At 61.8% G+C, this 56,612-nt stretch carries 54 protein-coding genes, 3 tRNA genes and 1 pseudogene (1 of these 58 running past the window's edge); 30 read left to right on the top strand and 28 right to left on the bottom strand.

Annotated features, from left to right (window positions below; genetic code table 11):
- The 3 genes in view from pgl to gnd are tightly spaced (at most 3 nt apart) and all read right to left on the bottom strand, a layout consistent with a single transcriptional unit that may run on beyond the window.
- On the bottom strand, positions 1-435 hold the 5' portion of the coding sequence (gene pgl / locus AB4037_RS12530) for a 6-phosphogluconolactonase (protein WP_441771735.1). 291 nt of this gene lie to the left of the window's left edge; the window shows 435 of its 726 coding nt (coding positions 1-435); the start codon lies at positions 433-435; its stop codon lies off the left edge, out of view.
- Positions 432-1,952, bottom strand: coding sequence for a glucose-6-phosphate dehydrogenase (zwf, locus tag AB4037_RS12525; protein WP_434956457.1), 1,521 nt, complete (start codon positions 1,950-1,952; stop codon positions 432-434). Before zwf ends, pgl begins: the two co-directional genes overlap by 4 nt.
- A gap of 3 nt (positions 1,953-1,955) precedes the next feature.
- On the bottom strand, positions 1,956-2,948 hold the full coding sequence (gnd, locus tag AB4037_RS12520; protein WP_434956456.1) for a phosphogluconate dehydrogenase (NAD(+)-dependent, decarboxylating): 993 nt from the start codon (positions 2,946-2,948) through the stop codon (positions 1,956-1,958).
- A gap of 213 nt (positions 2,949-3,161) precedes the next feature.
- Here gnd and AB4037_RS12515 point away from each other — a divergent pair.
- The 3 genes from AB4037_RS12515 to AB4037_RS12505 all read left to right on the top strand — a co-directional run bounded on the left by AB4037_RS12515 (position 3,162) and on the right by AB4037_RS12505 (position 4,654).
- Positions 3,162-3,237 (top strand) — tRNA-Lys (locus AB4037_RS12515).
- Positions 3,238-3,515: 278 nt separating this feature from the next.
- Positions 3,516-4,361: a protein-L-isoaspartate O-methyltransferase family protein gene (locus tag AB4037_RS12510; RefSeq protein WP_441771734.1), complete on the top strand. Its 846-nt coding sequence runs from the start codon at positions 3,516-3,518 to the stop codon at positions 4,359-4,361.
- A gap of 89 nt (positions 4,362-4,450) precedes the next feature.
- On the top strand, positions 4,451-4,654 hold the full coding sequence (locus AB4037_RS12505) for a heavy-metal-associated domain-containing protein (protein WP_441771733.1): 204 nt from the start codon (positions 4,451-4,453) through the stop codon (positions 4,652-4,654).
- Positions 4,655-4,750: 96 nt separating this feature from the next.
- Here AB4037_RS12505 and AB4037_RS12500 read toward each other — a convergent pair whose 3' ends face one another.
- The 3 genes from AB4037_RS12500 to mntR all read right to left on the bottom strand — a co-directional run bounded on the left by AB4037_RS12500 (position 4,751) and on the right by mntR (position 9,007).
- A complete protein-coding gene (locus AB4037_RS12500; RefSeq protein WP_441771732.1) occupies positions 4,751-7,609 on the bottom strand; it encodes a phosphoenolpyruvate carboxylase in 2,859 nt (952 codons plus the stop codon).
- A gap of 161 nt (positions 7,610-7,770) precedes the next feature.
- Positions 7,771-8,547 carry a hydroxypyruvate isomerase gene (gene hyi, locus AB4037_RS12495; protein WP_441771731.1) on the bottom strand — a complete coding sequence of 259 codons (777 nt, stop codon included), beginning with the start codon at positions 8,545-8,547 and terminating at the stop codon, positions 7,771-7,773.
- 4 nt (positions 8,548-8,551) lie between these two features.
- Positions 8,552-9,007, bottom strand: a complete 456-nt coding sequence (mntR, locus tag AB4037_RS12490) for a manganese-binding transcriptional regulator MntR (RefSeq protein WP_434956450.1) — start codon at positions 9,005-9,007, stop codon at positions 8,552-8,554.
- A gap of 225 nt (positions 9,008-9,232) precedes the next feature.
- Between mntR and AB4037_RS12485 the strand changes: the two genes are divergently transcribed.
- Positions 9,233-10,597, top strand: coding sequence for an Nramp family divalent metal transporter (locus AB4037_RS12485; RefSeq protein ID WP_441771730.1), 1,365 nt, complete (start codon positions 9,233-9,235; stop codon positions 10,595-10,597).
- Between the two features lie 122 nt (positions 10,598-10,719).
- On the opposite strand, the gene AB4037_RS12480 is transcribed toward AB4037_RS12485, so the two are convergent.
- Complete coding sequence (locus AB4037_RS12480) at positions 10,720-12,141, bottom strand: hypothetical protein (protein WP_441771729.1); 1,422 nt, start codon at positions 12,139-12,141, stop codon at positions 10,720-10,722.
- A 586-nt stretch (positions 12,142-12,727) separates the two neighbouring features.
- Here AB4037_RS12480 and panB point away from each other — a divergent pair.
- Positions 12,728-13,549: a 3-methyl-2-oxobutanoate hydroxymethyltransferase gene (panB, locus tag AB4037_RS12475; protein ID WP_441771728.1), complete on the top strand. Its 822-nt coding sequence runs from the start codon at positions 12,728-12,730 to the stop codon at positions 13,547-13,549.
- Between the two features lie 55 nt (positions 13,550-13,604).
- Here panB and AB4037_RS12470 read toward each other — a convergent pair whose 3' ends face one another.
- Entirely contained in the window at positions 13,605-15,083 is a 1,479-nt protein-coding gene (locus tag AB4037_RS12470; RefSeq protein WP_434956446.1) for an AMP nucleosidase, read from the bottom strand.
- 179 nt (positions 15,084-15,262) lie between these two features.
- On the opposite strand from AB4037_RS12470, the gene AB4037_RS12465 reads away from it, so the two are divergent.
- The 3 genes from AB4037_RS12465 to der all read left to right on the top strand — a co-directional run bounded on the left by AB4037_RS12465 (position 15,263) and on the right by der (position 18,487).
- The gene (locus AB4037_RS12465) at positions 15,263-16,138 is read left to right on the top strand and encodes a DUF2167 domain-containing protein (RefSeq protein WP_441771727.1); all 876 of its coding nucleotides are present in this window, start codon (positions 15,263-15,265) and stop codon (positions 16,136-16,138) included.
- 280 nt (positions 16,139-16,418) lie between these two features.
- Entirely contained in the window at positions 16,419-17,078 is a 660-nt protein-coding gene (locus tag AB4037_RS12460; RefSeq protein WP_441771726.1) for a tetratricopeptide repeat protein, read from the top strand.
- 2 nt (positions 17,079-17,080) lie between these two features.
- Complete coding sequence (gene der, locus AB4037_RS12455) at positions 17,081-18,487, top strand: ribosome biogenesis GTPase Der (RefSeq protein ID WP_434956443.1); 1,407 nt, start codon at positions 17,081-17,083, stop codon at positions 18,485-18,487.
- A gap of 57 nt (positions 18,488-18,544) precedes the next feature.
- On the opposite strand, the gene AB4037_RS12450 is transcribed toward der, so the two are convergent.
- From AB4037_RS12450 to radA, 5 genes are all read right to left on the bottom strand, one after another.
- The gene (locus tag AB4037_RS12450; protein WP_434956441.1) at positions 18,545-19,285 is read right to left on the bottom strand and encodes an SDR family NAD(P)-dependent oxidoreductase; all 741 of its coding nucleotides are present in this window, start codon (positions 19,283-19,285) and stop codon (positions 18,545-18,547) included.
- A gap of 162 nt (positions 19,286-19,447) precedes the next feature.
- Positions 19,448-20,920 carry an amidophosphoribosyltransferase gene (gene purF, locus AB4037_RS12445; protein WP_434956440.1) on the bottom strand — a complete coding sequence of 491 codons (1,473 nt, stop codon included), beginning with the start codon at positions 20,918-20,920 and terminating at the stop codon, positions 19,448-19,450.
- A gap of 14 nt (positions 20,921-20,934) precedes the next feature.
- Positions 20,935-21,105 (bottom strand): hypothetical protein, encoded by a 171-nt coding sequence (locus AB4037_RS12440; RefSeq protein WP_441771725.1) that lies wholly within the window; start codon positions 21,103-21,105, stop codon positions 20,935-20,937.
- An 83-nt stretch (positions 21,106-21,188) separates the two neighbouring features.
- Complete coding sequence (locus tag AB4037_RS12435; RefSeq protein WP_434956438.1) at positions 21,189-21,827, bottom strand: CvpA family protein; 639 nt, start codon at positions 21,825-21,827, stop codon at positions 21,189-21,191.
- 240 nt (positions 21,828-22,067) lie between these two features.
- Entirely contained in the window at positions 22,068-23,471 is a 1,404-nt protein-coding gene (gene radA / locus AB4037_RS12430) for a DNA repair protein RadA (RefSeq protein ID WP_441771724.1), read from the bottom strand.
- Between the two features lie 206 nt (positions 23,472-23,677).
- On the opposite strand from radA, the gene AB4037_RS12425 reads away from it, so the two are divergent.
- Positions 23,678-23,992, top strand: a complete 315-nt coding sequence (locus tag AB4037_RS12425; RefSeq protein ID WP_441771723.1) for a polyhydroxyalkanoic acid system family protein — start codon at positions 23,678-23,680, stop codon at positions 23,990-23,992.
- Positions 23,993-24,008: 16 nt separating this feature from the next.
- Here AB4037_RS12425 and AB4037_RS12420 read toward each other — a convergent pair whose 3' ends face one another.
- The 9 genes and pseudogenes from AB4037_RS12420 to AB4037_RS12380 form a co-directional block, all read right to left on the bottom strand.
- A complete protein-coding gene (locus AB4037_RS12420) occupies positions 24,009-24,395 on the bottom strand; it encodes a VOC family protein (protein ID WP_441771722.1) in 387 nt (128 codons plus the stop codon).
- A 54-nt stretch (positions 24,396-24,449) separates the two neighbouring features.
- Positions 24,450-25,556 carry an alanine racemase gene (gene alr, locus AB4037_RS12415; protein WP_434956434.1) on the bottom strand — a complete coding sequence of 369 codons (1,107 nt, stop codon included), beginning with the start codon at positions 25,554-25,556 and terminating at the stop codon, positions 24,450-24,452.
- Between the two features lie 193 nt (positions 25,557-25,749).
- Positions 25,750-27,255, bottom strand: coding sequence for a replicative DNA helicase (locus AB4037_RS12410; protein WP_441771721.1), 1,506 nt, complete (start codon positions 27,253-27,255; stop codon positions 25,750-25,752).
- Between the two features lie 232 nt (positions 27,256-27,487).
- Positions 27,488-27,982: pseudogene (rplI, locus tag AB4037_RS12405) on the bottom strand (50S ribosomal protein L9); the annotation flags it as partial.
- Positions 27,983-28,001: 19 nt separating this feature from the next.
- Positions 28,002-29,006, bottom strand: a complete 1,005-nt coding sequence (locus AB4037_RS12400) for a DUF2232 domain-containing protein (RefSeq protein WP_441771720.1) — start codon at positions 29,004-29,006, stop codon at positions 28,002-28,004.
- A 221-nt stretch (positions 29,007-29,227) separates the two neighbouring features.
- The gene (gene rpsR / locus AB4037_RS12395) at positions 29,228-29,467 is read right to left on the bottom strand and encodes a 30S ribosomal protein S18 (RefSeq protein WP_434956431.1); all 240 of its coding nucleotides are present in this window, start codon (positions 29,465-29,467) and stop codon (positions 29,228-29,230) included.
- Between the two features lie 2 nt (positions 29,468-29,469).
- Positions 29,470-29,934 (bottom strand): 30S ribosomal protein S6, encoded by a 465-nt coding sequence (rpsF, locus tag AB4037_RS12390; RefSeq protein WP_434956430.1) that lies wholly within the window; start codon positions 29,932-29,934, stop codon positions 29,470-29,472.
- A 226-nt stretch (positions 29,935-30,160) separates the two neighbouring features.
- Entirely contained in the window at positions 30,161-30,307 is a 147-nt protein-coding gene (locus AB4037_RS12385; RefSeq protein ID WP_434956429.1) for a hypothetical protein, read from the bottom strand.
- Positions 30,308-30,333: 26 nt separating this feature from the next.
- Positions 30,334-31,308, bottom strand: a complete 975-nt coding sequence (locus AB4037_RS12380; protein ID WP_441771719.1) for a TerC/Alx family metal homeostasis membrane protein — start codon at positions 31,306-31,308, stop codon at positions 30,334-30,336.
- Between the two features lie 231 nt (positions 31,309-31,539).
- Here AB4037_RS12380 and AB4037_RS12375 point away from each other — a divergent pair, with 231 nt between their 5' ends.
- From AB4037_RS12375 to gyrA, 4 genes are all read left to right on the top strand, one after another.
- Positions 31,540-32,310, top strand: coding sequence for a CDP-alcohol phosphatidyltransferase family protein (locus AB4037_RS12375; protein WP_441771718.1), 771 nt, complete (start codon positions 31,540-31,542; stop codon positions 32,308-32,310).
- 157 nt (positions 32,311-32,467) lie between these two features.
- Positions 32,468-33,442: a quinone oxidoreductase family protein gene (locus tag AB4037_RS12370; protein ID WP_441771717.1), complete on the top strand. Its 975-nt coding sequence runs from the start codon at positions 32,468-32,470 to the stop codon at positions 33,440-33,442.
- A 139-nt stretch (positions 33,443-33,581) separates the two neighbouring features.
- The gene (locus AB4037_RS12365; RefSeq protein WP_441771716.1) at positions 33,582-34,304 is read left to right on the top strand and encodes a class I SAM-dependent methyltransferase; all 723 of its coding nucleotides are present in this window, start codon (positions 33,582-33,584) and stop codon (positions 34,302-34,304) included.
- Between the two features lie 446 nt (positions 34,305-34,750).
- Complete coding sequence (gene gyrA, locus AB4037_RS12360) at positions 34,751-37,408, top strand: DNA gyrase subunit A (RefSeq protein ID WP_441771912.1); 2,658 nt, start codon at positions 34,751-34,753, stop codon at positions 37,406-37,408.
- A gap of 143 nt (positions 37,409-37,551) precedes the next feature.
- Here the strand turns inward: gyrA and AB4037_RS12355 are convergent, their stop codons facing one another.
- A complete protein-coding gene (locus AB4037_RS12355) occupies positions 37,552-37,833 on the bottom strand; it encodes a hypothetical protein (protein ID WP_434956424.1) in 282 nt (93 codons plus the stop codon).
- 572 nt (positions 37,834-38,405) lie between these two features.
- Here AB4037_RS12355 and coaD point away from each other — a divergent pair.
- The 11 genes from coaD (at position 38,406) to AB4037_RS12300 (ending at position 48,415) form a co-directional block, all read left to right on the top strand.
- A complete protein-coding gene (coaD, locus tag AB4037_RS12350) occupies positions 38,406-38,924 on the top strand; it encodes a pantetheine-phosphate adenylyltransferase (protein WP_434956423.1) in 519 nt (172 codons plus the stop codon).
- Positions 38,925-38,976: 52 nt separating this feature from the next.
- Complete coding sequence (locus tag AB4037_RS12345; protein ID WP_434956422.1) at positions 38,977-39,519, top strand: peptidylprolyl isomerase; 543 nt, start codon at positions 38,977-38,979, stop codon at positions 39,517-39,519.
- 96 nt (positions 39,520-39,615) lie between these two features.
- Positions 39,616-40,086, top strand: a complete 471-nt coding sequence (locus tag AB4037_RS12340; RefSeq protein WP_434956421.1) for a peptidylprolyl isomerase — start codon at positions 39,616-39,618, stop codon at positions 40,084-40,086.
- A 140-nt stretch (positions 40,087-40,226) separates the two neighbouring features.
- Positions 40,227-41,285 carry a tRNA preQ1(34) S-adenosylmethionine ribosyltransferase-isomerase QueA gene (gene queA, locus AB4037_RS12335; RefSeq protein ID WP_441771715.1) on the top strand — a complete coding sequence of 353 codons (1,059 nt, stop codon included), beginning with the start codon at positions 40,227-40,229 and terminating at the stop codon, positions 41,283-41,285.
- Complete coding sequence (gene tgt, locus AB4037_RS12330) at positions 41,279-42,433, top strand: tRNA guanosine(34) transglycosylase Tgt (protein WP_441771714.1); 1,155 nt, start codon at positions 41,279-41,281, stop codon at positions 42,431-42,433. Before queA ends, tgt begins: the two co-directional genes overlap by 7 nt.
- A gap of 184 nt (positions 42,434-42,617) precedes the next feature.
- The gene (locus AB4037_RS12325) at positions 42,618-42,893 is read left to right on the top strand and encodes a metal/formaldehyde-sensitive transcriptional repressor (RefSeq protein ID WP_434956418.1); all 276 of its coding nucleotides are present in this window, start codon (positions 42,618-42,620) and stop codon (positions 42,891-42,893) included.
- A complete protein-coding gene (gene dmeF / locus AB4037_RS12320; protein ID WP_441771713.1) occupies positions 42,890-44,137 on the top strand; it encodes a CDF family Co(II)/Ni(II) efflux transporter DmeF in 1,248 nt (415 codons plus the stop codon). The genes AB4037_RS12325 and dmeF overlap by 4 nt, the downstream gene beginning before the upstream one ends.
- A 126-nt stretch (positions 44,138-44,263) precedes the next feature.
- Complete coding sequence (gene msrP / locus AB4037_RS12315) at positions 44,264-45,205, top strand: protein-methionine-sulfoxide reductase catalytic subunit MsrP (protein ID WP_434956416.1); 942 nt, start codon at positions 44,264-44,266, stop codon at positions 45,203-45,205.
- The gene (gene msrQ, locus AB4037_RS12310; protein ID WP_434956415.1) at positions 45,205-45,834 is read left to right on the top strand and encodes a protein-methionine-sulfoxide reductase heme-binding subunit MsrQ; all 630 of its coding nucleotides are present in this window, start codon (positions 45,205-45,207) and stop codon (positions 45,832-45,834) included. Before msrP ends, msrQ begins: the two co-directional genes overlap by 1 nt.
- 341 nt (positions 45,835-46,175) lie before the next feature.
- The gene (locus tag AB4037_RS12305; RefSeq protein WP_434956414.1) at positions 46,176-47,969 is read left to right on the top strand and encodes an ABC transporter ATP-binding protein; all 1,794 of its coding nucleotides are present in this window, start codon (positions 46,176-46,178) and stop codon (positions 47,967-47,969) included.
- Positions 47,970-48,085: 116 nt separating this feature from the next.
- Positions 48,086-48,415, top strand: coding sequence for a hypothetical protein (locus AB4037_RS12300; RefSeq protein ID WP_441771712.1), 330 nt, complete (start codon positions 48,086-48,088; stop codon positions 48,413-48,415).
- 472 nt (positions 48,416-48,887) lie between these two features.
- On the opposite strand, the gene AB4037_RS12295 is transcribed toward AB4037_RS12300, so the two are convergent.
- Together AB4037_RS12295 and AB4037_RS12290 are read right to left on the bottom strand one after the other, a co-directional pair.
- Positions 48,888-49,601 (bottom strand): alanyl-tRNA editing protein, encoded by a 714-nt coding sequence (locus AB4037_RS12295; protein ID WP_441771711.1) that lies wholly within the window; start codon positions 49,599-49,601, stop codon positions 48,888-48,890.
- Between the two features lie 8 nt (positions 49,602-49,609).
- Positions 49,610-50,641, bottom strand: a complete 1,032-nt coding sequence (locus tag AB4037_RS12290; protein ID WP_441771710.1) for a cysteine synthase A — start codon at positions 50,639-50,641, stop codon at positions 49,610-49,612.
- Positions 50,642-50,818: 177 nt separating this feature from the next.
- On the opposite strand from AB4037_RS12290, the gene ybaK reads away from it, so the two are divergent.
- On the top strand, positions 50,819-51,295 hold the full coding sequence (gene ybaK / locus AB4037_RS12285) for a Cys-tRNA(Pro) deacylase (protein ID WP_441771709.1): 477 nt from the start codon (positions 50,819-50,821) through the stop codon (positions 51,293-51,295).
- Positions 51,296-51,792: 497 nt separating this feature from the next.
- On the opposite strand, the gene AB4037_RS12280 is transcribed toward ybaK, so the two are convergent.
- Positions 51,793-51,868 (bottom strand) — tRNA-Asn (locus AB4037_RS12280).
- Between the two features lie 157 nt (positions 51,869-52,025).
- On the opposite strand from AB4037_RS12280, the gene AB4037_RS12275 reads away from it, so the two are divergent.
- Complete coding sequence (locus AB4037_RS12275; protein ID WP_441771708.1) at positions 52,026-52,295, top strand: hypothetical protein; 270 nt, start codon at positions 52,026-52,028, stop codon at positions 52,293-52,295.
- Between the two features lie 12 nt (positions 52,296-52,307).
- Here the strand turns inward: AB4037_RS12275 and AB4037_RS12270 are convergent, their stop codons facing one another.
- Positions 52,308-52,709, bottom strand: coding sequence for a hypothetical protein (locus AB4037_RS12270; protein WP_434956408.1), 402 nt, complete (start codon positions 52,707-52,709; stop codon positions 52,308-52,310).
- 316 nt (positions 52,710-53,025) lie between these two features.
- Between AB4037_RS12270 and AB4037_RS12265 the strand changes: the two genes are divergently transcribed.
- Both AB4037_RS12265 and AB4037_RS12260 read left to right on the top strand, forming a co-directional pair.
- Positions 53,026-53,283 (top strand): hypothetical protein, encoded by a 258-nt coding sequence (locus tag AB4037_RS12265; protein ID WP_434956407.1) that lies wholly within the window; start codon positions 53,026-53,028, stop codon positions 53,281-53,283.
- A gap of 367 nt (positions 53,284-53,650) precedes the next feature.
- Complete coding sequence (locus AB4037_RS12260; RefSeq protein ID WP_441771707.1) at positions 53,651-53,986, top strand: hypothetical protein; 336 nt, start codon at positions 53,651-53,653, stop codon at positions 53,984-53,986.
- A gap of 1,015 nt (positions 53,987-55,001) precedes the next feature.
- Here the strand turns inward: AB4037_RS12260 and AB4037_RS12255 are convergent.
- A tRNA-Cys gene (locus AB4037_RS12255) sits at positions 55,002-55,075 on the bottom strand.
- Positions 55,076-55,290: 215 nt separating this feature from the next.
- Between AB4037_RS12255 and AB4037_RS12250 the strand changes: the two genes are divergently transcribed.
- Both AB4037_RS12250 and AB4037_RS12245 read left to right on the top strand, forming a co-directional pair.
- On the top strand, positions 55,291-55,947 hold the full coding sequence (locus AB4037_RS12250; RefSeq protein ID WP_441771706.1) for a protein-L-isoaspartate O-methyltransferase family protein: 657 nt from the start codon (positions 55,291-55,293) through the stop codon (positions 55,945-55,947).
- 252 nt (positions 55,948-56,199) lie between these two features.
- Positions 56,200-56,612 (top strand): TolC family protein (locus AB4037_RS12245; RefSeq protein ID WP_441771705.1); only part of this gene is annotated, 413 nt, incomplete at its 3' end.

Genomic DNA, 56,612 nt, shown 5'->3' with positions numbered 1-56,612 from the left:
GAGCAGCATGATGTCGAACAGCGGCCGATCCGGATCAAGCACGTCCGCGCCGTAATAAGCCTTGAGCGCCTGCTCATAGGCCTGCGCTGCGGCCTCGGGCGAGACCGGCGTTGCCGCGATCTCATGAATGTTCTGCTGAGGCGCCGGGACATGGTCGAGCAAAGCTCCCTTTGCCATCAGCGTGTTGCGCCTTGCATCGTCGGCGGCAACGATACGTTCATCCCCCCAGAACCAATGAATGCGCTCGAAGGGCAGGGCGGAACGCCAGGGATCCCGCGCCAGACGCTCGTAAAGGCGCTTGGGCGTGGAGCCGCCGGACAGGGCCACCGCGATCGGCCCCGGCCGCCCCGCCAATTCGGCGACGAACCAGTCGGCTGCACGGTCGGCCAAGGCGTCGGCATCGGCCGAGATATCGATGATGCGCTCGCTGCTCATGCGATAGGCCGCCAGCCGCGCCCGTCACGGGCAAGCATGACCTCGGCGGCAGCCGGGCCCTCGGAACCGGCGGCATAGTTGGCAAGCCCCCGATCGCCGGCATTGGCCCAGGCATCGAGGAAGGGCTGCACCGCGGCCCAGCCTGCCTCGACCCCGTCGGCACGCTGGAACAGCATGGCATCACCGATCATGCAGTCATAGATCAGCGTTTCGTAGCCGGTGCTCGCGGCCGCCTCGAAATAGTCCTTGTATTTGAAGTCCATGCCGACACCCGCAAGGTCGATCTTGGGTCCCGGCACCTTGGCGTTGAAATGCAGCGTGATGCCTTCTTCCGGCTGGATATCGAGCACCAGCGTGTTCGGCCCCATGCCGGACAGCGCCGTATCGCGAAACATGGCGATCGGCGCGTCCTTGAAGCGGATCGCCACTTCCGTCTTGCGCTTGGCGAGGGCCTTGCCGGTGCGCAGATAGAAGGGCACGCCGGCCCAGCGCCAATTGTCGATGGCGAACTTGATGGCGGTGTAGGTCGGCGTGACGCTCTTGGGATTGACGTCCTGCGAGGCGCGGTACGCGGTGATCGGCGTGTCCTTGATGATGCCGGGACCATATTGGGCCCGCACCGAGTTCAAGATCGCCTGTTCGGGCGTGTATTGCGTGATGGCCGCCAGGGCCTCGGCCTTCTCCGAACGCACGGAATTGGCCGAATAGCGGGCAGGGGGTTCCATGGCAATCAGTGACAGCAACTGGCACAGATGGTTGGGCACCATGTCGCGCAAGGCGCCTGTCGCGTCGTAGAAGGCGCCACGGCGCTCGACCGTGACGGTTTCCGCCACGCTGATCTGGACATGGTCGATATGGTCGCGGTTCCAGATCGGCTCGAACAGGCCGTTGGCAAAGCGCAGGATCATGATGTTCTGGACCGTCTCCTTGCCCAGATAATGATCCATCCGGTAGATCTGGTCCTCGTTCAGCACGCTCAGGAGCTGGCGATTGAGGGCCTGGGCCGAGGCAAGGTCGGTGCCGAAAGGCTTTTCGACGATGACGCGCCGCCAGGGCCCGCCTTCCACTTCCTGGCTGAGGCCGACTTCCTGGAGAAGCCGGGTGATCGGGGCAAAGCCCGACGGCGGCGTCGCCAGGTAGAACAGGCGATTACCGCCGGTGTTGCGTCCGCTCTCGACCTTTTCCAGATGCCGGGCCAGATCCCGGAAACTGTCGGGATTGTCGACTTCGGCAACCACGCTGGTAACGCAGGCGAACAATTTGTCGGCGACTGCCTGATCGACCGGCCTCGTGGCAAACTGCTTGAGCCCATCCACCAGGGACTGGCGGAAGGCATCATCCTCCATCGGACGACGCACCACGCCGACGATGGCGAAATTCTCCGGCAGCAGGCCGGTGGCCGCAAGATTATAGAGAGCAGGGACGAGCAGGCGCTTGGTCAGGTCGCCATTGGCACCAAAAACGACGAAGCAGCAAGGGCCGGCAGCGCCGCCCTTGTTGATGTGGTGGGCATTCATAACTCAAGCCTTGGACGCGGGATTCTTCGGCTCGACGTGACCGCCGAACCCCTTACGCATGGCGGAGAGGATCTTCTCCGCATAGGTGTGCTCCTGACGGGAGCGGAAACGGGTGTAGAGAGCAGCGGTGAGCACTTCGGCGGGCACCGCCTGGTCGATGGCAGCCTCGATCGTCCAGCGTCCTTCGCCCGAATCCTCTACGAAGCCGGAATATTCGCTCAACTCCTCGTCGGCAGCGAGGGCGGTTGCCGTCAGGTCCAGCAGCCAGGAGGTGACGACGCTGCCGCGGCGCCAGACTTCGGCGATATCGGCCATGTTGAAGTCGAACGTCTCGCCCTCTGCCCTGCCTTCATTGGCAGCCGAACGCAGGATGTCGAAACCTTCCGCATAAGCCTGCATCAGGCCATATTCGATGCCGTTGTGGATCATCTTGACGAAATGCCCGGCGCCGCAGGGGCCGGCATGGATATAGCCTTGCTCCGCCCGCGGATCGTGCTTGTCGCGGCCGGGCGTACGGGGAACATTGCCGATGCCAGGCGCCAGCGTGGCAAAGATCGGATCAAGACGCGTGATCGTTTCGGTCTTGCCGCCGATCATCATGCAGTAGCCGCGCTCCAGGCCCCAGACGCCGCCGGAGGTGCCGACATCGACGTAATCGAGCCCCTTGGCCGCCAGTTCCTTGCCGCGACGGACGTCGTCCTTCCAATTGGTGTTGCCGCCGTCGATGATCACGTCACCGGGAGACAGCAGGCGCGAGAGCTGGTCGATGGTGCCCTGGGTGATGGCACCCGCCGGCAGCATCACCCAGACGGCGCGTGGCGTCGTCAGCTTCGAAACGAGGTCGGCAAGGTCGGTGGCGGCGACCGAGCCGTCGGCCACCAAAGCCTGAACCGCCGGCGGAGCGCGATCATAGACGACGGTGGTGTGGCCGTTCTTCATCAGGCGGCGGGCGATGTTGCCGCCCATGCGGCCCAGACCGATGATTCCCAATTGCATTGGCTGATCTCCTTTTGCCGCCCCCGGCAGCTTATCGTCCGTTACGTGCTTAGCACCGTTTTCAGCTCTCGCAAGCGCATGTATTCATCACTTCATGAGCATGACGAGGGGATGACGCGCCATTTTTGCATGGCACGCGACAATGGCAGCTTGACCCATCCGCTCATGACGCTTAGAGACACCGCAATTGCGGGGCAATGCCCCGCTTGGTGAGAGCTCGTAGCTCAGTCGGTAGAGCACGTGACTTTTAATCATGGGGTCGTGGGTTCGAATCCCACCGAGCTCACCATCAATTCCCTGAAAATCCTGTCGGCGGCCTGCTTCGCTGAGAGCCTGTGTCAACGGTAGGCATTGTTGCTCATGTATCACGTGGTCAGGCGTGGCCGTAGCCAGTCCTGTTGCGCCTGCAAGTGCGGCTCTTTTGCTCTGCCGATGAGTAACACTCCGACACTTTCCTGTGTTTAGGCGCGTTTCGCCGGATCTTCAGCATGCGCGCGCCCTGGGCCGAGCCGGCCTGTTCAAAGAATGCTAGATTCGCCGGCAGGCAATGGTGCAGGCGGACAGGGCATGACCGATGAGAAGGCGGCGCTAGGACAGGCACGCCGCGATTTTGCCAGATCGATGCTGAAGGAGAGCGGATCGGGGGACCCGCGCATCGAGAGGGCTTTCGAACTCGTGCCACGCGAAGCCTTCCTGCCGCCCGGTCCCTGGCTGATGGCCAGCCATGGGAACTATGTCGAGACGCCGAGTGCGGACCCGATCCATCTCTACAAGAATCGGCTGATTGCGCTGAAGGCGGACAAGCAAATCAATACCGGCGAACCCGCTTTGCATGCTGCATGGCTGGGGGCGGTGGCTCCCAAGGCAGGAGAGAAAGTCAGCCATATCGGGGCAGGGTTGGGCTATTATACGGCCATGCTGTCGGTGCTGACCTTGCCCAATGGCCGCGTGACAGCCTTCGAGATCGAGGAGGACCTCGCCGAACAGGCAAGGCGCAACCTTAAGCCATTCGACGGCGTCAACGTGGTTCGAGCCGATGCCACACGTGTTGCCGTGCCTCCCTCCGACCTCATCTATGTCAATGCGGGCGTGGTCGCGCCGCCACTTGCCTGGCTCACCGCTCTACAACCCGGCGGGCGGATGATCTTCCCGTGGCGTCCGCGCGAGGATATCGGCCTCGCTGTGCGGATGGATGCCGAAGCCGCCGGCTTTGCCGTCAAGGCGCTGATGCCATCCTGGTTCATTCCCTGCGTCGGCGCATCGCGCGAGATCCGCACGATTCGTGCGCCGAGGTCTCCTCGTGAGGCCTTGGCCGTGCGCTCGCTTTGGCCAATCTCGGTCAGGGTGCCGGATGAGAGCGCAATCGCCATCTACCCCGATCTTTGGTTCTCGTCGGACGCGCTCGACGCCTGATCCCCCGAGGTGAATGTCAGCTCCAAAAAGGTGCTTGACCTTACAATGATGGGAAGCCCTACAAGGTCTTCATCGATTGGAGACCTCACATGATCACGTTGAAAGTACCGGAAATGAGCTGCGGCCACTGCGCCAAGACGATCACGGGCGCGCTGAAGGCTGTCGACCCCGGCGCAGCCGTCGACATCGACATAGGCTCGCAGACAGTCACGGTGGCGAGTGCCGCCGACGAAGGGAAATTGCGCGCCGCGATCGCCGAGGCCGGTTACGAGAACGAGAAGTTGCCAGCCTGATTGCCAGGGGCAGAGAAGGGGCCGGCCAGGAATGGCCGGCCCCTTTATCCATACGCTAGAAAATGCGATCCAACTGAATCGTATTTGTTCCGCAATTTAACCGTGAGCCCCGAACTCAAGGGCAATGGCGGTGCCGATGGCAAGAATCGTCCGATAGGTTCTGTCGATCGGATCGATGAGATTGCGCGTCAGCGCCGCATAGTTCGAGGGTGAATCGCCGGGATAGGTAAAGGGCTCGGCGAGGCTATACCCCTCCATGGTCAGCCCATTCACCGGATAGGCGTCGCGCAGCAGCGTCACCGCCTCGGGAATGCGCAGGCTGAAGATCAACTCCATGATGTCTTCACGCGAGACATCGTTGCGCGTGGAGAATTTCGGCACCCGGGCCGCCATCAGCAGGATATGCTGGAGCAGGGCCAGCCGCACCGCCTGCAGCATGTCGAGCCTCTCCCGGTTTTCGGAGATCGACTTGCCCAGATCCTGTCCCGCGAGGTCGAGCAAGCGATGAAGCGAGATGGCATCGAGCCGCAGCTTCACCGCCAACTCATTGAGCGAAGCGGCCCGATCATCCTCTTCCAGCAATTGGGTAATGAACAGGCAGGGCTCGGCCAGATGCGGTTCGGCGCCGGCATAGGGACGCGTCGACCAGAAGGAGCGGTCGAACAAGGTCGAGAATGCCGCGAGCGCCTTGATGCTGGAGCGCCGCTTCATATGCACCACGTGCGAGGTCAAACGGCGCAGCCGGTCCGATTTGGCGAAGGTGTCGATGAAGCGATCCTCGTCACCTCGCAACGCCGTACCGAACCCCGCGATCACCGTGGCAGGATGGCCGAGTTGCTGCAGGATGGCATTGTGGGGAATGGCGCGGATGCGGCGGACCTGATGCACCTCGCCGCCTGACACGTCGAACTGGCGCCGTGACTTGCGCGAGCCGGTATCGTTCAGCAGGCCCTGGGCAAAGGAGCCGAGCGCCCGGTGATATGCATGATCATCGAGCAACTTGCTATGAAATGAGGCAAGCCGGCGGAAGAAATCGAAGGAGAAGGTCGTGTTTGAATAGAAGGGATCGTCGCTGGCCGGCTGCTCCCGCCAAGCCACTTCCGCCTCCAGCATGCGAGTCAGCGAAGCAAGGGCAAGTTCGGGTGTTTCGAAATAGATGAAGCCGTCGCCGCCCTGGAAGCTGACCTCGTGCTTGAGGGCAATGCCCCGGCTCTCGAATTCGCGGCGAGCCCAAGGGCTCAGCACATAGAAGGCGCGGTCCTCGAAATTGCCCTGATGGGCGCCACGCCCTGCCGACTCGCCGTGCGTGTCGAAGATCAGAACCTCGACATCCGTCAGCCGATGGCGTTCGCAGGCCCTGGCCAATTGCCCATGCAAGCGCTCGATCGCGAGGGCCGCGGTGATCTGGCCCATGAAGCGGCCCGAATCTGAAAAGCCGGTCTGGATCGCAAGCCGGCCGCGTTGGCGCACAGCCTGGCGATATTCCTCGATGCCGAACAGCACATCGAAGAAGCGCGACGCGCCTTCCAGCGCCGTCGGGGTCTCGAACAAGGGCGAAACATCGAGCTTGTCCTCGACGCCGAACAGGCGGGCGAAATAGACTGCGGCCATCACCGTCGCCGGTGCTTCGCATTCGGCGATAAGCAGGCGGATAGTCGAATCCCGGTCGACATGCTTGAGGATCTGCGCCGCCAGCACGAATTGGCGCAGGGCGGTCTTCTGCTCGATATCGAGCGAACCGAAATTGACGGAAACCGGCTGGGCCTCGCGAATGAATGTCGCCAGGCGTTCCAGCATCGAACGGGAGGTGATGTTCTCCTCCGAATCGATGTCGAGATGCTGGCGCATCGCATTGTGCAATTGCGTGGCATTGATGCGCATATGTACTTCGCCGACGCCGAAGCCGAGGGTCAGCATTTCGCTGCGCAGAGCGACGAGGTCGAGCGCGATCTCGGGCTGTGAGTCGGCGATCGCGATGTCGATCAACGCGATATAGGGGCGCACGCTCGTGGCCGCATCCGGATGGCGCGCGGTGAGGAGATCGGCCGCATGCCTGAGTGCGGGACGATCGAGCGGCGTCTGGTTGAAAGCTCCCAGAATGCCAGCGTTCCAGGCACGCGTTCGCTCGATCCGCGCAGTCAGCTCTTCGAGACGCTGCGCGGTCTGCGAATCCGGACTAACCTGGGTGGCAATGCGAAGGACCTCGCTGAGATAACGATCGATCTGGTGCTGCTTTTCGGCGAGCCGGAAACGGAAGGAATCGATCCACTGGATATCGGTACGGCCATCGAGATCGTAGCCGATCCACGTGCCGAGGCCGGCATAGGCCACCGTAACCGAACGCCATTCGGGCGAACGCCGCTCACGCAGGACCTCGGCGGCGATGCGGGCAAACGTGCCGATCGCCGTCTTGGCGGCATCCAGGGCGACCATCGCGGCACCATGCTCGACCTGCAAGGTGATCGGATTGTCCGGTGCCATCAGTACATCCGGCAGCGCCGCCTTGCCATCGCACGCCATTCGCGCCAGACGTGCCCGATTGGCACTGGAAAGCAGGAACGTCGGATGCCCGGTGAAGACGATACCAAGCTGGGTGCGTGCCAGCGGGGAGGCGCTCGAAACACCGCGGCGCCCGTTTGCGAGCAAATGTTCGGCGACGCGCCGCAGGCTCTCGCGGTTGCCTGCCATGTCGAGCGGGCCGACATAATCCCGCAATGTTTGCGCGCGCGCAGCGAAGGTCTCCTGGCTCAGCCGCAAGGCGAGGGCCTCGAAATCCTCCCTCGTCAGCCGCCCGGCTTCGAGCTCGCGAGACAACTCGAAGGCCAGTTGGGCCACCGGATTGTAACGAGGCTCGTCAACCAGTTTGGCGCGGGCGCTATCGAGCTTGTCGCGGCAGAAACGTTCGAGCTCGACGATACGGTCGTCAGGTCCAGGCTCCGGCAAAGGTGCATCCATCTGGGTTCTCGGTCGACAGGTTTTCAGGCGGTCCCATAAACCACCCGTGCGTTCGAAACGAGCAAAAATCGTGCCGACGGCACAGCAAAAATGAAAGAAACGATCAACGGCAGTGGCGAGACCATGCCGATTGCGTCGCGATTGCCCGGGTAAGACGACATTCAGGCGTGCGTCGGCAGCCAGCTCAATCCCTCGACCGTTCCGTGCAGCGGCCGGTATTCGGCACCGATCCACCCCCGATAACCGATCCGGTCGATATGTTCGAACAGGAAGGGATAATTGATCTCGCCTGTTCCCGGCTCGTGCCGCCCGGGATTGTCGGCCAGTTGCATATGGGCAATGCGAGGAAGCTGGCTTTCGATGTTGCGGGCCAGATCCCCCTCCATCACCTGCATATGATAGATATCATACTGAAAATAGAGGTTGTCCGAACCGACCTCCTCGATGATGGCCAGGGCCTGGCGTGACCGTTTGAGATAGAAGCCCGGCATATCGATCGTGTTGATCGCCTCGATCAACAGGCGGACGCCCGTACGCCTGGCCTCGTCGGCGGCGAAGCGCAGATTGTCCAGCAACGTTTCATGGATGAGTTCGGGATCGGCTCCCTTCGGCGGGATGCCCGACAGGCAGTTCACCTGCGCACAGCCAAGCATCGTGGCGTGATCCAGAGCCAGGGCAACGCTCTCGCGAAACTCCGCCTTGCGGTTTGGCAGGCAGGCTAGCCCTCGTTCGCCGTCTTCCCAGCGCCCAGGCGGCAGATTGTGCAGCACCAGCGCGAGGCCGCTATCGTCAAGCCTCCGACGCAACTCATGCCTGTCGAAATCATAGGGAAACGGGAACTCCACGCCGGTAAAACCTGCCCGTGCAGCCGCTTCGAAGCGATCATAGAAATCGAGTTCGCTGAACAGCATCGAGATATTGGCGGCAAAACGCGGCATTTGTTCAGCTTTTGGCTTTGACGAAACGCGAAAAGGCGTCGAGCGTAGCCTTGCTGACGTGGTGCTCGATCCCCTCGGCATCGCGCCGGGCGGTATCGGCATCGATACCCAGGGCCAGCAGGAAAGCCTCGACGATATGATGGCGCTCGCGGCTGGCCTCGGCCAGCGCCTGGCCAGCCTCGGTGAGGAAGACGCCGCGATAGGGGCGCTGAGCCACGAAACCTTCGTCCGCCAACCGTTTCAGCATTTTGGCGACGGTCGGCTGGGCCACGCCCAGGCGAGCGGCGATATCGACCTGTCTTGCTTCGCCGCCATCGCTGATCAGGTCGGCGATCAGCTCGACATAGTCCTCGATCAGTTCGAGGCGGCGTGCCTCGCGTGCCTGCCTAAAACTCTCGACATGCACGACGGCGTCGACCAGGCCCGGCTCGGGGGGTGAAAGCGCAGCGGAACGTTTCATGCCGGCTCTCCTAAGCTGATTCCTTTGTGCGTCCCAGGGCATCGAACAATCGGCGCCGACCGGGTTTGCGGCATTGCAAATGCGGGTATGCCCGATCCGCGTGGCCTTATCAATGCCAGCGATGAAATACAGCCTTGGCGTTTATCCATTGACCGATCTTCAGAGTATAGCATATGCTATATTCATGGAAGCGATGCAGAATGGAATTTCGTGGTGGAGAAGGGCATGAGTGCGGATGCTGCGGGAACGGCCCCGGCCGACAACGGCGCGTGGCGCGTGGTTCCCGGGGAAGAAAGGCGGCCGAGCCTTGGTGCGATGAACGCCAGCGTTCCCGTGCCGAAGACGGGTTTGTGGTTTCGTCGCTTTCTGGCCTTTCTCGGCCCGGGTTACATGGTGTCCGTCGGCTACATGGACCCAGGCAATTGGGCGACCGACATCGCCGGTGGTTCGAAATTCGGCTACACGCTCCTGAGCGTGATCCTGCTGTCGAATCTGATGGCCATCGTGCTGCAGGCCCTGGCGGCGCGACTCGGCATCGTCACCGGGCGCGACCTCGCCCAGGCCTGCCGCGATCACTATTCCCGGCCGGTGAATCTCATGCTCTGGCTCGCCTGCGAGCTGGCGATCATCGCCTGCGATCTGGCTGAGGTCATCGGCACGGCCATCGCTCTCAACCTGCTGTTCGGCATTCCCCTGGTTTACGGCGCCATCATCACGGCCGTCGACGTGTTCCTGGTGCTCATGCTGATGCAGCGCGGCTTCAGGACGTTGGAAGCCTTCGTGATCGCGCTGCTGGTCGTGATCTTCGGCTGTTTCGTCATCCAGATCATCCTCGCGGCCCCGGCGATCCACGATATCCTCGGCGGGTTCCTGCCGCAGGCCAAGGTCGTCACCAATCCTGAAGCCCTCTACATCGCCATCGGCATCATTGGTGCCACGGTGATGCCGCATAATCTCTATCTGCATTCCTCGATCGTGCAGACCCGCGCCTATGAGCGCACGGAGGAGGGCAAGCGCTCGGCCATTCGCTGGGCGGTGACCGACAGCACAATTGCCCTGATGCTGGCCCTGTTCGTGAATGCGGCCATCCTGATCACGGCTGCCACCGTGTTCCATCAGAATGGCCGTACGGATGTCGAGGAGATCGAGCAAGCCTATCAATTGCTGTCGCCGATGCTCGGCGTCGGCATCGCCTCCACGCTGCTGGCCGTCGCCTTGCTGGCATCCGGTGTCAATTCGACGGTGACCGCGACGCTCGCCGGTCAGATCGTGATGGAGGGCTTTCTCCACCTGCGCATTCCCGATTGGGCGCGCCGGCTGATCACGCGCGGCATCGCCATTGTGCCGGTGGTTGCCGTCACCGCTCTCTACGGCAATCAGGGCACCAACAAGCTGCTGGTGCTCAGCCAGGTTGTCTTGTCGATGCAATTGCCCTTCGCGATCATCCCGCTGGTTCGCTTCGTCTCGGACAAGCGCAAGATGGGGGTCTTCGTCACACCGGTCTGGCTGACGACCTTGTCCTGGGTGATTGCCGGCGTGATCCTGGTGCTGGACATCAAGCTGCTGGTCGACACCTTCACGGGCACTTGAGCTCGGCGCAGGGCACTAGGATTGCTACAGTTGCATCCACAGCGTTGGACCCGGTATCGAAATCGGGCTCGGCGCTGTAATTGTTTGCGCCGACACGTGCCAGGCTCTTTTGGAGCAGCAGATCAATTCGCATGAACCAGGGCGAGGCGAGCGAGACGCTCGGCCGAGTCCCGGGAGCCAGCTTTCGCTGCAGCCTCGTAAAAAGCTTTCGCCTGGGCCGCATTCACCTGCGAGGGATCCTTGACGATGGCGGGGTCATACGTCTCGGCCAAGGCGAACAATGCCCGCGGATCGGTACCGCTTCGATAGGACTCGAGAGCTTCCCTGGCACCAGCCACGTCGCCGCTGGCCAGCAATTCACGCGCCGACTGCACGGCCTGGTCGACCTCATCCACGGTAATGGCGATGGTACTGACGCTGCGCGTCGCGCCGGGCAATGCGGGAGCGGGCACCGAAGCCGGCGAGGGGGCGCTCGGTGCCGGCGTCGAAGCCGGGGCTGGCGCCGCGGCAACTTTCGTCTCCGACGGAGCCGAGGCCGGCGGCGCGACCAGATTGCCCAGGGACTGCAGCTTGTCCGGATTGGCCCAGAAGTAAGCACCGACTGCGGCGATACCCGCGGCCAGCAGCACAGAAGCTATCAGGGCGGGTGGAACCTTGATCTTTGGCCAGCTCAGTCGCGAAAGGCGAGTCTCATTGGCATTGGCCGCCGGATTGACACCAAAGCGTGTGGTTTTCCGCGCCGATGAGGGCGCCACCAGGTTTTCTTCCTTGACCGCAGGCGCAAGAGAGGCTGGGGCGGCGGCATGTACCGCGGATGCGCCATCCCTGTTCCGCTGGTCCAGATCCTGAGGCGGTCCGGCCGTGACGTTCACCGTCGACATACGCGGCCTTTCGCGCGAAGGCGGACCACGGAACTCGAAGGCCTCGTCGGTCTCGGGATTCGGCCGCTCGGGAGGAGGCGTGTCCAGGGACGCCGCGCGCGGCATCTTCGGCGCTTCGGCCTGCTCCTTCTTCTCCGCTTCGGGCGCAATTTCGATGAAAAGCGCTTCGCCGAAATCGAATCCGTTATCGTCTGTGCTTTCGTCCATTACCGGCGCGGGATCCGCTGGCGGGACAGCAGGAGAAGGAGAAGGCTCGGGCGCCGGTGCAGGTTTTGCTTCGGCTTCGGGAAGAGGCACCTCGGCAAGGCGCGGCACAGGCTCCTTCGGCGGTGACGCCAGCGCCACCAGGCGATCGAGGGAAGGGGAAGCCAATTTTACTTCAGCCGGCCTGACTTCCGTCTGCCTAGCCTCGGTCTTCCTGGCTTCGGTCTGTCTGGCTTCGGTCGGCTCGGCAACTATGCTTGCCTCGGCCGCGCCCGCCTCATTGGCCGGTGTTGGCACCGTCAGCCGTGGATCGCGGCCAGGTATCGGGGCAGCACGCTGCGCCGTGGCCTGCTTTTCTTTCAAAGCATCGGCAGCCAAGCGCGCATTTTCCATATGGCGCTGAAATGCTTCGCGCACAGCGGCCGCGAGAGCCTCGTCTTTCTTCAGGGGTTCAGCCATATCGTTCCCACCCAAACGCTACACGGGCACCCACTGTGAAGTGAAAAAAGGCCATCCAGCCGCGAGAGCGGCAAGGATAGCTTCCGGAAGAGTGCCTGCGCAAACAAATTCTTTAACCATTTGTTAACGAAGATGCAGCCCGAGGCCATGGAACGCCCTGAAAAGTTCACGAATATGGTTAAGACGCCGCAATGCGGTGCCAGCCGATACCCCGGGGTTGCTGAAAGATAACGCCATGCTGCGCTGCGACAACAGGGCACGGACAGGCGTTGGAATATTTTTCTCCGCCGCTTTACGCGCGGACGCTTTTGGACAATTGCTATGTCGCCCTTTGGCTAAAGCGTTTTGCGATTTGGTGAAATCGCCAGGAATCGCAAAGACGCATCGAACCAAAGAGTTGGAGCAAACAGGCGTTTGCGTCTAAACGCGCTTTACTCCAGGCGATGCTGCATCTGCGTAGTTTCAGACAATCGCTTTTGTTTTGCGCCCTTGTTTTGTCAGGGAGTCGACGCGGTCTTCCAACCTGCGAGTTACACAAGCCGGCGAGCCGCAGCATCGTCCCCTCAGACACCCAGGAGGAATATTCGTGTCCGTTCAAAATCAGTCACAACGCGTCACCGCTCCACAGATTCGCCTGCGGAAGGGAGGAGAGCCGATCGTCATGCTGACCTCCTACCATACGCACACGACACGGATCATCGATCCTTATGTCGACTGCATCCTGGTCGGCGACAGTTTGGGCATGGTGATGCATGGCATGGAAACCACGCTGCCGGTGACGCTGGAGATGATGATCCTTCAGGGCAGGGCGGTGATGCGCGGCTCCTCGCATGCGCTGGTGGTGGTCGATATGCCCTTCGGCTCCTATGAGGAAACACCGGAACAGGCCTTTCGCAGTGCCGTGCGCATCATCAAGGAAACCGGGTGCGGTGCCGTCAAGCTCGAAGGTGGCGAACGCATGGCCGAGACCATCCGCTTCCTGACCGGGCGGGGCGTACCGGTGATGGCGCATGTCGGACTGACCCCGCAATCGATCATGGCCCTCGGCTCCTTCAAGACGCAGGGCCGCGAAGAGGCGGACTGGGGCCCGATCGAGCGGGATGCCCAACTGGTCGCCGACGCGGGCGCCTTTGCGGTGGTGCTCGAAGCGATCGCCGAGCCGCTCGCCGCCAAGATCTCCGCCAGTATCCCGATCCCAACCATCGGCATCGGGGCTTCCCCGACCTGCGATGGACAGGTACTGGTGCTCGAGGACATGCTGGGGCTATCGGACCGCGTTCCGAAATTCGTCAAGCGCTTCGGCTCGCTCGGCGATCAGATCCGCGAAGCCGTGCAGGGCTACGCCGATGCCGTGCGCGACCGCAGCTTCCCGGCGGCCGAGCATACCTATGGCATGAAGAAGAAATAGCGCATGACGGCCCCGTCTGCGCCCTCCTCGTCGGAAGAGCGCGCAGACGAAGCCATCATTGGAACGCGACCTCGTTGAAGCTGCGCAGCTTGCGGGAATGCAATTGACGCTTATCCGTCTCACGCAGCAGCGCCATGGTCTCCAGGCCGACAGCCAGGTGCTGGGAGACCCGCTCGCGATAGAAGGAATCCGCCATGCCAGGCAATTTCAGCTGGCCGTGCAGCGGCTTGTCGGAAACACATAGAAGCGTGCCGTAGGGCACGCGAAACCGGAAGCCATTGGCCGCGATGGTGCTCGATTCCATGTCGAGAGCGATGGCCCGGCTCTGGATGAAGGGCAGATTCTGCACTGTCGAGGGACGCAGCTCCCAATTGCGGTCGTCGACGGTGGCAACCGTTCCCGTCCGCATGACCCGCTTGAGGTCATAACCGGTCAAACCCGTAACCCTTCCGACAGCGCGCTCGATCGCGATCTGGATCTCGGCGAGAGCAGGCACGGGCACTTCGCGTGGCAAATCCGCGTCCAGCACCTGATCCTGGCGCAGATAGGCATGGGCGAGCACGTAATCGCCCAGCATCTGTGAATTGCGCAGGCCCGCGCAATGGCCAAGCATCAGCCAGGCATGCGGCCTGAGCACCGCGACATGGTCGGAGATGTTCTTGGCGTTGGACGGCCCAACCCCGATATTGATCATGGTGATGCCGGAATCGTCGGCGCGCTTGAGATGATAGGCCGGCATTTGCGGCAGTCGCGGCGGATGGTGGCCCGTGACGTCGAGTTGCTGGTTTTCTTCCCCGAGTTCGGTGACGACATTGCCTGGTTCGACGAAGGCGGTGTAGCCCGAACCGAGCGAACCGCCTTCGCCTTTGGCCAGAATGGCCTGGGCCAACCGCACGAACTCATCGATGTAGAATTGGTAATTGGTGAAGATCACGAAATTCTGGAAATGTCGGGCCGAGGTGCCCGTATAGTGCTTCAGGCGCATCAGTGAGAGATCGATGCGCGGCGCCGTGAATAGCGCCAGCGGCTTGGCACCGTCTGGCGAGCGTACGTCGATGCCGTTGGCGATCCGATCGTCCATGATGGTGAGATCGGGCACATCGAATATCTGCGGCAGCAGGGCAAGGCGCCCATAGTCGAGGCCGCTTTCGGCGTGAAAGTCCTCGCCCAGCGCAAAATGGATCGGGATGGGCGTGGAACTCTCGCCGACCTCGACATCGACACCGGTATTGCGCAGCAGGAGCGCGATCTGCTCCTCCAGATAGCGGCTGAAGATGTCCGGTCGCGTCAGCGTCGTCGCATAGGCGCCGGTATCGGCCACGAATCCGAACGGCGTGCGCGCATCAAGCGTGGGAAGGCTCTGGGTGTCGACGCTGACATAGGGGTAAAAGGCGCGAATGCGGTGATCAAAATCCTTGCCTCGGGTAAAAGCCGTGAAGGCTTCCCGCAGGCGTGTGGTGTTCGCGTCATAAAGCTGCGTGATCGCCGCTACGGCCGCTCTCGCATTGTCGAAGCGGCGGGGCTTAGTGGTCATTCCAATTTCGAAGCCGCAATGCGGCTCTCCCTTTTCAATCTTCTAGTTCAGCCCAAGTGACATCGCAACGACATCGCAAGGCATCGCCGATGAAATTTCCGGCCGTGACATGGATCGTAAAGGCATGGACTGCAAAGAATTTGGCGCTATAGGGCGTCATCGTCGAACGGAGACTGCCCATGTTTGCCAGATATCTGCTCGCTATCGCCACTTTGGCCTTCCTGCTGCCCGGCTACGGCGTGGCGCAGGAGGCTGAAGGGCTTCGCAAGGCACAGGTCTTGCAGCAGGCGGTCGAGGCGATGCAGAAAGTGCTGCTATCAGGTCCTTCCGTGGCAAATCTGGATAACCGGGCGACGCTGAAGCTCCCGCAAGGCACCGGTTTCGTGCGCCAGCCCGAGGCAGGTGCCTGGGCCTCCGCTTCGGGCTACCCCGTCGATCCCAAACTTCTTGGCATGCTGGTGCCGACCAGCGAACAGAATTGGGTCGTCTTCATCGATTATCGCTCCGGTGCGCGCTTCGACGATGCCGACGCCCGTGGCTGGAACGCCGACGATCTGCTGGCGAGCCTCAAGACAGCCACGGAAGAAGGCAATGCAGCCCGCCAGAAACGCGGTGAGCCTCAGATCGAGGTCCAGGATTGGCTGGTCAAGCCGCGTTATGACGAGATGCAGCATACGCTGATCTGGGGTGCGATCAGTCCGGAAAAAGGCGGCGAAGCGGATGAAGGCACGGCCAATATTCATGGTTACGTGCTCGGCAATGAAGGTTATTTCGAGCTGACGCTGGTTTCGCCGGCCGCCGAGGTGCCCTCTTATGTGCCGATCGCACAATCGATCCTCGCCAGTGTGCAGTTTTCCGCTGGCAATCGTTACCAGGACCCGGTTAAGGGGCAGGTTGAAACGCGACCGCTCGCGAACCTGATAACCGCTGTTTCCCCCGACCTCAGGGCCAAGGTTCTTGCCTATTTCAAGGCGAACTGGCTGTGGCTCCTGGCGGCGCTCCTGGTACTGACCATTCTCGCCGGCAGCGGGCTGAGAGCGCTGCGGCGACAATAACCACCGGGCCCCGTGATGCGCGATGATTAGGATCATTGAGCTTGATAGGCCCCGGAATACCGAGATTTAATCTCGGTTTGGCCGGCTAGGAGCGCTGTTTGCTTGACGGCAGGGGGTTGCTCCTCTACGCCGAAATCACATCTCGCGCCAGCGCGAACCACAGCGTTTTGCGATTTGATGGAATCTCCTCGAATCGCAAAGACGCATCCAACCAAAGAGTTCAGGGCAAAAGGCGTTTTTGCCACGACGCGCTTTGCTCAAGAGGATACGAGCCGGGTCTATGACCGATATTTTCCAGGAAGTCAGCGAGGACATGCGCCGCGAAAAGGCGCAGAAGCTCTGGTCGAAATATGGCAACTACGTGCTCGGCGCCGCTCTTGCCGTGGTCGTGGGCGTATCGGGTTACGTCGCCTACCAGCATTACCAAAAGCAGCAGGCGGAAGCGACCGGAGCCCGTTTCCAGCAGGCGATCTCCCTGGCGCAGAGCGGCAAGACCAAGGAAGCCGCAGCCGCCCTCAGCACCCTGGTGAAGGACGGAAGCGCCGGCTATCAGACCCTTGCTCGTTTCCGTCTGGCGGCGGAGACTGCCAACGACAAGGTCGAGGATGGCATCAAGGCCTATGACGCGCTGGCTGCCGATTCTTCGCTCGGCCCGGTGCTGCAGAGCCTTGCCAAAGTGCGCGGCGGCTATCTCATGGTCGATACCGCCTCCTATGCGGATCTCGCCGGCAAGATCGAGCCGCTGACTGCTGCAAACGAGCCCTGGCGGCATTCGGCGCGCGAAGTGCTCGGCCTTGCGGCCTGGAAGGCCAAGGATCTCGCCAATGCCTCCAAATGGTATCAGGCCGTGATCACCGACAAGGATGTGCCGCAGGCGCTGCGTCAGCGAGCCGAACTGATGTTGCAGCTCATCGCCTCCGACCAGCCTGCCAAGGCCTGACCATGGCCGTTTCAATCGCCATCGTCGGCAGGCCCAATGTCGGCAAGTCGACATTGTTCAACCGTCTGGTCGGCCGCAAGCTCGCCATCGTCGACGATCGCCCGGGCGTGACGCGCGACCGGCGCGAGGGTGACGCCAGGCTCGGCAACCTCACTTTCAAAGTGATCGATACGGCCGGCCTCGAGGTCGCCGAAAACGCTTCGCTTGCCGGGCGCATGCGTGCGCAGACGGAAGCGGCAATCGCCGAGTGTGACCTGATCCTCTTCATGTTCGACGCCCGCATCGGTGTCACCCCCGCCGACGAACATTTCGCCGAAGTGGCGCGGCGCTCGGGCAAGCCTGTGATTCCGGTCGCCAACAAGACCGAGAGCCGCACCGGATTCCAGGGCGCCTATGAAGCCTATTCCCTCGGGCTTGGCGATCCCGTGCCGATCTCGGCCGAGCATGGCGAGGGCATGGCGGATCTTGCCGAAGCGATCGTCGCGATCGCGCCGGCCACCGGCTATGAACCCGAGGAAGATGTCGCCGAAACCGACGCCGTCGTCAGCGGCGAGGAGGGCGAGGAGGAGGCAATCGATCTCGGCGCGGGCGTGATCCGTCCGCTGCGCGTGGCCATCATCGGCCGGCCGAATGCCGGCAAGTCGACGCTGGTCAACGCCCTGATCGGCCAGGATCGCATGCTTACCGGCCCCGAGGCCGGCATCACTCGCGACACCATCTCGGTGGACTGGACCTGGCGCGACAAGCGCATCAAGCTGTTCGACACTGCCGGCATGCGCAAGAAAGCCCGAATCGAGGATAAGCTCGAGAAGCTTTCCGTTTCGGATGGCCTGCGCGCCGTGCGTTTCGCCGAGGTGGTGGTGCTGCTGCTCGACAGCGCTACGCCTTTCGAAAAGCAGGATCTGCAGATTGCCGATCTCGTGGAACGCGAGGGCAGGGCTATCGTCATCGGTCTCAACAAGTGGGACCTGGTCGAGGATCGTCACAAGGCGCTGGCCAGTGCCCGTGAAATGTTCGAGCGCCTGCTGCCTCAGCTGCGTGGCGCGCCGGTGGTGACCTTGTCCAGCCTGTCGGAACAAGGCCTGGACCGCCTGATGGACGCCGCTTTCCGGGCCTTCGCCACCTGGAACCGTCGCGTACCGACGGCGCGCCTGAATCGTTGGCTCGGAGGCGTACTTGAACATCATCCGCCGCCGGCCGTGTCGGGGCGTCGCATCAAGATCCGTTATATGACGCAGGTGAAGACGCGCCCGCCGCACTTCGCTCTTTTCGGCAACCAGCTCGACGCTCTGCCGGACAGCTTCAAGCGTTATCTGGTCAATGGCCTGCGCGAGACCTTCGACATGCCCGGCGTGCCGATCCGGCTCAGCCTGCGTTCACCGAAGAACCCGTTCGACCGGAAGAAATAGGCGAACCGCGGAGCGTGGCGTTTCCATGAGCGAACGTCCCCGTTCGCTCATGGGGAATTATTCTGGCGCCCTGAAGCTCAGGAATCGTCCTTCCCGCACCTCGTAGACCTTGCCGGTTTCCGTCAGGTCGGGGCTCGCGAGTTTCAGGATGGACGGCGCTATGCTGGATGGGTGGGGCAGGGTATCGGCGTCCTCGCCGGGCATGGCCGCCGCACGCATATGGGTGCGGACGGGACCGGGAGAGAACAGGTTGGCCCGGATCGGCGAATTTACCGTTTCGGCCGCGTAAGTCGCCACCATGGAGTTGAGCGCCGCCTTCGTGGCAGCATAAAGCCCCCAATAGGCGGTCGACTTCCAGGCAGCCCCCGAGGTGATGAAGACGGCTCGGCCGGCATCGGATTTGCGTAACAAGGGGTCGAAGGATCGGATCAGGCGCCAATTGGCGGTGACGTTCACCGCAAAAACATTGTCCCAGTCCTTGGGCTCGATATGGCCGAGGGGGGAGATCGCGCCGAGCGCGCCGGCATTGCCGATCAGGATGTCGAGCTTGCCATAACGCTCGAACAGCGTGTAGCCGAGCCGGTCGATGCCGTCGCCATCCTTGATGTCGAGAGGAACAAGGGTCGCCGCTCCACCCTTCTCGCGGATTTCGTCGTCTAGGTCCTCAAGCGCGCCAACGGTACGGGCCACGGCGATGACATGGGCACCCGCCTCGGCCAGCGCCAGGGCCGTGGCACGGCCGATGCCGCGCGATGCGCCGGTGACGAGCGCCAGGCGGCCTTTGAGAAGATCAGACATCGGAAAACTCACGAGATAAGGCGTCTTGCGATCAGACGGAATCACCAGGACCCGCAAAGACGTGTCAAAACAAGCCGGAGCCAGAGTGCGCTTTCGCCAAAACGCGCTCGACACCGGGGCCAGCGGAAAGCTCGTCCACCCCTGAGCCGGGGTGGAGACAGATCAGCTTGCTTCCGCGAGCAATGCGAATTGCTGCTTGGCTCCTTCGCCAACCACATCGGTCAGGAAGGTGGGATAGTCGCCGGTGAAGCAGTGATCGGTAAATTGCGGACGGACTGGGTCGCGCTGGTCGTAGCCGCACGCCTTGTAGACACCATTAACCGACAGGAAGGCCAGCGAGTCGGCGCCCATATAGGCGCGCATCGCTTCCAGATCCATCCGCGCCGCCAGCAGGTTCTCCTTGTCGGGCGTATCGATGCCGTAATAGTCGGGATGGGTGATCGGCGGACTGGAGATGCGGAAATGCACCTCCTTGGCACCGGCATCTCGCATCATGCGCACGATCTTCACCGAAGTGGTGCCGCGCACGATGGAATCGTCGATCAGCACGACACGCTTGCCTTCGATCACCGAACGGTTGGCACTGTGCTTCATGCGCACGCCCATTTCGCGGATGGCCTGGGTCGGCTGAATGAAGGTGCGTCCGACATAGTGATTGCGGATGATGCCGAGCTCATAAGGCAGACCGGCGGCCTGGGCATAGCCGATCGCCGCGGGTACGCCGGAATCCGGCACCGGCACCACCACATCGGCCTCGACGCCGGCTTCGGCCGCCAACTGGGCACCGAAGCTCTTGCGCACGGCATAGACGCTGCGACCGTGAACGATGGAGTCCGGCCGGGCGAAATAGATATATTCGAAGATGCAGGGGCGGGGCGGCACGCGCGGAAATGGCTTCAGCGACTCCACGCCTTCCTTGGTGATGACGACGACCTCGCCATTCTCGATGTCGCGCACGAAGCGGGCGCCGATGATGTCGAGGGCGCACGTCTCCGAGGCAAGAATGTAGCAGCCATCGAGTTCACCCAGCACCAGGGGGCGAATGCCGAGAGGATCGCGGGCGCCGACCAGCATATGATTGGTCAGGCCGACAAAGGCATAGGCACCCTCGATCTGGAACAGGGCGTCGATGAAGCGATCGATGAACTTTTCCCGCGTCGAGCGCGCGACCAGATGCAGAATCACCTCGCTATCCGACGTGGCCTGGAAGATCGAGCCGCGAGCGATCAATTCGCGCCGCAGCGTCAGCCCGTTGGTGAGATTGCCGTTATGGGCCACCGCGAAGCCGCCGCCCTCAAGTTCGGCGAACAGCGGCTGCACATTGCGCAGGATGGTGCCGCCTGTGGTGGAGTAGCGGGTGTGGCCGATAGCCTGCGAGCCCGGCAGGCGTTCGATCACATCGCGCTTGGAGAAGGTATCTCCGACCAGTCCGAGCCGCCGCTCCGAATTGTAGCGCGCCCCGTCGAAGGTGACGATACCGCAAGCTTCCTGCCCACGATGCTGCAAGGCATGGAGGCCGAGGGTGGTAATGGCCGCGGCCTCGCTGTGTCCGAAGATACCGAACACACCGCATTCCTCACGCAGGCGGTCGGCGTCGAGATCCAGATCGTCGTTTTCACGGGCCATGGCGCTCATTTGGACTTTTCCGCTCACTTGGATTTCTTCTCCAAAAGGGGCTGAGCGGCCCGAAACAAGGCTTCGCCGCTCCGTTCGACATTGAGATAGTACCACCGATCGACTTTTCCAGCATGCCTGCCAAGCAAATTCTTCTTGATCGAGCCATGGGCTCGATCAAGAAGAATTTGCAAGATATCAAACATTTGCAGAGTTTCGCGGCGAGACCCGCCCACGGGCCCCACCGGGAAACTCTGCTTGGGAAGTTTCCTGTGGCGATGCAATTGCATCATTGCGCGGGCGCCGCCGGGGCAGGGGGGGCCGGCTGGGTCTGGGGCGCGGCGGGAGCGCCGGCAGCATCCGGATCGGGCTCTTGCGTATTGGTGTTGGTGTCGGCGCCAGGTCCGATCACTTCATTGGCCCGCAACTGCTTGAGGATCACGTTTTCAGGATCGCTCGGCAGCAAGGTGAGGATCCAGTCGCGCCCGGACACCAGAAGCTGGCGGGATTTGGCATCCTGCACCCAGGCCGGCTCCGACTTCGGCGGCACCAGGTAACTGAAGAAGATGAAGGCGACGATGGCAAGCAGGAGGCCACGGGCCGCACCGAACAGGAAGCCAAACGTTCGATCGATCGCCCCGATCCGGCTGTCTAGGATCATGTCGGAGATACGGATCGTGATGAAGGATGCAATCAGGAGAACGAGCAGGAAGATGCCGGCCCCCGTCGCGATACGGGCCAGCGTATCGTTCTTGATGTAGGGCGTAACCAGCGGCAGCACACGCGAGAATAGCAACAAGGTCGCCACGGCGGCGGCGGCCCAGGCCGCGATGGCCAGAACTTCCCGGGTGAAGCCTCGTACCATTGCGAGAAGGGCCGAAATCAGCATGACGCCGATGACGATCAGATCCAGCAGCGTTACGGGCATTGGCGGTCTATCCTGATTTGAACTAGGCGGCACGACAGGCAGCGCCGCGCCTTTCTATAACGACGGTTCGACACGACGTCATCCATTTGCTGCAGCGCAATCGACGGAAATACCCGCTTCATGGCGAAACTTTAGTGGATTTCCGCCTTTGGCTCTCACAAGTCGATTCTCCGAGAGTGGCTTGGTGGGTCACCCTCGGAGAATCGACAATGCTTCAAACGTCCGCAGAACCCTCGCACCTCATCCACGCGTGGATGAGGTGCGAGGGTTCTGCTTGGAAGCGGCAATATCCGCAACAAGTGTCGCAAGTGAGGCAACGCCATTCACCCGCATGCCGCTATCCGAGCCCGACTCGTTCCCCGGTACAGGGCAGACGGCGCGATGGAAACCGAGCTTGGCTGCTTCCTTCAAACGGGGCCCCATGTGAGCCACTGGCCGGACCGATCCAGACAGGGAGACTTCACCGAAATACACGGCATCCGCGGGCAGGGGAGCACCCGTGAGGGAGGAGATCAAAGCGGCCGCCACGGCAAGATCGGCTGCGGGCTCCTGGATGCGCAAGCCGCCGGCCACATTGAGATAGACGTCATGCCCGCCCAGCTTGACGCCGCAATGGGCCTCAAGCACGGCAAGCACCATGGACAGGCGGCTGGTATCCCACCCCACCACGGCGCGCCGGGGGGTGCCCAGGCTTGTCGGCGCCACCAGGGCCTGCATCTCGACCAGAAGCGGCCTCGTGCCCTCCATGCCGCCGAACACGGCCGTACCCGGCGACCCGAGATCACGCTCCGACAGAAACAAGGCGGAGGGGTTGGTCACTTCGCGCAAGCCGAGCCCGGTCATCTCGAACACGCCGATCTCATCGGTCGGACCGAAGCGGTTCTTCACCCCGCGCAGGATGCGGAAATCACGCCCGCCGTCGCCCTCGAACGACAGCACGGCGTCGACCATATGCTCGACGACGCGCGGGCCGGCGATCTGCCCGTCCTTGGTGACATGGCCGACGAGAATGACAGTGGTGCCCGAACGCTTGGCATAACGGATCAGCGCCTGCGCCGAGCCGCGTACCTGCGTGACGGTGCCGGGCGCCGATTCCACCGTATCCGTCCACATGGTCTGGATCGAATCGATCACCGCCAGGCGTGGTGGCGAGCCGTGCTCAAAGGTCGCCAGGATGTCCTCGACCGAAGTCTCGGAGGCCAGTTCCACCGGTGCGCCGGCAAGCCCCAGCCGCTCAGCCCGCAAGCGCACCTGCGCAGCGGCCTCTTCACCTGAAATATAGATGACCCGGGCGTTGCGGTTGGCAATCGCGGCGCAGGCCTGGATCAGCAGCGTCGATTTGCCGATACCGGGATCACCGCCCAGCAAAAGGACGGAGCCGCGCACGAAGCCTCCGCCGGTCACCCTGTCCAGTTCATCGATCCCCGAGACCATGCGCGGTGCCTCGTCGGTCGATCCCGTCAGGCTTTCGAGCGCAAAAGCCCGTCCCCGTCCTCTGGAACGCTGTGAGGCAGGAACGGCCGCGATGGCGCTGGTCTCCTCGGCGATCGAGTTCCACTCGCCGCAGGCATCACATTTGCCCTGCCAGCGATTATAGGCGGCACCGCAGTTCTGGCAGACATAGGAGGGAGTTCGCTTGGCCATGACGCCCTTCTAGCGGGCGGGTCGAGTCTGATCAAATCCAACGGCCCAGGCTGGTCGCCGTCGTAAGACCCGGGCCATCAAACTCAAGGCAGCAAGGAAAGGTCGGGTTTACGGGTTCAGTCGACGCGCCAGGAACGACCGCCCCTTGCAGGCAAGCCGAACCACAACCTATATCTTCATAAACGCGCCCCATCCTGGAACAGTCCATGTCACGCCCGCTGACCGTCACCATTCCCCACACTCTCGGCCGCGCAGCCGCACGCAAGCGCGTCGAGGAAGGTATTGCGCAGTTGCGCAACAGCTATGCCGGGCAATTCACTTCGCTCGAGGAAAACTGGAACGGCGACAGGTTCGATTGTCGCCTGAGTGTGTTCAAGCAGACCATTTCAGGCAGCGTCGATATTGGCGACGATGCGGTGACGGTGAGCATCCTGCTGCCGATCTTCCTGTCCATGCTCGCGGACAAGGTGACCACGCTGATACAGCAGCGCGGCCAAGGGCTGTTGGAGCACAAGGGGTAAGGCCTAGGGCGTGCCGTCAGTCGGGGAGGTGGCAGACTGCCTCGATATTATGCCCGTCGGGATCGAGCACGAAGGCTGCATAGTAGTTCGGATGGTAATGGGCGCGAATTCCCGGCGCACCGTTTTCGCGCGCCCCGGCTGCCAGCGCGGCGGCATGAAAGGCATCGACGGCCTTCCTGCTTTTCGCGACAAAGGCAATGTGGAAGCTGCCTTCCCTGGCCTGGCCATCGCCGATCCAGAACTGGGGCCGTCCATCCGCGCCATAGCCGCAATGGGCGCTGCCGCCGGTCATTTCCCGGGTGACTTCCTTTTGCACCGAATAGCCGAGCGGCGTGAGAGCCTGGTCGTAGAAGGCGCGGGAGCGCTGATAGTCGCGTACCGGAAAGCCGAGATGGTCGATCATTGCAGCTCTTCCCAAGCAAGCCTCTGATGACTGGCGGCGCAGACACGCTATCGGCTAGGTCGCCAGATGGCGATCATAGCGCGTACCGAGGCTGGTGAGTATCTCGTAGCCGATGGTACCTGCGCGGCGAGCCACCTCGTCGACCGGTAGGTGAGGCCCGATCAGTTCGACCCAATCGCCTCGTTTCACCGCCCCTGATGGCAGCTCCGTTACATCGATCGCCGTCATGTCCATCGAGATGCGTCCGGCGATCAGGCAGTATTTGCCGGCGACAGCAGCCACGGCCGTGTCGAAATCGTCGGAGGAGGACCCCGAGCGCAGATAGCCATCGGCATAACCGATTGCCACCATGGCGATGCGGGCGGGCTGCCGGCTCGTCCAGGTTGCGCCATATCCGACATGTTCGCCCGGCAGGACGTCACGAACTTGCAGGACCTGGGCGGAGAGGGTGATCACCGGCCGCATCGGATTGGACTGACCTGGCTGGGGATTGGAACCATACAGTGCGACGCCTGGGCGCAGCAGATCATAACCGATATCCGCCGGCAGGAAGGTGCCGTAGGAGTTGCAGAGCGAGGCGGGTACATCCGGATAAAGCGATTTGACCTCGGCAAAGGCCTCGAACTGCCTGGCATTGAGCGGGTGCTCGGGCGTATCGGCGCAGGCAAGGTGGCTCATCAGCAAGGAGGGCCTGAACAGCTCTCCCTCCGCCACCAGGGCATGGGCCTCGTCCACGCGCAGTCCGAGCCGGGACATGCCCGTATCCACGTGCAGGGCAGCGCCTCCCTGCCAGCCGGTGGCGGAGGCGAATGCGGACCATTCGCGCAATTCCTCGCGCGATCCCAAGGCCGGCCTCAGACCATTCTCGGCGAACCTGTCGCCATGGCCGGGCGCAAGGCCGCTCAGAACATAGATCGTCGCCTCCGGGGCCAGCCTGCGCACACGAATGCCCTCGTCGATCTGGGCCACGAAGAAGGTGCGGCATCCGGCCCGGCTGAACGCCGGCACGACATTGTCGATACCCAGGCCGTAGCCATCGGCTTTCACCACGGCCGCACATTCGGCCTTCGGCCGTTGCTGCCCGCAGCGCCGCCAATTGGCGGCGAGGGCGTCGGTATCGATGGTCAGGCGGGCATAGACGGGAGGCAGGGAATCGGTCATGCGCGGACCATAGGGCTGACTTGAATTCGACGGAAGGCCCTGAGCAGCTTCCTCCTGGTCGAGCCACGGGAACGACCAGGAGGAAGCGGCAAGAGACCAAACATTTGCAGAATTTTCTGGCGACGCCCATCGGCGGGCCTCACCAGAAAATTCTGCTTGTGGCAAAGATTGCCGCCGACCAAAAGGTTGTGGCCTATTCGCCGGTCTGGATCGGCAGATGATCGGTGCGGGCGAGATTGCCGAAACGCGTGACGTCGGCGTCGAATTGCACCTTGACCGTACCGGTCGGGCCATGACGCTGCTTGCCGATGATCACTTCAGCGACACCGGCCAGGCTTTCCATCTCCGCCTGCCATTTGAAGAACTCCTCGGTGCCTTCCTTGGGCATCTTGTTCTTCACGTAATATTCCTCACGGAACACGAACATCACCACGTCGGCGTCCTGCTCGATCGAGCCGGATTCACGCAGATCCGAGAGCTGCGGGCGCTTGTCGTCACGCGATTCCACCTGACGCGAGAGCTGAGACAGGCCAATGAGCGGCACATTCAGCTCCTTGGCCAGCGCCTTGAGGCCCGTCGTGATCTCGGTGATTTCCTGCACGCGGTTCTCGCTGCCCTTCTTGCCCGAACCGGTGAGGAGCTGGATGTAGTCGACGATCAGGAGGTCGAGGCCGCGCTGGCGCTTCAAGCGGCGTGCGCGCGCCACGAGCTGGGCGATGGAAATGCCGCCACTGTCGTCGATATAGAGCGGCGTCGCCTGCATGTCCTGGCTGGCGGTGACCAGGCGGCTGAACTCGTCCTCCGAAAGATCGCCACGGCGGATCTTGTAGGAAGGCACGTTGGCCTGCTCGGCCACGACACGGGTGGCGAGCTGTTCGGCGGACATTTCCAGCGAGAAGAAGCCGACCGAACCGCCATCGATGGTCTTGCGTGAACCGTCCGGCAGGATCTCGAACTGGTAGTTCTTGGCGATGTTGTAGGCGATATTGGTGGCAAGCGAGGTCTTGCCCATGCCGGGACGACCGGCAAGAACGATGAGGTCGGACGGCTGCAGGCCGCCCATCATCCTGTCGAGATCGTCAAGCCCGGAGGCAAGCCCCGACAATTGGCCGTCGCGCTGATATGCGGCGGAGGCCATGTCGATGGCATCCTTCAACGCATCCGAGAAGGTCGAGAACCCACCTTCGTTGCGTCCCGTCTCGGCCAAGGCGAACAGACGGCGTTCCGCCTCCTCGATCTGGTCGCCCGGCGTCATGTCCACAGGGGCGTCATAGGCGACGTTGACCAATTCCTCGCCGACCTGGATCAGGGACCGCCGAAGCGCGAGATCATAGATGATCTGGCCATAATCGGCCGCATTGATGACCGTGGTAGCCTCAGTCGCCAAGCGGATGAGATATTGCTGGGTGGTGAGCCCGCCAATGTCCTGGTCCGGCCCGAGGAAGGTCTTCAGCGTGATGGGCGTTGCCATCTTGCCGGCACGCACGAGGCTTGAGGCGAGCTCGTAGATCTTGCGATGGAAGGGGTCGAAGAAATGCTCTGGCAGCAGGAAGTCGGAGACCCGGTAGAACGCTTCGTTGTTGACCAGGATCGCGCCCAGCAAGGCCTGTTCGGCCTCGACATTGCTGGGGGCTTGCCGAAAGGTTGCGGCTTGGCCGGTCTCGAGCTTGTGTACGGTGGCTTCGACAGGTGTGGACATCAGGCTCTGCGGATCATGATTCGTCGGGGGGCAAGCTTAGCACGCCCACTCGTCCGCTTGGCCTCCGATCGGCAATTCACAATGATTCACAGTCGCACAAAATAAAAGCCGGGCGACGGGCGCCCGGCTCTTGATCGTATCGAGTAACCGAGACTCAGACCTCGGGCTGCTCGCCGGTGCCGGGAACGCCGGGGATCTCGATATCCTCGGGATTCTCGAAGGTCTCCTCGTCGTCCTGCTGGACGAGCACGTCCTCGCCACGAATCTGGCGCTCGGCTTCCTGAGGCGAGCGCGCGATGTTGGTGGTGACGGTGACTTCGACTTCCGGGTGCAGATGGACGAGCACCTTGTGCAGGCCGATGGTCTTGATCGGCGTGTTCAGCACGAACTGCGAACGCTCGACGGTGAAGCCGCCGGCGGTTGAGGCCTCGGCAAGGTCGCGGGCAGTGACCGAACCGTAGAGCTGACCGGTTTCGCCAGCCTGGCGGATCAGGGTGAAGGTCTGGCCATCGAGCTTGGCAGCAACGGCCTCGGCTTCCTTCTTGAGCTCGAGATTGCGGGCTTCGAGCTGCACGCGCTCCTTCTCGAAGCGCTCCTTGTTGGCCTTGGTGGCGCGCAGGGCCTTGTTGTTCGGCAGGAGGAAGTTGCGGGCATAGCCGTCCTTCACCTTGACCGTCTCGCCCATCTGGCCGAGCTTGGAAACGCGCTCCAGCAAAATGACTTCCATGTTTGTCTCCTTTGTTCGTCTATTGAGGGGTACTGGGGGTATTGGAGCGGCCGCCAAAGCGACCGCGCAGATTGAAGAAAGTCTCGACGAGGCCGAGCACGATTATCAGCGGCAGCGCGATCCAGGACAGGAACACGCACAGCAGATAGGCCAGGGCCAGGATCAGCGGCCGCATGGCGCCGCCGCGGGTAAGGAAATGCACCGCAGCGAAACCCTGGATCAGGAAGGCGCCGAGCAGCGCCGCCAACAGCAACTGCCCCGCAAAGCCGACTGCGCCGGGAAGCAGTGACAGCGCACAGGACACAGCCAGAAGGCCCATCGACCAGATCGGAAGGTGCAATTGCGCGGCGATGTCGGGCCAGGGCCGCGGCAGCCGGCCCGAGATCCGGGCGATGCGGGCCGACAGCCACAGACCGCCGAGATTTGAAACCGTGGTGACCAGGGCCGTGAACGGGAGAAGCACAACGCTGAAGACCCGCAGGAAAGCCTCCGGGTCCATGCCATCCTGTGCGGGGATGGGCTGATCCTTCGCCAGCCCCATCATGATGCGATAGGCCTGCGTGATTTCATTGCGGAGATTGGCGAGCGCCTGTTCGTGGGTGGAGCCCAGCGCGAGCATCGCAAACAACGTGCCCGTCATGCTCAGCACGGCGGCGACAATGGCCAGACTGCCGAGCGAAATATGGCGCCGCTCCGCCGTGGCGTCGCCGAACCCGGCAATAGCGAGATAGGCAAGGCCCCAGGCAGGCAGTGCCCGAGAGACGCCAAATTGCAGAGCCAATCGGAAGGGAGAGAATTCAGGTGCATTCGAGGGGAGGGCCGAGGCGGCAATCACCAGCAGCACCATCGCGGAGATGGCCGCAGCAAGGCCGGCGCGAGACCCCCAGCACAACGTGACCAAGGTAATGGGCAGCGCGGCGAATATGGACAGCAAAATGCCGAAGCCCGAGCCGCTCGCGGGGGCAAGCACCAGAATGGCTGCGGCAAGGCCGGCACCTAGGCCTATGAGGATATCGCGTTGCATTGTCGAGCTGTCCCGCTGTCGCGGTTAGAGGCCTTGCGGTGAAGACCCCAGCCATGGCCGGATCATCCGGCTGACTGTCGTTGGAGATAGGCGGCGAGGCACGAGAGAAAGTGCAATTTAGATAAATCGCACTTTCTCTGTATCTTTTGACGCATTTTCTTAATCGAAAAGTCTATCAACTTTTCTGGAAAATACTTTAAGAGCGCCTCGCCGCAAACGCATCAGCCGATCACGTAGGGCAGCAGGCCCAGGAAGCGGGCGCGCTTGATGGCCTGAGCCAATTCACGCTGCTTCTTGGCCGAAACGGCCGTGATACGGGAAGGCACGATCTTGCCGCGCTCGGAAATGTAGCGCTGCAGGAGCTTGACGTCCTTGTAGTCGATCTTCGGCGCATTCGGGCCCGAGAACGGGCAGGTCTTGCGGCGGCGGAAGAAGGGCCGGCGTCCAGGTGTGGTAGCCATGATCATTCTTCTCCCTGCGGCTGCTCTTCAGAAGCGCCTTCGAAGCGCTCACGGCGCGGAGGGCGATCATTGCCGCCAGAGCGGGGGCCGCCACGGCCGCCACCGAAGCCGAAGCCACGGTCGTCGTCACGACGCTCGTCGCGGTCGGACTTGCGCAGCATGGCCGACTGGCCTTCCTCGAGCTCGTCGACGGAAAGGGTCAGGAAGCGCAGGATGTCTTCGGAGATCGACATCTGACGCTCGACTTCCGCCACGGCCGCATGCGGCGCGGTGATGTTCAGCAGCGTGAAGTGAGCCTTGCGGTTCTTCTTGATGCGATACTGCAGGGACTTGACGCCCCAATATTCGGTCTTGCCTACGGTGCCGCCATGCGCTTCGATCACACCCTTGAACTGGGCGGTCAGCGCTTCGACCTGCTGGGAGGTCACGTCTTGGCGAGCCAGGAAGACATGCTCGTAATTCGGCATGAGATGGCCTGTCTTTTGGTTACAACGCGTCGTGGTTGTCACGTTCGCCTGGCGCGAAGCCCCTCGTGACCCGGCAGGCCGTCGAGGAATGTCTTAAGAGGGCGAAGACACGGGATGCAGGAACCCTGGGGCTCCACTGCGCAAGCGCAGTCATCCGTTCAGCCTCCGGCCGAAGCGAAGCCGGGTGCATACAGAGTTTGCCGCATCAGCGCAAGGAATAAGTTGTCTATACCAGACGCAGGCCGCCGTCGCATTCGATCACGGGGCCAGTGACGTAACCGTTCTCGACCAGGAATTGAACGGCAGGGGTATCGGCGATACCGATGCCGGTCTTGCCCGGCTGATTTCCCAATTCGAGCGCCTCTACGGACAAGACGCGGCTCGAACCGCTTGATGCAATCAGGTCCGCTCGGGTTTCAAGATCGAGGCGAGTACGGCGATCGCCAATGTCGCAAAGGTAATCGTCATGGTCAGCACATTGTCGAACTCGCCGACGAGACGTTCATAGAAAATCACGGCGCCGATAAAAATCAGCAATATCGCCAGGGCGACCTTCAGATAGCGAAACGTGGCGATAAGCGCGTCAATGACGAAGTATAGCGCCCGCAGCCCGAGAATGGCGAAGATGTTGGATGTGTAGACGATGAAGGGGTCCTGGGTCTGCGACAGGACTGCCGGCACGCTGTCCACGGCGAAGACGATATCCGCCACATTGACCACCGCAAAGGCCGCGAACAGAGGCGTCGCATGCAGGACGGGCCTTTCGCCGCCAGGCTTTGGCAGACGAACGAAGAAATGCTCGCCGGTGATCTTCGTCGTCATGCGCAGATGACGCATGAACCATGCAATCGCCCGATTCTGGTCGAGATCGACCTGTTCGTCCATGCTACGAAGCATGCGCAGCCCGGTCACGATCAGAAAGAGGCCGAACAGATAGAACACCCAGGCAAATCGCGCCACGATCGCCGCGCCGAGGCCGACGAAGATGGCCCGCAGGACAATGGCGACGACGATTCCCCAGAAAAGCACCCGATGCTGATATTGGCGAGGTACGCCGAAAAAGGCGAAGATCACCGACATTACAAAGACATTGTCGATCGAAAGTGATTGTTCCAGCGCGTAAGCCGTAAAGAACAGCGAGCCTTTCTCTGGCCCGAAATACAGCCATGCGCCGCAGCCGAACAGGGCGGCAAGGACGGCATAGGCCGTCGTCAAGGCGACCGATTGGCCAAGCGACAGGACCGGAATGCGGCGATTGAGATAACCCAGGTCGAAGATGAAAATGGCGGTAATGGACGATGCGAAGATCGCCCAGAACCAAGGCGGCGCTCCCAGCATGTCACCGGACGCCAGAGATAGTGCCGACCATTCCATGGATCGCGCGCTCGTTTTCGACTTCCGGCTCGGCGATGTGGGTGGTTCGAGCAGTGTTGGTGCCCGTGAGGGGACCTGTCAACCGCCAAACGCCCTCATCGGGAGCGTGCGGCAGCCAGCGTGCCGGCCTGGAAGTTCTTGTGGGCACCCGAACCGGAGAGAGAAAATATTCTAGCGCCGATGGTATGTGGCGATATGATGACACTCCTTCAGTAGAGAATCCGAGCAGCGTTGGCTTCATCACCTCCTATATCTTCCGGCAATCCGATCACCCCGCAGCAGAAGCGGCTGGCCTTCGGTGTGCACCTGTTTACGGCCAGCGGTGTGCTGTGGGGGTTTCTTGCCCTCATAGCGGCTGTCCAACATGATTGGCGCACGATGTTCGCCTGGCTGGCGCTCGCCTTGTTCGTGGATGGCATCGACGGCACGATTGCCCGCAAGATCAACATCACCGAAGCTTCGCCCCGCTGGTCGGGCGTCGCTCTCGATCTGATCATCGACTATCTTACCTATGTCATCGTCCCGGCCTATGCCCTCTACAGTTCGGGCATGCTCGGCGGTTCGAACAATGTGCTCAACCTCATCGCCATGGCGGTGATTCTTCTCACCAGCGCGATGTATTTCGCCGACAACGAGATGAAGACGGAGGATGCCTGGTTCAAAGGCTTCCCGGCCGTATGGAACCTGATCGTATTCTATTTCTTCCTGCTCAGCCCGGCCCAGCCGACGATCCTGTCCATGACCCTCATCTTCCTGGCGGTGCTGGCGCTCGGTCTGATGACCTTCGCATCCTTCGTGTTCGTGCATCCACTGCGCGTGACCAAGCTTCGTTTGCCCACGCTGGCCTTGCTGGTGGCATGGTCGGTGCTGGCGATTGTGGCGATCTGGGAAAATGTCGACCCGGCACACTGGGTCACCTGGGCGCTTTGCATCATCGGTGTTTATTTCCTGATCCTCGGATATTTCCGCACGGCACCGATTCATGATCGCAGGGCGGAGTAATGCCCGCAGCAGGGGCGCCCTTGTCAACGCCGACAGCCCTGGACATCATCCCCGACATCGGCAACATCGTCAGGCGTGCTCACACCGGATTACAGTTGCAAGCGCCCGAAAGGCGACCCACCGTTTCATGACTTGATTTCAACGATAGGTATTTGCCATGCCCGCAGCCATTCGCGTTCATCAGACCGGCGGCCCCGAGGTTCTCACCTATGAGGAGATCGCCACACCGCTGCCCGCAGTCGGCGAGGTCCTGATCCGTCAGCATGCCTGCGGCGTAAACTATATCGACACCTATTATCGTTCGGGCCTCTACAAGGCGCCGTCTCTGCCCTTCACTCTTGGCGCAGAGGGCGCCGGAGAGGTGGTCGCGGTCGGCGACGGGGTGACCGAATTCAAGCCTGGTGACCGCGTGGCCTATGCCGGCGCCAATGGCAGCTATGCATCGGAACGCACCTATCCGGCCGATAGGCTCGTCCCGCTGCCAGAGGCGATTTCCTATGAGCAGGCAGCCGGCATGATGCTCAAGGGCATGACAGCGCAATATCTGATCCGGCGTACCTTCAAGGTTGCGACCGGCCAGACCGTGCTGGTGCATGCGGCCGCGGGCGGCGTCGGGCTGATCCTGTGCCAATGGGCCAAGGCGCTAGGCGCCACCGTGATCGGCACCGTTGGCTCGGAAGAAAAGGCCGCCCTGGCCCGCGCCAATGGCGCAGACCACACAATTCTCTACCGCGACGAGGATTGGGTGAAGCGTGTCGCCGAAATCACCGATGGCCACAAATGCGACGTGGTCTACGACGGCGTGGGCAAGGATACCTATCCCGGCTCGCTCGACTGCCTGAAGCCGCTCGGCATGTGGGTTTCATTCGGTAATGCCTCCGGCCCGGTCGAGCCGGTTCCCATGCTGGTCCTGTCCCAGAAGGGCTCGCTCTTCGCCACCCGCCCGACGCTGGGAACTTATGTCGCCGAACGCGCCGATCTTCTGGCCACGGCCCATGACCTGTTCGAGACGGTCGCCTCCGGCAAGGTGAACATCCCGGTCAACCAGCGTTATGCACTCAAGGATGCCCGCAAGGCGCATGAGGACCTGGAAGGGCGGGGGACGACGGGATCGTCGATCCTGTTGCCCTAGAGCAAAGCACGTTTAAGTGTAACCGCTCGCCTGGGCTAAGCCTTTGTTTCAACGTGTCTTTGCGATTCCCGCGGCTTCCGTCAAATCGCAAGGCGCTCTAGCCGGTAAATTTGTCACGCAACTCCCATAGCGGTAGCGAATGGCTGAGGACATCTACGACCCGCAATTCGTAAAAGGCGTCTTCGATCGCTGTTCCGATAAATATATCGCGTTCAGCACTTGGTGTTCGCTCGGCTTTACCGAACGCTGGCGCCGGCAATGCGTCGAGGCGCTGCCGGCACCGGCGGCATCCGCCGCGACGGGCTACGACCTCATGGCCGGCACTGGAGAGGTCTGGCCCCATCTTCTGAAGCGCCACCCCGCCATCGGCGGCATCGTTGCCGTCGATATTTCCACGGGCATGCACCATCGCGCCATGACCCGTCTCCATGCGCATCGAGCCCATAAGATCTCCTTCATCGAGGACGACGTCCTCTCCAGCAACTTGCCCGATGGCAGCGCCGATTTCGTGATTTCAACCTTCGGGCTGAAGACGTTCAACCCGGTCCAGCATCGCAAGCTCGCGGCCTTGATCGCCCGCTGTCTCAAGCCGGGAGGCAGTTTCTCGCTGATCGAGGCTTCCGATCCCAAGGGATGGTGGCTACGCCCGCTCTATCGGTTTCATTTGAGAGCCGTGCTGCCCATGATCGAACGCTTCCTTCTGAAAGGGGCTCAGGATTTTGCGATGATCGGAACCTACAGTGCCAATTTCGGAGATGCCTCCGCCTTCGCCCGCATGCTGGAAGCGGAAGGCCTGCAGGTGGAGTATCGGAAATTCTTCTATGGATGCGCGACCGGGGTGTGCGGGCGAAGGCCTACATGAGCGGGTGCCTCACGCCTGCCATGTTTTTCGGCTCCACAGCATTGGGTAAGAGTCACGAATAACCCTTTGAAAGACAAATCGAAGAATGCTGTTGGCACCCGAAGCGCCAGGGTGGTGCCGGGGGGCGGAATGGGCTAAAGCGTTTTGCGATTTAATGGAATCACTGAGAATCGCCGTAGCGTTTTGTGATTTGAATGGATCACTTCAAATCGCAAAGATGCGTTGAAACAAAGAGCTGGAGCGAATTGGCGTTCACGCTTGAACGCACTTTGCTCTAGGACGCGTCGAGAACGAAAAGCGTGAGCAAGGAGCGTATTCCCAATACGCGTCGTGCTCACGAGGACGCCGCAGAATCGGTTTGAGGCCGTGCATTGACTGACGAAAACGACAAGAGGCCGGAAGACGGGGAACCGTCCGACATCCGCTCGACTTCCATCACCGACGAGATGAGGCGCAGCTATCTCGATTACGCCATGAGCGTGATCGTGAGCCGTGCTTTGCCGGACGTGCGTGACGGCCTGAAGCCGGTCCATCGGCGCATCGTGCATTCGATGTACGAGAACAACCACACGCCCGATCGCAAATACGTCAAGTCGGCCAATATCGTCGGCGCCGTGATGGGTCAGTACCATCCACATGGCGACCAATCGATCTACGACGCCCTGGTCCGCATGGCCCAGCCCTTCTCGATGCGCCTGATGCTGGTGGACGGGCAGGGCAATTTCGGCTCGGTGGACGGCGATCCGCCGGCGGCCATGCGCTACACCGAGTCGCGTATGTCGAAAGCCGCCGTGGCGATGATCGACGACATCGACAAGGACACGGTCGACTTCCAGGAAAACTATGACGGCACTAAATCGGAGCCGACGGTCCTGCCGGCGCGCTTTCCCAATCTTCTGGTTAATGGCGCCGGCGGCATCGCCGTCGGCATGGCCACCAACATTCCGCCCCACAATCTCGGCGAGGTGATCGACGGCTGTCTGGCCTATATCGAGAATCCGGCCATCACCATCGACGAGTTGATGGAGTTGATCCCGGGGCCGGACTTCCCGACCGCCGCCAACATCGTCGGCCGTTCGGGCATCCGCTCGGCCTACAACACCGGGCGCGGCTCGATCATCATGCGCGCCAGCGCCACGATCGAGGAAATCCGCAAGGATCGCGACGCCATCATCGTCACCGCCATTCCCTATCAGGTGAACAAGGCGACCCTGCAGGAGCGTATCGCTGAACTCGTGCGCGAGAAGCGGATCGAGGGTATCGCCGAGGTGCGCGACGAGTCCGACCGCCAGGGCATGCGCCTGGTGGTCGAACTCAAGCGCGACGCCGTCGGCGAGGTGGTGTTGAACCAGCTCTATCGTTTCACCTCGCTGCAGACCAGCTTCGGGGCGAACATGGTGGCGCTGAATGGCGGCCGGCCCGAACTGCTCAACCTCAAGGACATGATCTCGGCCTTCGTCGATTTCCGCGAAGTCGTGATCAGTCGCCGCACCAAATATCTGCTGAACAAGGCGCGCGACAGTGCCCATATCCTGTGCGGCCTTGCCACCGCGGTCGCCAATATCGACGAGGTCATCCGTATCATCCGCACCAGTCCGGACCCGAACTCGGCCCGGGAAGCCCTGATGGGGCGTGACTGGCCGACGGGCGACATCGCTCCCCTGATCCTGCTGGTCGACGATCCCAAGCATCCGATGAACCCGGATGGGAGCTATCGCCTGTCGGATGCACAGGCTCGTGCCATCCTCGAACTGCGCCTTGCACGCCTGACGGCTCTCGGGCGCGACGAGATCGGCGACAGGCTGCAGTCGCTGGCCAACGAGATCCGCGATTATCTCGATATCCTGCGTTCGCGCGAGCGTATCATGACGATCGCCCGCACGGAGCTCGAGGAAATCAGGACGGCCCACGCCACGCCGCGCAGGACAGAGATTCTCGATTCGGATGCCGATTTCGAGGACGAGGACCTGATCCAGCGCGAGGACATGGTGGTGACCGTGTCCCATGCCGGCTATGTCAAGCGCGTGCCGCTCTCCACCTATCGAGCGCAGCATCGCGGCGGCAAGGGCCGCTCCGGCATGCAGACCAAGGAAGAAGATTTCGTCACCTATCTGTTCGTGGCGAATACCCATACGCCGGTGCTGTTCTTCTCCTCCAAAGGTCGCGTCTATAAGGAGAAGGTCTGGCGCCTGCCCTTGGCAGCGCCCCAGGCACGCGGCAAGGCCTTCATCAACCTGCTGCCGATTGAGGCGGACGAGCGCATCACCTCGATCATGCCGCTGCCCGAAGACGAGAACCAGTGGGCGACGCTGCACATCATGTTCGCCACCTCATCCGGCACGGTGCGCCGCAACGACCTTTCGGACTTCGTCCAGGTCAACCGCGCCGGCAAGATCGCGATGAAGCTGGAGGAGGGTGAGCAGATCCGGGACGTCTCGATCTGCACCGAGGCCAACGACGTGCTGCTCACCACAGCACTGGGCCAGTGCATCCGCTTCCCTGTGCCTGATGTACGCGTGTTCAAGGGACGTGACTCCATGGGCGTGCGCGGCATCAGGCTGGAGGGCGAGGACACCGTCATCGCCATGGACATCATCGCCCATCGCGAGATTTCCCCCGAAGAACGGTCCGCCTATTTCAAGATGCGACGTGCCGTGGCCGGAGAAACCGAAAACGGCGACAATGGCGTCGAGGATGCGGAGGAAACGGGCGAAGCCTCGGTGGAGATCTCCACCGAGCGTTACGCCCAGCTCTCGGCCGAAGAGCAGTTCATTCTCACCATTTCCGAGAATGGCTATGGCAAGCGCAGCTCATCCTATGAATATCGCATCACCGGCCGCGGCGGCAAAGGTATCGTGGCCATGGCCGTCAACCAGCGCAACGGCAAGCTGGTGTCCTCTTATGCCATCGAACACAGCGACCAGATCATGCTGGTGACCGATGGCGGGCAGCTCATCCGCTGCCCGGTCGAGGGTATCCGCATCGTTGGGCGTGGCTCGCAGGGCGTCATCGTCTTCAATACGGCCGAGGGCGAGAAGGTCGTCTCGGTCGAGCGCGTCAGTGACGAAGGCGGCGACGAGGAAGAGGAAGGCGGCGAGGAATAAGGCCTCACCAAAAAAAGCGGCACCCGTGAGGGTGCCGTTTGTAAGTTCCGATAAGGCCTTGCAATCGGCCGAACCGGCGGTCTTGGAGGAGGGAAGCTGTCGTATCCCACGCCGAAAGCAGGGGCGCGACAGCGAATTCGATATCAGTGGGAGAGCTTGACCTTGACCAGTGTGGTCTGGTTGGCGCCCTCGAAAACCTGGACCAGTGTCACCGGCGGCATTGCCTGCTCGATAGCGGCATTGCCAGCGCAGGCGGCGATCACCGAATTCTTGCCGCAATTGGCGGCGAGAGACGCGACGTTCAACCGGTCACCACGGCTCGCAGCAACCTGTTGGGGCTGCATGCGGGCCACGTCCAGAAGAGAAGCGGCAGCGAGGGCGAAGAGGCTTGCACCGATTGCCAGGGCCGGGCGAAGGGTTGTCATAGCCATGCATCCTATCAGCTCAGGTATGTCTCAACCTTGTTTGATCACTTATGACCTATTAACCATGATGCGGCCGTGACTCGCCGTGCGCTTTCGCACACGCCGTCCTTGCGGCCCCGGCAGTGCGGGGGAGGGTGCGAAGGAAATGACAAGAGCGAGAGCCATGAGCATCAACCGTTTTTGGGCTAGATTTGCCCGCTAGACTGCAAATTCCGAGGCATTTCGCTTGACGTAGTTCGTGCCTCAGTCAATGCGCGGCCAGCCAGAAAGTTCCCTGGGCGAACGACCATGACGATGATTTTTCAAAGTTCCGGCAAGCCGGCCTCGCCACCATGATCGGCAGCAAGTGTATCAAAATGAAACATTTCGGCTGCCTGGATATTCGGCTTAAGCCTTAGGGCGTGTCGTAAGCTATGGTTTGGAGCTAGATGAGGTCAAAAATGGCGAGATGGGAGGAGCGAGCGCTGCCAAGACTTGCCTCTTGGCAAGCGAAGCAACGCTGCAGATGGCCAAAATCGCTCCCGTCCAGCCCGAAACCATAACTGACGACACGCCCTAACAATGAGAGTGCCATGACCTCAGCCAGCACGACGCCAAGGACGGCCTTCTACGCCGGCTCCTTCGATCCCCTGACCAACGGCCATGTCGACGTCATCAGGCATGCCGCGGCCGTGGCGGATCGGCTGGTGGTCGCCATCGGCGTGCATCCCGGCAAGGCCCCTCTGTTCACGGCGGAGGAGCGCATGGACATGATCCGCGAGGATTGCGGTCCCTTGCTGGGCCCTGGCCGTCTGGAAGTCGTCACCTTTGCCGATCTTGCCGTCGATGCGGCCCGCCGCGTGGGAGCGACATTGCTGATCCGCGGCCTGCGTGACGGAACCGATCTCGATTATGAGATGCAGATGGCCGGCATGAACGCCGCCCTGGCGCCGGGCGTGCAGACCATCTTCCTGCCGTCCTCGCCGATCGTACGCCCTATCACCGCCACGCTTGTGCGCCAGATCGCGGCCATGGGCGGCGATGTCTCCGGATTCGTGCCGGCAGGCGTGCTGCGCCGCCTGAAGGTCCGGTTCGCCAAGCCGACCTCCTGATCCACCTGCGGACAAGACCCGCAATTCATTCCGTCTTCGAGGGAGACAATCCTTGCTTCGTATTCTTTCCGCCCTGGCCGTCGTGATCGGCCTCTTCGCCGTCGCTCCCGCCCAAGCTGCCCAGGCCGATGCCAACACCGTCTATCTCGACACCCAGCATGGCCGCGCCACCATCAAGCTGCGGCCTGACCTCGCGCCCAAGCATGTCGAGCAGATCAAGACGCTGGTGAAGCGCGGCTTCTACAACGGCGTCGTCTTCCATCGCGTGATCGAGGGCTTCATGGCGCAGACCGGCGATCCCACCGGCACCGGCACCGGCGGTTCTGACCTGCCCGACCTCAAGGCCGAGTTCACCAACAAAGCCAAGTTCGTGCGCGGTGTCGTCGGCATGGCCCGCTCCTCCGACCCGAATTCGGCCAATTCTCAGTTCTTCATCATGTATGCGCCACAGGCCAGCCTCGATGGCCAGTACACCATCGTCGGCGAGGTGGTATCGGGCATGGACGCCATCGACAAGATCAAGAAGGGTGATGCCAGCGACAACGGCATGGTCAGCAATCCCGACAAGATCATCAAGATGCAGATGGCCAAGTAAGGCCCATATCTATCGCAATCGCCAATTGCAAGACGGGCGGCCAGAGACTATCTAGCCGTCATTCCACTCCGCTTTCCGACAGAAAGGAGCGTGCCGATGGCCGCTGATCCCGAAAACACGATCGTCATGGAAACCACGCAGGGCCGTGTCGTCATCGAATTGCGTCCGGACCTCGCCCCCCAGCACGTCGAGCGCATCAAGCTGCTCGCCCGCGAGAAGTTCTATGACGGCATCGTCTTCCATCGCGTGATCGATGGCTTCATGGCGCAGGCCGGTTGCCCCGATGGCCGTGGCACCGGCGGCTCGAAGCATCCGAACCTCCCGGCCGAATTCAACGACGAGTCGCATGTGCGCGGCATCTGCTCGATGGCCCGCTCCTCGATGCCGAACTCCGCCAATTCGCAGTTCTTCATCGTGTTCGACAATGCCAAGTTCCTCGACCGCCAGTACACGGTCTGGGGCAAGGTCGTCGAGGGCATGGAGAATATCGACAAGATCAAGCGTGGCGAGCCGGTGGTGAACCCCGACAAGATCGTCTCCATGCGCGTTCAGGCCGACGTCGCCTAAATACGCCCTGAGGCAAAAAATCGGGCATCATCGGAGAGATCCGGTGATGCCCTTTGCAATTTAGCGTCCCTGCTCAGCCACGCTGGCAGTGGCGGCCATCACAGGTTCGACCGGCGTGCCGGCCGTATGGATCGCTGGACATGCGCGTTTCCGATTTCGACTTTCATCTTCCCGCCGAGAATATCGCGCTCCGCCCCGCCGAGCCCCGCGACCGTGCGCGTTTGCTCGAAGTCGATCAGGCCCATGCCGCGCTCACCGATCGTATCGTATTCGATCTGCCGGCCATGCTGAGGGCAGGCGACATGCTCGTCTTCAACGACACCAAGGTCATCCCGGCCCGCCTCGACGGCCTGCGTCGTCGCCCGGGTGGGGCAGGGGCCGCGATCGAGGCCATGCTGCACCAGCGCCTCGGCCCGGCGCAATGGAAGGCCTTCGCTCGCCCCGGCAAGCGCCTAGCGGTCGGGGACACCATCGAATTCGGTGAGAACCTGAGGGCGGCTGTCGAAGAAAAGGGCGAGGGCGGGGAGGTTGTTCTGCGCTTTTCGCTGGAGAGTGCGGCGCTGGACGTTGCGATCGCGACGGTCGGCCATATTCCTTTGCCGCCCTATATCGCTTCCAAGCGTGCCGAAGATGCGCGGGACCGCGAGGACTACCAGACTATCTATGCCAAGGCCGATGGTGCGGTCGCCGCTCCCACGGCCGGGCTGCATTTCACGCCCGACCTGTTTGACAGGCTGGATGCGGCCGGAATTGCCCGCCATTTCGTCACGCTGCATGTCGGCGCCGGCACGTTCCTGCCGGTGAAGGGCGAGGATCTATCCGAACACAAGATGCATGCCGAGTTCGGGGTTGTTACCCCTGAGACGGCGCAAGCGCTCAACGCCTGCAAGGCCAGGGGAGGACGTATCGTCGCCGTCGGCACCACCTCGCTGCGCCTGCTCGAAAGCGCGGCTGCGGCAGACGGCACTATCAAGCCTTTCGCCGACGAGACCTCGATCTTCATCACGCCTGGCTATCGCTTCCGCACGGCTGACGCCCTGATGACCAATTTCCACTTGCCGCGCTCGACCCTGATGATGCTGGTCTCGGCCTTCGCCGGCTACGACACCATGAAGGCGGCCTATGCGCATGCCATCGCCGAGGGCTACCGCTTCTATTCCTATGGCGATGCCAGTCTGCTATGGCGGGCGCCATGCTGAATACTTCGACACAGACGACCGCCGGCGAGGTCTCCTTCGCCATTCATGCCACCGAGGGCGCCGCCCGCACCGGCGCCCTGCATCTAGGGCGCGGTAGCGTACGCACGCCGGCCTTCATGCCGGTTGGTACGGCCGGCACGGTCAAGGCGATGTATATAGACCAGGTCAAGGACCTGGGCGCCGACATCATCCTCGGCAATACCTATCACCTCATGCTGCGTCCTGGCGCGGAGAGGGTGGCAGCCCTCGGCGGCCTGCATGACTTCTCGCGCTGGCAGGGCCCGATCCTTACCGATTCTGGGGGGTTCCAGGTGATGTCGCTGGCGGGGCTACGCAAGCTCGACAAGAACGGCGTCACCTTCAGGAGCCATATCGACGGCTCCCACCATCGCCTCACGCCGGAACGTTCGGTCGAGATCCAGACCCTGCTCGATTCCGACATCATCATGCAGCTCGACGAATGCGTGCGCCTGCCGTCGACCCGCAAGGACATCGAGCGGGCCATGCGGCTGTCACTCGACTGGGCCGAGCGCTCCAAGCGCGCCTTCGGAACCCAGCCCGGCAAGGCGATTTTCGGCATCGTGCAGGGCGGCGACATCCCCGATCTGCGTATTGCGTCTGCACAAGCACTGTCGAGCATGGACTTCCCCGGCTACGCCATCGGCGGACTCGCCGTCGGCGAACCGCAAGCCGTGATGCTGAAGATGATCGAGACCGTGGAGCCGCATCTGCCGCATGAAAAACCGCGCTATCTGATGGGCGTCGGCACGCCGGACGACCTGATCGAGAGCGTGTCGCGCGGCATCGACATGTTCGATTGCGTGATGCCGACGCGTGCGGGGCGCCATGGCCTGGCTTATTCGCGCTTCGGCAAGGTCAATCTCAAGAACGCTCGCCACGCCGAGGATCCCCGTCCGCTCGACGAAGCGTCCACCTGTCCGGCCGCCCGCGACTATAGCCGCGCCTATCTGCATCACCTCACCAAGGCCAACGAGATCCTTGGCATGATGCTGCTGACCTGGATCAACCTGGCCTATTATCAGGACCTGATGGCCGGCATGCGTGCCGCCATCGCCGAAGGGCGCTTTGCCGACTTCAAGGCCGAGACCAAGGAAAACTGGGCCCGGGGCGACATCGCCAAGCTGTAGGCTCTAGGTGTGCCGGTCCCGCTCCATCAAGAGATGGAGCGGGACCGGCATGAAACCACCGCGCTTTCCTGAATATTGCTGGTCTGGAGACCTGCACACCGAAATGTCTTCCAGCGCCTTATCCACGTCCTTGCCGTCTAGCTTTAGTCCATATAGCCTACCCCCCTATGCTATAGAGGGTATCATGAGCCATACGATCCAGGAAAAGGCCAAGCTTCTGGCGCGGGTTCGCCGCATCAAGGGGCAGGTGGAGGCCATCGAACGGGCGCTCGAGAGTGAGCTGGGCTGCGATCCCATCATGCACATGCTGGCCGGGGTGAGGGGTTCGATCGCCGGCATGATGGCCGAGGTCATCGAGGACCATGTCCGCGACCACATCATGACGCCCGGCCTCGACGAAGCGGCCCGCAGGGAAGCCGCCGAGCATCTGATCGATGTCGTCAGGAGTTATCTGAAATGACCATGCCGACCGCCAATGCCCCCTTCGAGCACAGCCACGTCTTCCTCGGAGCGGACCACGATTCGAACGAACGCCGGACCTGGGCAGTCATCATCCTCTGCGTGGCGATGATGGGGGTGGAGATCATGGGCGGCGCCATCTACGGCTCGATCGCGTTGATGGCGGATGGCCTGCACATGTCGACCCATGCCGGCGCCCTGCTGTTGACGGCACTGGCTTATCGTTACGCGCGCCGGCATGCCTTCGATCGGCGCTTCACCTTCGGCACCGGCAAGGTCGGCGACCTGGCCGGCTATACCAGCGCCGTCATCCTGGCGATGATCGCGTTGCTGATTGCCTATGAGGCCGTGATACGCCTGCTGGCTCCGGTTCCGATCGACTATGGTCAGGCGATCGTCATCGCGGTGCTGGGCTTGGCCGTGAATATTGCCAGCGTATGGCTGCTCAATGGGAGCGGTCACCATCATCATCACGCACACGGCCATGAGCACGATCACGGCTCCCATCACCATCACGAGGAAGAGCGTCGATTTTCAACGGCTGCCGGCCCGCTCGAACTCAGCATATTCGAGGACGGCGTTCCGCCGCGTTTCCGCCTGCACCCTCCACATGGCTCCATGCCCGATGCGGGTATGGTCAGCCTTGAGACCATGCGGGAGGATGGAACCCGACAGCGCTTCACCTTCACGAACCACGGCACCTATCTGGAATCGCGTGAGGAGATCCCGGAACCCCATGCCTTCGGCATCAGGCTCGAATTCGGCGATGAACGTCTGACGACGGCCTTCGCCGAACCTCATTCCCATGGCGGGCATCACGACAACAACATGCGCTCGGCGGTTGCTCATGTCATGGCCGACGCGGCCGTGTCCGTGCTGGTGATCGTTGGCCTCCTGCTTGGTCTCCTGGCCGGCTGGGGCTGGATGGACCCGGTCGCCGGCTTGGTCGGCGCCGCCGTCATCCTCAGTTGGTCCTATACGCTAATCCGCGACACCGGCGGTATCCTGGTCGACATGCTGCCCGACCGCCGACTTGCAGACGCCATGCGCAGGACCATCGAGGAGGAGGGCGACAAGGTCGCCGACCTGCATCTGTGGCGGCTCGGTCCCGGCCATCTCGGGGCCATCCTGTCCATCGCCTCGGCCCATCCCCGCGAGCCGGACTTCTATCGCGGCAAGCTGGCGATGTTTCCTTCGCTATCGCATGTGACGATCGAGGTTCAGCCCAAGGGGCGGGCGGCTTGAAGTAACGCGCTGATCACGATCGCGCACATCGATTTTACCATTGGCCTTACGTGATCGTGAGAAACATCGATCCCCGCACGGGCGTATAAGGGGTAGTAAGTTCACGTCCACCGACCAGGGGATATCATGCTGATCCGCCACACCCCCGACCTCACCGAGGCCCATGTCACGCCCCAGCAAGCCTATGTCGACCGGCGACGTTTCCTAGCTGGCATAGGCGCGGCGGCTGGCGCGGCTCTTCTGCCGTTCTCCGCCGAAGCGGCCAAATTGTCGGGCGCCAAGAGCACTTATTCCACCGACGAGAAGCAGACCAGTCTGGAAGACATCACCAGCTACAACAATTTCTACGAGTTCGGCACCGACAAGTCCGATCCGGCTGCCTATGCCGGCAAGCTTACCACCACGCCCTGGAGCATCAAGGTCGACGGGCTCGTCAACAAGCCGGCGACCTATGCGCTTGAAGACTTCATCAAGCCCTATCGTCTCGAAGAGCGCATCTACCGCCATCGCTGCGTCGAGGCCTGGTCGATGGTCATCCCCTGGCTCGGCTTTGCTCTCGCCGACGTGATCAAGAAGGCCGAGCCGCAGGGAAGCGCCAAATACGTCGCCTTCGAGACGTTGGTTCGCCCCACGGAGATGCCGGGTCAATCGGCCTTCTTTCCGGCTTTGAAATGGCCCTATGTCGAGGGGCTGCGTCTGGATGAAGCGCTCAATCCGCTCACCATCCTCGCTGTAGGCCTCTATGGCGAGACGCTGCCGAACCAGAACGGCGCGCCGCTACGCCTGGTCGTGCCCTGGAAATATGGCTTCAAGGGCATCAAGTCGATCGTGCGCATCAGCCTGGTCGAGAAGCAGCCGCCCACGTCCTGGAACCTGGAAAATTCGAGCGAGTATGGCTTCTATTCCAACGTCAATCCAGAGGTCGATCATCCGCGCTGGAGCCAGGCGAGCGAGCGGCGCATCGGCGCCGGCCTGCTGGCCGGCCGGCAGCCGACCTTGATGTTCAACGGTTACGGCGAGCAGGTGGCCGCGATGTATTCCGGCATGGATCTGAAAGCTTATTACTGATGCAGCTCACACGCGCCAGCCTGCAACCCGTGCTCAAATGGCTCGTCTATGTCATCGGCATGCTGCCGGCCGTCTGGCTGTTCTATCTTGCCTTCACCGGACGCATCGGTGCAGATCCCATCGCCCAGCTCGAATGGGGGCTGGGCCTGTGGGCTCTGCGTTTCCTGATCGCCTGCCTCTGCATCACGCCGCTACGCCAGCTTCTGCGCATCAATCTCCTGCGCTATCGGCGTGCCCTCGGCCTGGTGGCTTTCTATTATGCGCTGCTGCATCTGAGCGTGTGGCTCTGGCTCGACCGTGGCCTCGATCTCCATGCCGCCATCCAGGACATCCTGCGCCGCCCCTACATTACCATCGGCATGGCCGCCTTTACCCTGCTCGTGCCCCTGGCACTGACGTCGACGAACTGGTCGATCCGCAAGCTCGGCGGGAAGGTCTGGTCGAAATTGCACAAGCTCGTTTACCCTGCCATCGCGCTCGGAGCGCTGCATTTCATCATGATCAAGAAGGTCTGGCTGATCGAACCGCTGATCTATGCTGCGATCGTGCTCGTGCTGCTGGCCTGGCGGCTGTTATGGCCGCTGATCGGCAAGCGTGGCCCCAGCCCACGGCGCGTGGCATCGACATAGCCGGAGCGCCTCGTTTCTTCAAAAAAGAGCTCCCCAGCCTCGGGGAGCGCCAACGACCGCGGCCTGCTCACTGTTTTTGATGAAAAAATCGTTTGCCTTGGCGCGAATCTGCACCTAGGTTGCGCTTCCCGGTTCACACTCAGCATGAGGGAGAATTGCATGACCACATTTCTGATTCTCGCTCACGTGTCGAACGCTCGGCCGTATGAGATCTTGACGCGTTAGATCGCGTCTTTTTTCCCGAACACTCTCCGGGTCTTTTTTCCTGAACATATTTTGCGTCGCACGCTTGTGCGCGCCCTACATTTTGGAGACGGCGCGGGGCTGCGCCGGATACCCCGATGACTCTTTCTCGCAAAGAGCCCGGCCGCAACCCGATGGCGGCTGTGCTTGGATTCACATTTGATCACTGGCGCAGCCAGGCCGATCTCGTCGCTTTGATCGTCATATCCGTCGGCGTGGCGACGGTGGCCGAAGTAGTCGTGCCTATCTATGCCGGCCAGATGGTTGACGCCGTCACTGCCGGCTTAGGCAGCGCAAACCAGGCCTGGTGGGCGCTCGGCGCGATGCTGGTCCTCGGCGCGGTCGCCGTCGGGTGCCGGCAGTTGTTCTTCTACTGCATCACCATCCTGACGACACGGATGATGAGCACGGTCGCCCGCGAAGCCTTCGCGCGCGTGCAGCGCTTCTCCACCGATTGGCACGCCAATAATTTCGCGGGCTCGACGGTGCGGCGCGTCACCCGCGGCATGTGGGCGCTCGACATGCTCAACGATACGCTGTTGGTGGCCATCCTTCCCTCCATCCTCGTCCTGCTCGGCTCGACGGTGGTTTTGGCGACGGTCTGGCCGACCCTCGGCCTGGTGGTGCTCATCGGCTCCGTCGCCTTTGTGGCGATGACGGTGGTGCTGTCGGTGAACTATGTCGCGCCGGCCGCGCGCCTCGCCAATAGCTGGGATACGCGCGTCGGCGGTGCGCTCGCCGATGCCGTCACCTGCAACGCGGTGGTGAAGGCCTTCGGTGGCGAGACGCGTGAGGATGCCCGCCTGACGGCAGTGCTGGCCAAATGGCGCTCGCGCACCAATCGCACCTGGATGCGCGGCACCAATGCCGGCACGGCGCAGAACCTGTTCCTGCTGGGGCTGAGAGCCACAGTGCTGGGCGTGGTGCTGTGGCTGTGGATGCGCGGGCAGGCCGGTGTCGGCGATGTCGCATTGGTCCTGACCAGCTATGCCGTGGTGCATGGCTATCTCAGGGACATCGGCATGCACATCCACAATCTCCAGCGTTCGGTGAACGACATGGAGGAGTTGGTGGCGTTCTATGACCAGCCGATGGGTGTGAAGGACAGGCATGATGCCATGCCGGTGATGATCACGGACGGACACATCGCGTTCGAGCATGTGACGTTCCACTATGGCGGCCATGCCGATGCTCTCTATCGCGACTTCTCCGTCGAGATCAGGGCGGGCGAGAAGATCGGTCTCGTCGGCCGGTCAGGCTCGGGCAAGACCACCTTCGTCAAGCTGATCCAGCGCCTCTACGACGTGAATGCCGGCCGTATCACCATTGACGGCCAGGATATCGCCGATGTGACGCAGGCCAGCCTGCGCAGCCGGATCGCCATCGTTCAGCAGGAGCCTATCCTGTTCCACCGCTCGCTTGCCGAGAATATCGCCTATGCCCGCCCCGGTGCCAGCATGGCCGAGATCGAGCACGCGGCAAGCCTCGCCAATGCGAGCGCCTTCATCTCGGCGTTGCCCAAGGGCTACGACACGATGGTGGGCGAGCGCGGCGTGAAACTGTCCGGTGGCGAGCGTCAGCGCGTGGCGCTCGCTCGGGCCTTCCTGGCGGATGCGCCGGTGCTGATCCTGGATGAGGCGACCTCCAGCCTCGACTCCGAATCAGAGCATCTGATCCAGGAGGCGATGGAACGGCTGATGGCGGGTCGCACCACCATCGTCATCGCCCATCGGCTCTCGACCGTGCAGGCGATGGACCGCATCCTTGTCTTCGACAAGGGCAAGATCGTCGAGGAGGGGGATCATGCCAGCCTGATCCGTCACTCCGACGGGATCTATCGCGGCCTGTTCGAACGCCAGGCCCTGGAACTCGCCAAGGGCTGGGCGGCATAAGATGGAAATGCAACAACGGATGGGGCGCCACTCGCGCCCCATCCCGACCGCCAATTGCTCGTGAGGCAGTTCGAGCACCGCCTCCGGCAGGGACTCTTCCTCCGATGAACGACACATTGCGCGCCATCATTGCCGAGGCTTATGCGCTGTTTCCGCCACATCGTTTCGGCGCCCGACTGAGCAATGTTTGCACGACCTGTTGCGTGACTGCAGAACAGGAAGCCTTGCTGACCGGCACGCCGCGGCAGCGGGTTTCCGCCGAGCTGATGCAGGCCTATTATGGCGCCGCGTTCAATGGTTGCCTCAGCGCAGAAGAGACCGAGCACTTCCTGCCGCGCTTGCTTGAACTCTCGACAGAGGGACACGAACTTGGCACCGGTGGTTTTGAGTGCAATTTCGATCATCTCGGCACGCGTGGCGCCAATTATCGGCACAATTGGAGCTGAGAAAAGACCACTCTGATCGATCGCTACTTCCAGGCTCTGGCCACGCTATCCCGGCAAGACGGGCTCCCAAATCCGAAATGGCGACACCGAGCAATTGAAGACGTGTTATGCGCCATTGCGCGAGGAAGTGCTCCTCTCGCTCCCATCCTGTCAGCGTGGCAGGCCGACCGATCTCGACAAGCGACCATCCAACTGGCGAACACGATCTCCAATTTGCATTGGTCGAAACGCAAAATCGGCTTCGCCAAACTCGTCAATGCCTTCTGGGGCGATGTTCCGGATCAGGAATACCTCTGTATCGCCTGGCTGTGCAGTCGGGACCACTATATCCGTTTCGATGCGGCTATGAGCCGGGAAGAGGACGACGACGTTTTCGCGCTCCTCTCTCTGGCCAGAGACGTTGTGAGTGCGCCATCATGATCAGGTAGGTCAGGAGGAGGGCCGCATTCGCCGACCGGCTTCGAACGAACCGTCACGCCAGCGCGATCCGCACACGCCGGTTCTGCTTGCCCTTTTTTTCGATCTGTGTCACCGCGATGCGGCCGATCTCGTCGGTGTTGCGGACATGGGTGCCGCCGCAGGGCTGCAGATCAAGGCCCTCGATCTCGACCAGCCTGATCACGCCGGAACCACGCGGGGGCTTGACCGACATGGTCTTCACCAGGCCGGGATTGGCGTCGAGTTCCGCATCCGTGATCCAGCGCTCGCTGACCTCGGCACCCTGGCCGATCATCGAATTGACCTTGTGGGCGATTTCGTCCTTGTCGAGACCGGCATCCTGGATGTCGAAATCGAGCCGCCCCTCGCCATCGCCGATGGAACCGCCCGTGACAGGGTAGGGTAGAGCGACCGAAAGCAGATGCAAGGCGGTGTGGACCTTCATGCGGGCATAGCGCCGGGACCAGTCCAGCGCCAGTTCGACCGTGTCGCCGACTGCCGGCAACAGCCCTTCCGGCGCCACGATATGTGCGATGTCGGTCTTGGTCTCGTCGTTCCACACCGCATTGGTGATGGCGATGGTGCGCCCGTCCGACAGCGTCATGGTGCCGACGTCGCCGGGCTGGCCGCCACCCATGGCATAGAAGACCGTACGATCCAGAATGATGCCATGTTGCGACAGCCCGACCACCGTTGCGCTGGCGCCGGGGGTGTAGGGGTCGTCTCTGAACAGCAGGTCTGTCGCCATGTCGTCACCTATTCCAATGGAGCCTTGATGGTGGAACGCTTTTCAAGCCATTCCGGCACGGGCAGGTTCTTGGAACGCATGAACGCAGGATTGAACAGCTTGGACTGATAGCGCGAGCCGTGGTCGCACAGAATGGTCACGATGGTGTGCCCCGGCCCGAGATCCCGAGCCATGCGTATCGCACCGGCAATGTTGATACCGGTCGACAATCCCACGCACAGCCCTTCCTCCTGGAGGAGATCATAGACCAACGGCACCGCTTCTTCATCAGGGATCTGATAGGCAAGGTCGACAGGTGCACCCTCGATATTCTTGGTGACGCGGTTCTGGCCGATGCCCTCCGACATCGACGTCCCCGAGAATTTGAGTTCGCCGCTGCTGAACCAGGAATACATGGCCGCTCCCATGGGATCGGCCACGCCGATCTTGATGGCGGGATTGGACGCCTTCAGGGCGATACCGACACCGGCGAGCGTCCCACCCGAACCGATCGAGCAGATGAAACCGTCGAGCTTGCCGTCGGTCTGTTCCAGGATCTCCGGAGCGGTGGTTTCGATATGCGCCTGGCGGTTGGCGACATTGTCGAACTGGTTGGCCCAGACTGCGCCACCCGGCTCGGTCTTCGCCAGTTCCGCTGCCAGCCGGCCCGAGACCTTCACGTAATTGTTCGGGTTGGCGTAGGGTACCGCCGGCACCTCGACCAGTTCGGCCCCCGCCAGGCGCAGCATGTCCTTCTTTTCCTGGCTCTGGGTTTCGGGGATCACGATCACCGTGCGAAAGCCCATGGCATCGGCAACCAGGGCAAGGCCGATACCCGTATTGCCGGCCGTGCCCTCAACGATGGTGCCACCGGGTTTCAACTCGCCGCGCGCCATCGCATCCTTGATGATGAAGAGCGCTGCACGATCCTTTACCGATTGTCCCGGATTCATGAATTCGGCTTTGCCCAGAATGGTACATCCGGTCAGCTCGGACGCGCGATTGAGGCGAATGAGGGGCGTATTGCCGATGGCATCGACGAGACCGGTACGGAAAGCCATGTGTGATCGTCTGCTGATTGGAGGGGATGCGACCCTAACCCGACTTTTCCGCCCGGGATAGGGGAGAGACATGCCGGGCACGGGTTTTCCAAGCCGCGGTGCCATGATAGCTCTCGCCCTGGTAGGCGGGCTCGTCACCATAGGCCCGCCGTCATCGATCCCCCCAAGGAAGCCGTCATGTCGAAGGCGACACGCGCCACCCAGATGCTCGCCAAGGCAGGCGTCGCCTTTTCCGTGCATAGCTACGACTATGATCCCGATGCCGACAGCATAGGCCTGCAGGCCGCCGAGGCCCTCGGCGAACCGCCCAGCCGGGTGCTCAAGACCCTGATGGCTCTGGTCGACGGCAAGCCTGTCTGCGTCGTCGTGCCGTCGGATCACGAGGTCTCCATGAAGAGGCTGGCGGCGGCCTTCAACGGCAAGTCGGCGCAGATGATGAAACCGGCCGATGCCGAACGCAGCACGGGATACAAGATTGGCGGCATCAGCCCCTTCGGTCAGATGCGCAAAGTGAGGACGGCCATTGAGGAAACCGCGCTCGGCGCCGACTATGTCTATGTCAATGGCGGCCAGCGTGGCCTGCAGATCCGCCTCGCTCCGGGCGATGCCAAGACCATTCTCGACGCGACCGCCGCTGTTTTGGTCGCGGCCTGAGGATCACCGTATCGATCGGCAGGGTCGCCAGGCGCTTGTCGTTTTCGCGCGCACTGCGCCAGAGGGCTCCGACCTCGCGTACGATGCGGGCCGCCCGGGCAAGGAGATAGCTGGCCGACACCGGTCATTGCTGTGCACGGGATCCGCTCCGAGCCGGCCGAGAACCGCGGGCGATACGATATAGGAGGCGGCGCTCGCCACTATCAGCCTCTCGGTCAGGCCACCCCGTCGCCGCTCTTCGACGACATGGACCAATTGCTGTTCCTCGAGCGAGCGCGGAGGTGATAGTTCACCTTCTGGCGCGTCAGCCCGACCTTGTTGGCAAGCGAGGCTGCCGAAGCCGGCGTGACCAGTTCAGCAAGGATCCGCGATTTGACGCCAGGTTTGGACAGAGCGCCAGCGACGGAAAAGACGGGCTGCGCGGCAGGCACAATCGCCAATAGGCACTGCGCCCTGTGATGGCGCAGATAGAACCAAATTTCAGGTGGTAAGGAGAATGGCTCCGCGAGCAGGACTCGAACCTGCGACCCAGCGATTAACAGTCGCTTGCTCTACCGGCTGAGCTATCGCGGAACAGAGGGTGTCCCCCGGTGGAGCGGGTGTATAGCTCCAAGAACCTCGCTTGCCAAGGCCTATCCTGCCCTCATTGCATCTTCTTTTCGGATTAATATCTATGGGTAAGGGAACGCAACCGGATCAAAGGTGCGCTTTTGACCGTCTGGAGGGCTTTTTGGCACCCAACGAACCGTTCAACCGCCCGAAGGTCAAACTCGCCGGGCGACATTTTCATCTCCCGGCCTCGCGAAGCATGCGAGTGATTCTGGGTGCGCTCCTGCTGATCGGCGGTTTTCTCGGGTTCCTGCCGATTCTGGGCTTTTGGATGATTCCGCTCGGCCTGCTGATTCTGTCGATCGATATTGCGCTCGTTCGGCGCCACCGCCGCAAGCTCGCGGTCTGGTGGGGCCGCCGACGCCAGCCGCGCCCGGTGGAGGATCGCTGATCCCGCCACGCGTCAGGCGTTGCCGGCGACCACGCGTGTTTCCTCGACGGCAACCAAGTGATTGACGGCCCGTTGGAGTTCCTTCAGCGCAACCAGCCGATCCCGACGGGGGATCTGCTCAAGGTCGTCATTGCCCTCGACCAAACACGCGCGAGCAAGGAAATCCGCCAGCTTGATCTGGCCAAGGAAGAGTTCGAAGGCGAACACTTCCAAATAGAGCGCGTAGGGCTGATCCGGTGCCGGATGGCAGGGGCAGATCTTGATTTCCAGTTCGCTCGCCTCGAGCAGATCGAGATCGCTTCGTGTCGGCACACCAGACTTGCCGTTGTTGCGCAGCCATTCCCGCTGACGGTCGACTTCGTTGGGGGCACGATCCCGGCCAAGGGGGTAATAGCTGTCATTGGCGTCCGTCATGCACCGTGTTCCTCAGACTGACCGCACCGGTCGAATCGAATGGCGACTGGCCCTAAGGCCGACGGTCGCAGTCAATGGACCGACTTGCGTTAACAGTCTCTCATTCAACGACATCCGAAACGGCATGACCTCTCCATGATTTCGCAGCCGAGCCAGGAAGACGGTATCATGTTACAAAAAACTTCAGACGGATTGTCCTGTTGGGGGTAAGGCATGCCGGAGCCGGACACCGTTTCGTATCTCTCGCCTGAAAAGCCCGGCTATCACGCGCCGGTCACGACCTTGGCCGTCTAATGGTAAAAAGGGGAGGTATCCCATGGTGGATGACTTCAGCACGCTGCAACAAAAGGCGCAAACGCTGCAGGTCGAGATCGAGAGCCTGTACGCATTGCTGGGAGCAATGGTCCGCGCACTCGAAGAGGCCGACCAGGATTTCAAGCAGCGTGTGGCCCAATCCGCGGGTGCAGCCATTCGGGCCCAGATGGCCGACGACGACGCGCAGGTGATGCGAAATCACTGCCTGCATTTTATCGCCAGCACGCTGAAAGTGCCCTTGTACTGCGTCATTCGCTGAAAGTTGAAGCCGTCAGACAACGCATCGGCCTCGGCAATATGGCCCGACCGGATTGCCGGCGAGAATCCTTTCGTGACGCGTAGACGCCACGAGAATCACGATATGCTGCGCTAGGAACGACATGCGTCATTGCATGGCGGCCATTTCGTGTGTCGGCGGGCGAAGATGTGCCTTTTCGCAGATGGGGCATCCCGTCAATGTCCGGTGAGGCGGCGATGAAGGGCAGGGCGAGCGACTTGCGAATTTCCTGTCGTTTCACGCGCCCTGAACTGCGGTCTTTCGCAGAGACTTCCCTCGATCGGCTCATTCAGGTGGCGTTCACCTCCCCCTCACTACTTTTGCGCGAACAACAGCAAGGAGAAACGCTATGTCCCGATCGGTTCTCATCGGCATCCTGACGGGCGCTGGCATCGCTTTTTCATCGGCCGCCGGCGCTGCGGTATTGATCCCCCTGACGACGCCCGATGCATCGTCGGCCATGCAGGTGCAATATTATCCGCCTTGCCCGCCCGGCTATAAGGTCACCAGCCACGGAGTCTGCAAGCCGAGCCGCTATCTCAGGAGGCATCCCGGCCAAGACGCCTATAGCGAGAGTTATCAGCGCCCGCGTCGCTATTACCGCTATGACGATGATCAGCCGCGCTACGACCGCCGCGACCAGCGTCCCTACTATAATAACGGCGATGATGACGGCGACTATTGATCACCCGAGTGGCGCCGGCCCGACTGTGAGCCATTGAATTCGCTTGGGCCGGCGGCCGCTGCTTCGATGGGGAAGGGCGGCTCGATGCCCCTTGTAGCGCCGAATAATGGTCGGCTGAATCGCAGCTCGCATCCGCCAGCTTTTTTTTGCAGAACCTTTCCTTAAGCAAAGCGCTTTCACGATTGAACGCTTTTTGCTCCAGTTCCTTGGCTTCGATGCATCTTTGCGATTGGAGATGACTCAGCCAAATCGCAAAACACTCTCGGCTTCGCACTCCAGCTAGGCCGTCTTGAGGGCTGCCCAAATCGCCATGTGGTGGCGCGATGGCCGGGGAATGGCGCGGCCAAGACTCTTTGAATTCTCGATCCAGACGTGAATTGCATCCTGCGCCTTGGCGACCGCACCCTCGGGAGTCTCGGCATTCTCATGCAGCCGGGAAGATCGGGGACGATTGCAGCGAAGCCGCCTCCATCCGCGACAGGCCTCGGCTCGCCCAGAATTGGATATTCCAGATCGCTCATGTCGCCCCCAACCGCGAGCGCATCTTATCGTCCCTGAGCGTCAAACAGATGTCTGGGAGCGCGCCATCACCGCGCCTCTTCTTCCCATCGCGACAGATCGCGAATCGACGCGCGTCTTCCGCAAACGCCTCCGAGATGGCGCTCCGAACAGGCCGAAAACGCTGCTCGCATGATTCAGAAGTAAGCCCCATAGCCAAATTGCCGGAGGGGTGGTGTCGCCTTAGGCTTCAGGTGCTCTCAGCCGGTGCCCCCGACTGATCGAGCAGGGAGGCCCGGAAGGCGATCCTGCAAATCCGCCCTTTCGGGTCTCCTGTTTCCCAACAACTCGCAAGCGGCGAGCCCCGTCCAGGTTGAGGCCTCTTGCAGGGCCTCGCTCACAGAAAGCGACCCGCCAGGCGCACCTGTAGTTACGAACGGCTGGAAGGCGAGCCCGAACAAGGCACATCTTTGTCCCACCTCGAATTTGGGTGGGGTTCTAGATTGAAAGGGAGGGTTGGAGGCCACGCCCGGAATCGAACCGGGGTGCAAGGATTTGCAGTCCTCTGCGTAACCACTCCGCCACGTGGCCATCCATTGTCGCGCTGAGCAGGACAAAGCGGAGGCAGGCGCTATAACAAGCAAGCTGGATGCGTTCAACCGGTTTTCTCGGCCGAGGCGATATTTCCGTGAATGCCGGGCACTGGCCGCAAAACCGAGGTCTCCCACTCGGCTGCAAGGCCAGCCTTCTTGCCTTTTGCGAGGCCATGCCGCAAACAAAGCAGTGACAAACAGAGATATCCAGCAATGACCGACTTCGTCCAAGCGCGCCGCACCATGGTGGATTGCCAGATTCGCCCCAATGACGTGACCGAGGCGCGCGTCGTGGATGCCTTCCTTGCCGTGCCCCGCGAGACTTTCGTGCCGGCCTCCAAGCAGGCCTTGGCCTATCTCGATGCCGATCTGGCCGTGGGTGGGGAGACGGGCGAGCGCTATCTCATTCAGCCGATGTATCTGGCCAAGCTCGTTCAGGCCGCTGGCATCAAATCCACCGACACGGTGCTCGATATCGGCACGGCCACTGGCTATTCGGCTGCGGTTCTGGCTGAACTCGCCGGAAAAGTGGTGGCGCTGGAGAGCGACGAGGGGCTTGCGGCCTCGGCAAAGACCGCCTTGGCTTCCTATAGCAACGTGACGGTGGTGACCGGCCCACTCGAGCAAGGCGTGGCCGGTTCCGGCCCCTATGACGTGATCCTGATCGAAGGCGCCATCGAGGAAATTCCTGGGGCTCTGTTCGCCTCTCTCAAGGAGGGCGGCCGCCTCCTCGCCGTGGTCGGTCGCGGCCGGCCCGGGCGTGCTACCATCTTCGTCAAGGTCGGGTCGGACCATACCGGCCGTATCGCCTTCGATGCCTCCGTGCCGGCTCTGGCGGCCTTCATCAAGGCTCCCGCCTTTTCATTCTGACTATCAAAACAGCACGTTAGGAGAAAATTAACCATTAATTAACCAAACCCGGGGTTCACTGTCTCTTTTTTGCTTCAACCTCGGATTTATCGCTGGGCAGCCGAAATCAGTTGTTGGTGAAAGCTGCCTGACAGGCTATTTTTTTAAAAAATATGGCGGTTTGTCCGCCTCTTTTGATTTGGGTCGGGTCGAGTCATGAAAACTGTAAGCGTATTTTCGTTATTGGCTGCAAGTGCTTCGCTTGTTTTCTTCATGGGCGGAGCGCAGGCTCAATCGCTGCAATCGGCCCTTGCGCAAGCCTATTCGGCCAACCCCACCTTGAATGCCCAGCGTGCCGGCACCCGGGCCAATGACGAAACCGTGTCGCAGGCGCTCAGCGGTTACAGGCCCAACATCTCGGCCTCTGCCAGCATCAGCGCCGAACGGGATTTCACCAAGTCGTTGCAGGGGAGTCGGTCCAACGCCACGCGATTTCCGCGCGGCGCCGAGGTCACGGTAACGCAGAATCTGTTCAATGGCTTTCAAACCGCCAATTCGGTGCGCGCTGCCGAGTCGGGCGTGCTCGGCCAGCGCGAGACGCTGCGCGACACCGAGCAAGCGGTGCTCCTTAACGGAGTGACGGCCTATATGAACGTGCTGCGCGACGCGGCACTGCTCAATCTGCA

This window comes from Labrys sp. KB_33_2 (genome assembly GCF_052114505.1).
Lineage (GTDB): Bacteria > Pseudomonadota > Alphaproteobacteria > Rhizobiales > Labraceae > Labrys.
Note: the sequence above shows the minus strand (reverse complement) of the source record. Positions and strands in the feature narration are given on the sequence as shown.

Bases quoted from the DNA above. Each gene is read 5' to 3' on its own strand.
- AB4037_RS12465 (WP_441771727.1), top strand. From the start codon at position 15,263: ATGTTTGCCAGATATCTGCTCGCTATCGCCACTTTGGCCTTCCTGCTG.
- rpsR (WP_434956431.1), bottom strand. From the start codon at position 29,467: ATGGCTACCACACCTGGACGCCGGCCCTTCTTCCGCCGCCGCAAGACC.
- der (WP_434956443.1), top strand. From the start codon at position 17,081: ATGGCCGTTTCAATCGCCATCGTCGGCAGGCCCAATGTCGGCAAGTCG.
- AB4037_RS12355 (WP_434956424.1), bottom strand. From the start codon at position 37,833: ATGACAACCCTTCGCCCGGCCCTGGCAATCGGTGCAAGCCTCTTCGCC.
- AB4037_RS12485 (WP_441771730.1), top strand. From the start codon at position 9,233: ATGAGTGCGGATGCTGCGGGAACGGCCCCGGCCGACAACGGCGCGTGG.
- msrP (WP_434956416.1), top strand. From the start codon at position 44,264: ATGCTGATCCGCCACACCCCCGACCTCACCGAGGCCCATGTCACGCCC.
- AB4037_RS12305 (WP_434956414.1), top strand. From the start codon at position 46,176: ATGACTCTTTCTCGCAAAGAGCCCGGCCGCAACCCGATGGCGGCTGTG.
- AB4037_RS12265 (WP_434956407.1), top strand. From the start codon at position 53,026: ATGGTGGATGACTTCAGCACGCTGCAACAAAAGGCGCAAACGCTGCAG.
- AB4037_RS12420 (WP_441771722.1), bottom strand. From the start codon at position 24,395: ATGATCGACCATCTCGGCTTTCCGGTACGCGACTATCAGCGCTCCCGC.
- AB4037_RS12425 (WP_441771723.1), top strand. From the start codon at position 23,678: ATGTCACGCCCGCTGACCGTCACCATTCCCCACACTCTCGGCCGCGCA.
- alr (WP_434956434.1), bottom strand. From the start codon at position 25,556: ATGACCGATTCCCTGCCTCCCGTCTATGCCCGCCTGACCATCGATACC.
- AB4037_RS12410 (WP_441771721.1), bottom strand. From the start codon at position 27,255: ATGTCCACACCTGTCGAAGCCACCGTACACAAGCTCGAGACCGGCCAA.
- AB4037_RS12295 (WP_441771711.1), bottom strand. From the start codon at position 49,601: ATGGCGACAGACCTGCTGTTCAGAGACGACCCCTACACCCCCGGCGCC.
- purF (WP_434956440.1), bottom strand. From the start codon at position 20,920: ATGAGCGCCATGGCCCGTGAAAACGACGATCTGGATCTCGACGCCGAC.
- AB4037_RS12260 (WP_441771707.1), top strand. From the start codon at position 53,651: ATGTCCCGATCGGTTCTCATCGGCATCCTGACGGGCGCTGGCATCGCT.
- AB4037_RS12400 (WP_441771720.1), bottom strand. From the start codon at position 29,006: ATGCAACGCGATATCCTCATAGGCCTAGGTGCCGGCCTTGCCGCAGCC.
- AB4037_RS12440 (WP_441771725.1), bottom strand. From the start codon at position 21,105: ATGTTTGATATCTTGCAAATTCTTCTTGATCGAGCCCATGGCTCGATC.
- AB4037_RS12510 (WP_441771734.1), top strand. From the start codon at position 3,516: ATGACCGATGAGAAGGCGGCGCTAGGACAGGCACGCCGCGATTTTGCC.
- AB4037_RS12250 (WP_441771706.1), top strand. From the start codon at position 55,291: ATGACCGACTTCGTCCAAGCGCGCCGCACCATGGTGGATTGCCAGATT.
- queA (WP_441771715.1), top strand. From the start codon at position 40,227: ATGCGCGTTTCCGATTTCGACTTTCATCTTCCCGCCGAGAATATCGCG.
- coaD (WP_434956423.1), top strand. From the start codon at position 38,406: ATGACCTCAGCCAGCACGACGCCAAGGACGGCCTTCTACGCCGGCTCC.
- AB4037_RS12380 (WP_441771719.1), bottom strand. From the start codon at position 31,308: ATGGAATGGTCGGCACTATCTCTGGCGTCCGGTGACATGCTGGGAGCG.
- AB4037_RS12365 (WP_441771716.1), top strand. From the start codon at position 33,582: ATGGCTGAGGACATCTACGACCCGCAATTCGTAAAAGGCGTCTTCGAT.
- radA (WP_441771724.1), bottom strand. From the start codon at position 23,471: ATGGCCAAGCGAACTCCCTCCTATGTCTGCCAGAACTGCGGTGCCGCC.
- AB4037_RS12470 (WP_434956446.1), bottom strand. From the start codon at position 15,083: ATGACCACTAAGCCCCGCCGCTTCGACAATGCGAGAGCGGCCGTAGCG.
- AB4037_RS12270 (WP_434956408.1), bottom strand. From the start codon at position 52,709: ATGACGGACGCCAATGACAGCTATTACCCCCTTGGCCGGGATCGTGCC.
- AB4037_RS12450 (WP_434956441.1), bottom strand. From the start codon at position 19,285: ATGTCTGATCTTCTCAAAGGCCGCCTGGCGCTCGTCACCGGCGCATCG.
- msrQ (WP_434956415.1), top strand. From the start codon at position 45,205: ATGCAGCTCACACGCGCCAGCCTGCAACCCGTGCTCAAATGGCTCGTC.
- tgt (WP_441771714.1), top strand. From the start codon at position 41,279: ATGCTGAATACTTCGACACAGACGACCGCCGGCGAGGTCTCCTTCGCC.
- AB4037_RS12290 (WP_441771710.1), bottom strand. From the start codon at position 50,641: ATGGCTTTCCGTACCGGTCTCGTCGATGCCATCGGCAATACGCCCCTC.
- gnd (WP_434956456.1), bottom strand. From the start codon at position 2,948: ATGCAATTGGGAATCATCGGTCTGGGCCGCATGGGCGGCAACATCGCC.
- gyrA (WP_441771912.1), top strand. From the start codon at position 34,751: ATGAGGCGCAGCTATCTCGATTACGCCATGAGCGTGATCGTGAGCCGT.
- AB4037_RS12435 (WP_434956438.1), bottom strand. From the start codon at position 21,827: ATGCCCGTAACGCTGCTGGATCTGATCGTCATCGGCGTCATGCTGATT.
- AB4037_RS12505 (WP_441771733.1), top strand. From the start codon at position 4,451: ATGATCACGTTGAAAGTACCGGAAATGAGCTGCGGCCACTGCGCCAAG.
- zwf (WP_434956457.1), bottom strand. From the start codon at position 1,952: ATGAATGCCCACCACATCAACAAGGGCGGCGCTGCCGGCCCTTGCTGC.
- AB4037_RS12370 (WP_441771717.1), top strand. From the start codon at position 32,468: ATGCCCGCAGCCATTCGCGTTCATCAGACCGGCGGCCCCGAGGTTCTC.
- mntR (WP_434956450.1), bottom strand. From the start codon at position 9,007: ATGAAACGTTCCGCTGCGCTTTCACCCCCCGAGCCGGGCCTGGTCGAC.
- rpsF (WP_434956430.1), bottom strand. From the start codon at position 29,934: ATGCCGAATTACGAGCATGTCTTCCTGGCTCGCCAAGACGTGACCTCC.
- hyi (WP_441771731.1), bottom strand. From the start codon at position 8,547: ATGCCGCGTTTTGCCGCCAATATCTCGATGCTGTTCAGCGAACTCGAT.
- AB4037_RS12500 (WP_441771732.1), bottom strand. From the start codon at position 7,609: ATGGATGCACCTTTGCCGGAGCCTGGACCTGACGACCGTATCGTCGAG.
- AB4037_RS12480 (WP_441771729.1), bottom strand. From the start codon at position 12,141: ATGGCTGAACCCCTGAAGAAAGACGAGGCTCTCGCGGCCGCTGTGCGC.
- ybaK (WP_441771709.1), top strand. From the start codon at position 50,819: ATGTCGAAGGCGACACGCGCCACCCAGATGCTCGCCAAGGCAGGCGTC.
- AB4037_RS12460 (WP_441771726.1), top strand. From the start codon at position 16,419: ATGACCGATATTTTCCAGGAAGTCAGCGAGGACATGCGCCGCGAAAAG.
- AB4037_RS12325 (WP_434956418.1), top strand. From the start codon at position 42,618: ATGAGCCATACGATCCAGGAAAAGGCCAAGCTTCTGGCGCGGGTTCGC.
- AB4037_RS12340 (WP_434956421.1), top strand. From the start codon at position 39,616: ATGGCCGCTGATCCCGAAAACACGATCGTCATGGAAACCACGCAGGGC.
- dmeF (WP_441771713.1), top strand. From the start codon at position 42,890: ATGACCATGCCGACCGCCAATGCCCCCTTCGAGCACAGCCACGTCTTC.